The following is a 55,323-nucleotide window of genomic DNA, read 5'->3' as shown; positions in this document are numbered from 1 at the left end:
ACGTGGGACGCGCGTCTGCGCCGGATCAAGCAGATTGCCGAGGCCATCAAGTCCCAGAGCGAAGCCCAGCACTGACCAACGAACCGCGACCGCGGTCGTACCCAACGAAGGAGAGAACCATGGTGGACATCCTGCATCGCGTAGGAATCACGACATCGCAAGAAGCGGTGTACGAAGCGCTGACCACGATCGAAAGGCTGACGGCCTGGTGGACCTCAGACGTCCGCGGCGACGCCGACGCAGGGGGAGTGGTCCAGTTCCGCTTCCGATTCGATGACTCACCGGACCCAGCCGGGTTCGACATGAGCGTCGTGGAGGCCAAGCCGGCCGAGCGTGTGCTCTGGGAGGTTGTCGGCGGGCCGGAGGAGTGGATCGGCACCCACGTCAGCTGGGACCTTCGCACCGAGGGGGACTACACGATCATCATGTTTGCCCACCGCGGATGGCGGGAGCCCGTGGAGTTCATGCACCACTGCAGCACGAAGTGGGCCACGTTCCTGGTGAGCCTGAAGGCATACCTCGAGACGGGTACGGGGGCTCCGGCGCCGCACGAGGAGAGGATCGGGGACTGGCGCTGAGCGGCGCAGGAGTCAAGCGAAGGCAGCGCCTAGCGGGGAGTCAGCACGCAGAACTCATTGCCGTCGGGGTCGGCCATGACTTCCCAGCTGGCGTCGCCTTGACCGATGTCGATGCGCTTCGCCCCGAGCGAGATGAGACGTTCGACCTCCGCCTGCAGATCGCTGCCGGCGGGGGGAGCGATCTCGAGATGTATCCGGTTCTTGCCGGTCTTGGGCGCCACTGGTGGCCCGCCCCAGGACATCTTCGAACCGCCGGACGGTGACTGGATGGCGGTCTCCTCGTCCTGGTCCCACACCAGTGGCCAGCCGAGCGCCTTGCTCCAGAAGTAGCCGACCTCTTGCGAACCGTCGCAGTTGATCGCCCCGATGAATGCGGTGTCGGCCAGGAAGTTGTTGCCCGCCTCGATGACGCAGAACTCGTTGCCCTCGGGGTCTGCGAGTACGACGTGGCCGTCCTCCGGGGTCTGCCCGATGTCGATGTGCTGAGCCCCGAGCTCGAGCGCCCGTGCCACGGTCTCCTGCTGCTGCTCGGGGGATGCGCTGGTGAGATCGAAATGCAGCTGATTCTGGCCGCGCTTCGGCTCCTCGCTGGGGAAGAAGTCGACCCGGTACGCCGTGCCATCGTTCGGCACGAGCTCGAACCCATCGTCTTCGGGCGTCATGTCCCAGCCCAGAAGCCCAGCCCAGAAGCGGGCCAGGCGCTCGGGATCGTGCGCGTCGAAGGTCACCGCGTAGAGGTTGGACGTCATCTGGGTCCCCATCCCTGAAGTGTCGAGCTGCTCGGTCCGTGGGATGGCAAGGCTAGCCGAGCTGTGACGCGAGGCCAATGATCGGCCACGCGGGACGCTTTGGTTTTGTGACATTCCGTCTTCGACGTTGTCACGAATGGGTCGGTGCTGGACACTTCTAGGTATGGGGGAGCTCATGAAGCCGGAGTCGACGCGAATGCGGACGCTTGTTGCAGGCGCACCCCTCATCTGTGTGGCTTCGCTTGCGCTCCTCGCTGCACCATCGGCACAGACGCAGCCGGACGCTGGGAGTGTTGTTCATCTCCGGCCAGCGAGCGCGGGAGTGAGTGGTGATTCCGCAACTGTTTCGGATGTGGTGGCGCTTGCGGTTGCTTCCTCGGTCACGAGCGCACAGCCATCCACCACGCATGGAAGCCCCGTCGCCGTGTCGGGCGTCGTGATGGTCGTGAACGACGACGGCTCTGCGACGCTGTCGGCCACATTCGAGGGCCGGGGCGACGAGCCCCTGGCGCTGAAGTCCGTGCACATCGCGTCGGACGCCGGCGAGCTGGACGTGGCGAGTACGCAGATGTGGCTCCCGATCCTGTCCGGGAAGGAAAGTCGAGCCGGTGACGCCTCAGATGCGGGCGGGTTCGTCGTTCCCGGGGGACTGGACCCGGGCCAGACCGTCCACGTGCAATTCCAGTTCGACAACGAGACGTGCGTGGCGGTTGACGCCCAAGCTGTCCTAAGGAGCTCGACGCACGACGAGGTGTTTCCGACGAACGGTCTGCAGCTGGGCCCGGCCAAGGCCACTTCCGCCAAGCCGGAGTGCGCCGAAGCGTAGCCGTGCCAAGCCCGGCGAATCGATCTCCCACGGGGACGGCGGGCTGACATGATGTCTCAATGCAGAAGCTGACGGCCCGGCGCCGACTGTCCCTGATCATCGCCGTCGCCGTCCTGGCATGCGCTGCGATCCTGTTCGCTCGACACGGTGGCGGAACCCGTCTGGTGACTGACACCCAGGGGTCTGAGTCGGGATCGATATCCATGGCTCCGGCTGTACGTGGGGGAGACCGCTTCTACGTCGCGTACGCCGGCAGCCTGTGCATCGAGCACGGGGGACTGGCGACGATCACGGCCATCGAGCCGCGTGACGCACGCGGTGGCCTGGAGGTGTCGGGTTTCTCGGTCTTCGAGCGCCCTTCGCTCCACGCCATCCCCGGAGCGGCGTTCGGCCGACTGTCCGAGGTGCCCGATTTCCGCGGCGGTGAGTCGGTTGCAAATGGTTGCGGCAAGTCGCCGTTCAAGGAGATCGCGCTCGAGTTCTACAAGCCGGAGGCGAAGGACGCCTATGCATCGGACTTCACCGTTCACTACGTCGCAGATGGCCGGGAACGTACGACCAACATCCGACTCAGCGTCGCGCTGTGCGAAAAGATGGGGTGCGGTCCAGAAGCTGGCTCGTGACTAGGGGGGACCCTTCTCCCGGCAGAATCCATCCTAGTTGACATAATGTGCATTATCGGACAACTGTTGAGCGTTGGTGCTCCTTCTACTCCGGTGCGATCATAGGCCTGACCGACGGCTTGGGGTCCCGCCTGTCAGTGCAGGAGGATCCGACATGCGCAAGAACGCGTTTTTGCTCGTCGCAGCACTGGTTTTGCTCGCTGCTTGCGGAGAAGGCTCGTCTGACGATTCCGACCACAAAAGACGAACCTCAGCATCGCCGTCAGCCGCTGAGCCACGCAGCGGCACATTCTCGCTGTCCACCGGTGAGTCCATCAACTACTGGTGTGACGGCGAAGGCGGCCCGGGCGTGCTGCTGGAGGCCGGCACCGATTCTGGCGGTACGGATGCGTACCCTGCAGAATTCGTCGACCCGCTCATCGCTCAGACGACCGTCTGCACGTACGACCGGCCCGGCACCGGACAGAGCGACCCGCCTCCCAAGAAGCGTCGAACGATGCGCGAGCTGTGCGCGGTCCAGGACGAGGCAGTGGCGAAGCTCGACCTGCCGTCGCCGTACGTGCTCGTCGGCCAGTCTGGTGGAGGCAATCTGAACATTGGTTGCGCGGCCCGGCATCCAGATCGCGTGGCGGCCTTGGTGACGATCGACAGCTATCACGACGACCCCAAGGACCTGAAGGCCGAGGGATTCGTGTGGAACGACAACCCTGAGTTCGTCGACTACGTCGACTACTCCGAGGAGCTGGACACGTTGACGATGCCGATCGGCGACTTCCCTGTGCTCGTGGTCAGCGCCACCCAGGCCGATCCCGGTGGCGAGAAGAACCAGCGCCACTGGCTGGGGCTCTCCCCGCAGTCTCGCCAGGTCTCGGTCGAAGGACCCCACGACCTGCAGGAAGTTGCCCCGGAGCAGGTCGTCGCTGAGATCCTCAAGGATCTTCGCGGCCTCTAGCGTCAGTTGGGCCGGCTGACGGCCATCTTGGCAGCGAAGAATCCGAGCAGGGTGCCAGATGCGAGTCGCTGGGCCTGGAGCACGCGGGCGTGGCTGGCCAGATAGCCCGCGATCGCAGCGGCGGTGAGAACCAGAAGGCCGTTGACGGTGACACCGACCACGATCTGTGCGGTTCCGAGCTGGAGGAACTGCCACCACGTCGCACCCAGTGCGGGATCGACGAACTGAGGGATCAAGGCGGCATACAGCAGCGCGATCTTGGGATTAAGGAGGTTCGTCAGCAGGCCCATGCCAAACAGACGGGTCGCCGAGTGTGGGGCCAGTTCGCGTGGTTCGAATGGCGACCAGCCACCGGGGCGAAGGATCTGCCAGGCCATCCACGCGAGGTAGACGGCACCCAGGGCCTTCACCAGGTGGTACGCCTCAGGCACGGCGACGAAGAGGGCGGACAGACCAGCGGCCGCTGCGACGAGATAGACGACGAATCCGAGCGCAACCCCGGCAAGCGACACGAGCCCGGCGCGCCTCCCCTGCGAGATCGCCCGCGACGTCAGGTAGACCATGTTGGGCCCGGGGATGAGCACCATGCCCAGCTCGAGCAACGCGACCCCCAGCAGCGAGGTGAGCGACACGAGTTCCATACAGCGAAAGTATCGGGCCGAGTGTCGCCTCCCCCAGCCGGGCGACGACTGCCCTGCTCAGCCTTCGACTCGGTCTGCGGCATCATCCATCAGCTTCGGCATCGCCTGGCGATGCACGATCGACCACATCGTCCAGGTCGTCGAGCCGAGGCCGCTGACGTACTTGATGAACGTCGTCACGGACAGGAGTCCGTTCGCGGTGCTCACGATGATCTGGCCGATCAACCGCTTCCCCTCGGCCTCAAGACGGATCCAGTCCTCACCTTGCTCTGCGACTCGCCAGCCGGCGACGGTTCCCGGGACCTTGGGTGGTGCGAGCTCGAGGCGGAGAACCCGGCCGAAGATGAATCGTCCACGGGCGCCAAGAATCTCCTCGTACATCACCCGCGCCCACCTCTCAGGCGTCGCTTCGCTTGCGGATGCGAGGCCGTACATGTCGACGTAGTCCGGTCCGCTCATGGTGCTGAGCGAGCGGACGTCCGCAGGCACCTCGTCGATGCCCACGGCCCTCGTCACTGGACGGCCCATACATAGACGATACGAGGATTTTCGACCGGTGGAGCGCCTCCGACCACGCTTGCCCTGACTCAGCCTCCGACGTACGCCGCCAGGTGCTTGCCGGTCAGGGTGGACCTCGAGCGGATGAGGTCAGCGGGCGTCCCCTCGAAGACGATCGTGCCGCCGTCGTGGCCGGCTCCCGGGCCCAGGTCGATGATCCAGTCGGCGTGGGCCATGACCGCCTGATGGTGCTCGATCACGATGACCGACTTGCCGGCGTCGACGAGCCGGTCGAGCAGTCCGAGGAGCTGCTCCACGTCTGCCAGGTGCAGGCCGCTCGTCGGCTCGTCGAGGATCAAGACGTCGCCCTTCTCCCCCATGTGGGTGGCGAGCTTGAGCCGCTGGCGTTCGCCACCGGACAGCGTGGTGAGCGGCTGACCGAGGCTGATGTAGCCGAGGCCGACGTCAGCGAGCCGGGCCAGGATCTTGTACGCGGCAGGAATCTTGGCATCGCCCTCGTCGAAGAACTCCACGGCCTCGGTCACGGGCATCGCCAGCACCTCGGCAATGTTGCGGCCGCCGAAGGTGTACTCCAGCACCGACGCCTGGAACCGGCGCCCCTCGCACTCCTCACAGGTCGACTCCACCGTCGCCATGACGCCCAGCTCGGTGTAGATGACGCCGGCGCCGTTGCAGCTGGGGCAGGCTCCCTCGGAGTTCGAGCTGAACAGCGCGGGCTTCACGCCGTTGGCCTTGGCGAACGCCTTGCGGATCGGTTCGAGCAGCCCGGTGTAGGTCGCTGGGTTGCTCCTGCGGGAGCCTTTGATCGCGCCCTGGTCGACCACGACGACACCGTCACGGTCTGCGACAGACCCCTGGATGAGCGAGCTCTTGCCGGAACCTGCGACACCCGTGAGCACGCAGAGCACGCCGAGCGGGATGTCGACATCGACATCCCTAAGGTTGTGCGTCGACGCACCGCGGACCTCGAGCGCACCCGACGCGGAGCGCACCGACTCCTTGATCGCCGCCCGGTCATGGAGGTGGCGGCCGGTGGTGGTGTCACTCCCCTGCAGCCCTTCGACGGTGCCCTCGAAGCAGACCGTGCCACCGTGGGTGCCCGCGCCTGGGCCCAGGTCGACGACGTGGTCGGCGATCGCGATCGTCTCGGGCTTGTGCTCCACGACCAGCACCGTGTTGCCCTTGTCCCGGAGCTGCAACAGGAGCGCATTCATGCGTTCGATGTCGTGCGGGTGCAGGCCGATCGTCGGCTCGTCGAAAACATACGTGACATCCGTCAATGACGATCCGAGGTGGCGGATCATCTTGGTGCGCTGCGCCTCTCCCCCGGACAATGTGCCGGAGGGCCGGTCGAGCGAGAGATAGCCGAGCCCGATCTCGGCGAAGGAGTCGAGCAGGTGCTGCAGCCCGGCGAGCAGCGGAGCCACGGATGGCTCGTCCACGGTCCTCACCCACTCGGCAAGGTCGCTGATTTGCATCGTGCAGAGCTCGGCGATGTTCTTGCCGTTGATCTTCGAGGACAGCACCTCTTTGGTGAGGCGCGTCCCGCCACATTCTGGACACGTCTGGAACGTGACTGCCCGTTCGACAAAGGCGCGAATGTGCGGCTGCATCGCCTCGACGTCCTTGGAGAGCATCGACTTCTGGATCTTGGGGATCACGCCCTCGTACGTGAGGTTGATCCCTTCGACCTTGATCTTGGTCGGCTCGGCATACAGCAGCTTGTCGAGGTCTTTCCTGGTGAACTTTGCGATCGGCAGGTCCATGTCGAAGCCCGCGCCGCTGAAGATGCGGCCGTACCAACCGTCCATGCTGTAGCCGGGAACCGTGAGGGCACCTTCGGTGAGCGACTTGCTCTCGTCGTAGATCGCGGTCAGATCGAAGTCGCTGACCGCGCCCATGCCCTCACACCTGGGGCACATGCCGCCGAGATAGACCGCGTTGCGTACGACGCTCTTCTCGGTGCGCCCGGCCTTGTCGGTGCTCATGACACCACTCGCCGTGCGGGTCGGGACGTTGAATGAGTACGCCGTGGGTGGCCCGATGTGTGGATCGCCCAGCCTGCTGAACAGGATCCGGAGCATGGCGTTGGCGTCCGTCACGGTTCCGACGGTCGAGCGAGGATTGGCGCCCAGCCGCTCCTGGTCGACGATGATCGCGGTCGTCAGGCCCTCGAGCAGGTCGACCTCGGGTCGGGCCAGCGTTGCCATGAATCCCTGCACGAAGGCGCTGTAGGTCTCGTTGATCATCCGCTGTGACTCAGCAGCGATCGTGCTGAACACCAAGGAGCTCTTGCCGGAGCCCGAGACACCGGTGAACACCGTCAGCCGGCGCTTCGGGATCTCGATGCTGACGTCCTTGAGGTTGTTCTCGCGCGCGCCATGCACCCGAATCAGGTCGTGGCTGTCGGCGGCGTGCAGTTCACGCGACGGGGTCTCCGTCCTCGTGGCCGGGCTCATGGGGTCTCCATCCAAGTCGTGTGGCTCGATCCAATCAGACCGCGACCGCGGGTCAGAGCTGCTTGATCCGGATCAGGTTGCCCGCCGGGTCGCGGAAGGCGCAGTCGCGCACGCCGTACGGCTGGTCGGTCGGTTCCTGGACGACCTCCGCATCGGTCGCCTGCACGCGGTCGAACGTGGCATTGAGGTCCTTGGTGGCCAGGAGAATCCAGCCATACGTGCCCTTCGCCATCATCTCGGAGATCACGCGGCGTTCGTCCTCGGTGATGCCTGGATCTGCGGCTGGTGGTGCCAGGAGGAGCGACGTCTCAGGCTGGTCAGGAGGGCCGACCGTGATCCAGCGCATCGTGCCCTGTCCGACGTCCTGGCGAACCTCGAAGCCGAGGGCATCGCGGTAGAACGCGACAGATGCGTCGGGGTCGGTGTGCGGGAGAACCGTGGTGTCGATCGTGATGTCCATGGCAGTCACGTTAGTGGCGAGCTCGGACGGGGCGCTTCTCGATTTCTGATGAATCGGCAGCGCAGCGGTGTCGCACGACACCGGTCGGGATGCCGACGCGTGCAAAATGCGTCAAAGTCGCAGGAATTGCGCACTATCCTTTGCACATGAGCGACCCGCAGCTGGCGACCCGTCATGTTGCACCTCCTGTCGTGCGCAGCATGGACCTGACTGCCAAGGCAGGCCTGCTGGTCCTCCTGGCGATCGCACTGCTGTTCCCGGACCTCGGTCACATGCGGGGCAAGGCCGCGGGCCTTCGAGCGGTCACCTATCCCCTGCTCGCCTTCTCGGTTCCCGCGCTCTGGTACGTCTTCTGGCGCGACCGGGCGTCATTCCCCTGGGTCGCCGACCTGCTCGTGACCGTCACCTGTTTCACGGACACGCTCGGCAACCGGATGAACATGTACGACACCGTCGTCTGGTTCGACGACTGGATCCACTTCATGAACACCGGGTTCCTGACGGCCGGGTTCATCCTGCTGACGCTGCACCGCAGGGCAACACTCCAGGCGACGATCGAGCGTGCCCTCGCCTTCGGCGCCACCGTGGCGATCGGTTGGGAGATCGCGGAGTACTACGCCTTCATCAGCACGTCGTCCGAGCGTCGTGGCGCATACACGGACACCTTGGGCGACCTGTTCCTCGGCACGTCTGGGTCGGTTGTGGCGGCGTTCGTGGTGCACTCGCTGTGGCGCATGGGCAAGCTGGCGTCGGCTGCGCCCCAGCTGGAGCCGATGAGGGCCTGACTTCTCTGTCGACCCTTGTCACATCCGCGGCGACGGTGTCGTCTGAGGGGTATGACGACATCCCTGCAGCGATCCATGCTCGTGATCCTGGCCGCAACCGGTGCCTACACGGGTCCGTGGGCTTCGATCGGTCCGCGTTCCTTCTACGACTCCTTCCCTGGATTCGGCCGGGTCTGGGTCGGCGTCGACGGCCCCTACAACGAACACCTGGTGCGTGATGTCGGTGCCACCTACACGGCGCTGTTCGTCCTCAGCATCATCGCTGCGGTCAGCCTCCAGCCGATCGCGGTGACCCTGGCCGGCTGGACGTGGCTGACGTTCGGAACCCTGCACCTGTCGTACCACCTGCCTCATCTCGACGAGTTCAGCACCGCAGACCAGGTGCTCAACATCGTCGCGCTCGGTGGTTCGCTGCTGCTTGCAGCGCTGCTGGTCCTCCCGCAGCGCCAACGGCAGATCGAGAGATCGAGCTCGCCATCGCGCCTCGGTGGTTAGTTCGTCGCGCTGGGCGTGAAGCTGGCGTTCGCCGAGCGCTGAGTGGTCAGCGCTGCTTGCGCTTGGTGAGCAGCAGCTCGACGGCTTAGGCGACCCTGCGTTGGCGCGTCTCGTCCTTCTTCGCGCTCACGATCCAGTCGACGTAGCTCCGCTTGTGGCTGAACGAGAGTGACTCGAAGAAGGCCTCTGCCTCGGGAGACGAACGGAGCGCCTCAGCGAGGTCGTCGGGCGCCTTCATCTCGCGGGGCGCGGTGTCGAGCGTGATCTCGACATCGACCTCGTCGCCGGCGGACAGGCCAGACGCCGCACGGTTCTCCGCGCTGAGCGGGATCATGTAGCGGCCACCCATCGGCGCGACCGTCGTCCGGTAGGTGTGCCCGCCGACGGTGACGGTCACCGGCGGGCGCTTGCCGCCTCCGAGCGTCTCCACCAGGTCCACCGGGACCTCGATGCCGGTCGCTGTCTTGCCGCCGAGCTCGACGGTGCTGCGGAACTCCATGCGGGTGATCTTGTCACTGACGCGGCGCCGGTGTCAGTCGTAGACTCGCGCCATGACGACAGACCAGGGCATCCACGACCACATCTCGGCACTCGTTGCCGAGGAGAAGGCACTGCGGGAGCAGCTGTCCAAGCACGAGGTCACGCCGACCGAGGAACATGCACGGCTGCGAAAGCTCGAGGTCGAGCTCGACCAGGCGTGGGACCTGCTGCGCCAGCGCAACGCCAGGCGCCAGTACGGCGAGTCGCCCGACGATGCGGCCGAGCGTTCGCCGGACGTCGTGGAAAAGTACCTCGGCTGACGATGCAGATCACCCGATTCGGTCACGCCGCCGTCCTCGTCGAAGCCGCCGACACCCGCATCCTGATCGACCCGGGCTCGTTCAGCCTCGATGCGACGTTCGAGCTGGAAGGTCTCGACGCGATCGTCGTGACCCACCAGCATCCGGACCACATCGACCAGACCCGCGGCCCGAAGTTGATCGAGCGCAATCCCGATGCAGCGCTGCTGTGTGATCCCGAGACAGCCTCGGTCCTGCAGTTCGGCTCGTGGCTTGAACATGGTGATGAGGTCGAGACCGGGATCAAGGGCATCACGCTGCGCGGCGTCGGTGCCGAGCACGCCGTGATCGTTCCCGAGCTCCCCCGCATCGCCAACGTCGGCGTCCTGCTGGGCGCCGCCGGTGAGCCGACGCTGTTCCATCCGGGCGACACGTACGAGTACGCGCCCGAGGGTGTCGACGTGCTGGCGCTGCCGCTCGGTGCGCCGTGGGGCAAGGTCAGCGAGACCGTCGACTTCGTCCAACGGGTCTCCCCCGCGACGCTGTTCCCGATCCATGACCGCACGATTGCCGACCTCGCATACGGCATCTACTGGGGCCACGTGTCCAACTTCGGTGGCGTCGAGGACGTACGCAGACTGGGTCAGGGCGACGCGACTGAGGTGTGACTCGCGCCAGTGACACTCCGAACAATCCATCGAATTGAGTTATCTCATATCTGAGATATGGTGAAAGACATGACCGTTCGCGACGACTATCTTTCCCGCATCGGGGCACTCATCCGTGACGCCCGGCAGCACAGTGGCCTGACACAGGCAGAACTTGCCACTGAGCTCAAGACCAGCCAGAGTGCGGTGAACCGCATCGAGAAGGGGCAGCAGAACTTGACGCTCGACATGCTGGCCCGTATCGGCAGTGCCCTGGACTCCGAGCTCGTCACGGTCGGCACGTCCGGCCCCAGTCACCTGCGAGTGGCCGGTGGAACGACGCTGTCGGGCTCGATCGACGTCAAGTCCAGCAAGAACGCCGGGGTCGCCCTGCTGTGCGCCTCGCTGCTCAACGCCGGGACCACGGTCCTGCGCAAGGTCGCCCGCATCGAGGAGGTCAACCGTCTGCTCGAGGTGCTGACCTCGATCGGCGTCAAGGCCACCTGGCTCAACGACCAGAACGACCTCGAGCTGATTGTGCCGGCGACCCTCAACCTGGGCGCGATGGACGCCGAGGCTGCCAGGCGTACGCGCAGCATCATCATGTTCCTCGGCCCGTTGATGCACCGCTACGACGACTTCGAGCTGCCCTACGCCGGTGGCTGTGACCTGGGCTCGCGCACGGTCGAGCCCCACATGACGGCACTGCGCCCGTTCGGGCTCAAGGTCGTTGCGACCGAGGGCAGCTATCACGCCACCGCGGCCGTGGGCGTCGGCCCGGAGCGCCCGATCGTGCTCACCGAGCGTGGCGACACCGTCACGGAGAACGCGCTGCTGGCTGCCGCTCGCTATGACGGCGTCACGGTCATCCGCAACGCCAGTCCCAACTACATGGTCCAGGACCTGTGCTTCTTCCTGGTCAAGCTGGGCGTTGGCATCGAGGGCATTGGCACGACGACGCTCCGGGTCACCGGCAAGCCCGTCATCAACTGCGATGTCGAGTACGCACCCAGTGAGGACCCGATCGAGGCCATGAGCCTCATCGCGGCGGCGATCGTCACCAAGTCGAGCATCACGGTGCGGCGCGTACCCATCGAGTTCATGGAGATCGAGCTCGCGCTCCTCGAGGAGATGGGATTCCAGTACGACCGTGGCGACGAGTATCCCGCCGAGAACGGGCAGACCCGGCTCGTCGACATCACGACGCATCCGTCGCCCCTGCACGCGCCGATCGACAAGATCCACCCCATGCCGTTCCCGGGGCTCAACATCGACAACCTCCCGTTCTTCGCGGTCATCGCGGCGACGGCGGAGGGCCAGACGATGCTGCACGACTGGGTCTACGAGAACCGCGCGATCTATCTCACCGAGCTCAACAAGCTCGGTGCCTCGGTCAAGCTGCTCGACCCGCACCGCGTGCTGATCGAAGGCCCGACGCACTGGAGTGGCACCGAGCTCGTGTGCCCGCCGGCGCTGCGGCCCGCCGTCGTGATCCTGCTGGCGATGCTCGCGGCCAAGGGCACATCGGTGCTGCGCAGCGTGTACGTCATCAACCGCGGCTACGAGGACCTCGCCGAGCGCCTCAACGCCCTGGGCGCCCAGATCGAGACCTTCCGCGACATCTAGTACTGATCCCCACCCCCGGCCCCTAGCCCGAGGAACTGGGGGTCCCCCCGTGAGCTCTGCGAGCAGGGGGCAGGCGGGAGCGAAGCGAAGGGGCGTCACGTGACCCCCTTCGCTCGCTCGTTCCTCGCTCGCTCCCAGTCGGCCGCTGGCGGCCTCCTTAGGGAGCGAAATTTCTCACCAGGCGCCGGCGACCTGTCGGGTCGAGACGTTGAGGCGGTTCCACACGTTGATCGCCGAGATCGACAGCAGGAGCCCGCCGAGCTGCTGCTCGTCGTAGTGCGCGGCCGCTTCGGCGTACACGTCATCCGGCACCGGGTCGGACTGGTCGCTCAGGCGGGTCACCGCCTCGGTGAGTGCCAGCGCGGCGCGCTCGGCGTGATCGAAGTGTGGCGCATCGCGCCACCCAGCCACGGTGTCGATCTTCTCGTCGCTCTCCCCCGCCTTGCGGAGGTCACGTGCGTGCATCTGCAGGCACACGCTGCAGCCGTTGATCTGGCTCGCGCGCAGGTTGACCAGCTCGAGCGTCGTCGCGGGTATGCCCGTCCTCTGCGCTGCCTTGCTCAGCGCCTGAAGCGCCTCCATGGCGCCGGGGACCGCGATGGCCGGGTTGTCCATACGTGCCTGCATGATGATTCTCCTCAGTTCGTGTCACATCGTTGGCGTGTGATCCGTCAGGGTTATGACGAATCTCGAGAGGGGAATGTGACCGATGTCAGACACCGAGTTCCTGGCGGAGCGTTTCGAGCAGAACCGGGCGCACCTGCGCGCCGTGGCCTACCGCATGCTCGGCTCACTGAGTGAGGCCGACGACGCCGTCCAGGAGTCCTGGCTGCGCCTGAGCCGCACCGATGCGGACGCGATCGACAACCTCGGCGGCTGGCTCACGACCGTCGTGGGCCGCGTGTGCCTCGACATGTTGCGCTCGCGCAGGACGCGAGGCGAGCAGCCGCTCGACGCTCGTCCCACCGACCCGTCGAGCGCCGATGAACGCGTCGATCCCGAGCAGGAAGCGCTGATGGCTGACTCCGTCGGTCTCGCGATGCTCGTGGTGCTTGAGAAGCTCACACCCGCTGAACGGCTGGCGTTCGTGCTGCACGACATGTTCGCGGTTCCGTTCGACGACATCGCCGCGATGGTCGGACGTACGCCCGACGCCACGCGCCAGCTGGCCAGCAGGGCGCGCCGTCGGGTGCAGGGCGCGGAGCCTGAGCCGCGCCCGCCGCTGCGACAGCAACGCGAGATCATCGACGCCTTCCTCGCGGCAGCGCGCGGCGGCGACTTCGACGCGCTCGTCGCCGTGCTGGACCCGGACGTGGTCCTGCGCGCGGACACTGGCACTGGTGTCCCCAGCTTCGTGCGCGGGGCACACCAGGTGGCCAGCGGGGCCATCGCGTTCCGGCAGGTCGACCGTCAGAGCAGGCCCGTGCTCGTCAACGGTGCGGTCGGGATCGTCGCACTCATGGACGGGCAACCGGTCTCGGTGTTCGAGGCCACGTTCGCCGACGGCCGGATCGCCACGATCGACATCACCGCCGACCCGCAGCGCGCCGCGACCATGGAGCTGACCTACCTCGACTGACACGGTTGATGGCGACGCGCTGGAGCGGAGCGACCCGCGTGGACCCGGGAGGGCTTAGTTTGAGCGCGTGACCGGATTCCTCGACTCCCCTCCCCTGGCGTTCGCGCATCGTGGCGGGTCAGGGACCGGCGGGAACGTCGGCATCGAGAACTCGCTCGCGGCCTTCGCGCATGCGTACGAGCTGGGCTACCGCTACCTCGAGACCGACGTCCGGATGTCGTCAGACGGCGTGGTCTACGCGATCCACGATGCGGCACTCGACCGCCTCACCGGCAGCCCGGACCCCGTCGCCAGCCTCACCGCCGAGTCCCTCGACCTGCAGCGACTCGACCAACGTGAGCCGTTCGCCCGCCTCGAGGCGCTCTACGAGGCGTTCCCCGACGCTCGCCTCAACATCGACGTGAAGGCCGACGACGCCGTCGAGGCGACCTGCGCCATTGTCGTGGCCTGCGGTGCGGTCGACCGCACCTGCCTGTCGTCGTTCTCCCACACCCGGCTTGCCCGCATCCGTCGCATCCTGCCGCAGGTTGCCACGTCGGCTTCCAGGCGCGAGGTCGCGTTGGTCAAGCTCCTGCCCCGCTTCCTGCTGAAGCCCACGTTCGTGTGCGTGCAGGTTCCGGCCGCCTATCGCGGCATCCGGGTCGTCACCCCCCGGCTGATTCGGCGCGCCCACCAGCTCGGGCTGCAGGTGCACGTGTGGACGATCGACGACCCCGACGAGATGCACGAGCTCCTCGACCTCGGCGTCGACGGCATCATCACCGACCGCACCGATGTCCTCAAGGACGTACTCACCGCCCGAGGAACCTGGAAGGACCCCGCATGACCAGAAGCCCCAAGGTCAAGGCCAATCCGGAGCAGAGGGCGTGGTTCTTCTACGACTGGGCCAACTCGGCGTACATCACCACGATCGGCACCGTGCTCTACGCGCCCTACCTCACGAGCGTGGCGGAGCGGGCGGCCTGCGGCTTCGTCGGCGACGATGACCGCAAGTGCGTCGAGAACCTGTCCGTCCTCGGCCTGTCGGTCTCAGCCGGCTCGCTGGTGTTCTACGTCGTCACGCTCGCGACCGTCATCTCCGCGTTCGTGCTGCCGATCGTGGGAGCGATCGCCGACCGCGTCGAGTCGAAGAAGACCTTGATGGCCGGTCTCGCGTGGTCCGGTGCCGCCGTGGCCGCCATGATGTTCTTCGTCACCGGCACCAACTGGCAGCTCGGAGCCGGGCTGTTGGTCGTGGCCAACCTGTTCTACGCCTCGTCGATCGTCGTCTACGACGCGATCCTGATCGAGATCGCGGAGCCAGACGAGCGGGACCGGATCTCGTCGCGCGGGTGGGCGCTGGGCTACCTCGGCGGCGGGCTCCTGCTCGCGGTCAACCTCGCGCTCGTCACGGTCAAGCCGTTCGGGCTCTCGACCGGGATGGCCGTCCGCATCAGCCTGCTGTCCGCCGCGATCTGGTGGGCATACTTCACGCTGATCCCCTACCGCGGCATCAAGGATCGCGCCCCCAGGGGTGTCGTCCCTGTCGAGGGCGCGACGCTCATGCAGCGCAGCTTCGGCCAGTTGTTCCGGACGCTGCGCGAGCTGCGCAACTACCCCCAGACTCTGCTGTTCCTCGTGGCCTATCTGTTCTACAACGACGGCATCCAGACCGTGATCTACTCGGCATCGGTCTATGGCGAGAAGCAGCTGGGCTTCGAGACCAGCACCCTCATCGCGACGATCCTGATCGTGCAGTTCGTGGGTGTGGTCGGCGCCTTGGTGTTCGGACGTGTCGCGGCGAGGATCGGCAGCCATCGGACGATCCTGTACGGCCTCGGGGTGTGGATCCTGGTCGTGTGCTTCGGCTTTTTCCTGCCCTCGGAGCAGATCGTCCCGTTCCTGGTGCTCGCCGTCGCGATCGGGCTCGTCCTGGGTGGAACTCAAGCCCTCTCGCGGGCGTTCTTCTCCCAGCTCATCCCCCGCGGCCGCGAAGCCGAGTACTTCAGCCTCTACCAGGCCTGCGAGCGCGGCACGAGCTGGCTCGGCACGCTGGTCTTCGGCGTCGTGCACCAGCTCACCGACTCCTACCGGCCGGCCATCCTGGCGCTGATCATCTTCTTCGTCGTGGGCGGCGGACTGCTGTGGAAGCTCGACGCTCGCCAGGGCATCGTCGAGGCGGGAAATCAGGCTCCGACGATCGTGTGACCTCCCTCGCGTGTACGCGTAGGCGTTTAGGGGAATCTCATGTGCGTCATTTACGTTGTAAGAGGTAAGTATCACGAGAGGGGACGCACATGGCTGAACGTGCATTGCGAGGTGCTCGGCTCGGGACACAGAGCTTCGAGGACGAGCGCGGCGTGGAAATGGCTCCCCGTCAGCAGGTCGAGTACGTATGCCCGGACGGGCACACGTTCACGGTGACGATGGCGGACGAGGCGGAGATCCCGTTCGAGTGGGAAGACCCCAAGACCGGGCAGATCGGTCAGCTGGCCGACGGCGTCAAGCCGGAGGGCAAGGCTGAGAAGCCGATCCGCACGCACTGGGACATGCTGCTTGAGCGTAGGTCCGAGGCCGAGCTCGAAGAGATCCTCACCGAGCGGCTCGAGCTGCTCCGTGGCGGGGAGATCGGACCGCCTCACCTCCACCGGCCCGCCAAGAAGAGCGCTGCCAAGAAGAGCACGAGCAAGAAGAGCGCCTGAGACCCACGTCTCCGGCACGATCGAAGGACCCCGGCTTCGGCCGGGGTCTTTGTCGTCTGCGGGTGAATCCTTGAACCTATCCAAACGACGCCGCGTCATTTCGCCCAGAATGACGCCCCCGCCGCCCGTTGCCTCGATGCATGCTCTCTGCCAATTTCGCTGTTGCCGTCAGTTCCTTCCTCTGCAGTCGGCGGCGTACGGATTGAGACCACTCGTCGCGAAGGTGCAGAGGCTTTCGGTGTCGTCCGATGCCGATGCAACTCGACGATGATCCCGTCGGCGAAGGCCTGGAGATCACCGCAGAGGTGCAGCCAGGAGTGCTGCTCGTACGCGTCCCGGTCGCCCTCGCGCCCGCGTTCTGACACAGACGCCTACGCGAGCACGTGAAGTGGGAGTACGAGCACCATATTTGTGAGACCGTGTGGTGCGGCCGGACAGGGCCGGACTCTCGGAGGGGCTCTCATGCACGTCGCTGCTCGCAATTCGTCGACCGCGCGATTCACTGCCTACGTGACGGCGGTTGCGACCATGCTGGCCGGACTGGTGTTTGTCGCCGCTCCCGCGCACGCCGCAACGGTGAGCGGGACCATCAACGGGGTCATCTACACCGCCGACGACACGAACATCGGCGCCGGTGCAACCGCGACCGACTACGACGCGACTAGCGGGCCCGTCGTCAGCATCCCAGCCACCGTCAATCTCGGCGGCACTGACTACGCGGTCAAGACGATCGGAGATCATGCGTTCGCAAGCACTGACCTGACCAACGTCACCATCCCCAACAGCGTCACCACCATCGACAACTCCGCGTTCGCCGGCAACGCGCTGACCAACGTCACCATCCCCGACAGCGTCACCACCATCGACGACGACGCCTTCTACAACAACCCGATAACCGACGTCACCATCGGCAGCAGCGTCACCATCATCGGGTCCTCCGCGTTCTCCAACAACGCGCTGACTAACGTCACCATCCCCAACAGCGTCACCATCATCGGCAACAACGCGTTCGTGTGGAACGACCTGACCGACGTCACCATCGGCAACAGCGTCACCACCATCGGCAACAACGCCTTCTCCTACAACGCGCTGACTAACGTCACCATCCCCAACAGCGTCACCACCATCGGCAACAACGCCTTCGCCCACAACGACCTGACCGACGTCACCATCCCCAACAGCGTCACCACCATCAGCGATGGTGTGTTCGACGACAACACGCTGACCAACGTCACCATCCCCAACAGCGTCACCACGATCGGCAACAACGCGTTTGGTGACAACTCCCTGGCCACCGTCACGATCCCCAACAGCGTCACCACCATCGGCAGCTACGCGTTCGCCCAAAACGCGCTGACAGACATCACCATCCCCGACAGCGTCACCACCATCGGCAACGGCGCGTTCCAATCGAACAAACTGACCAACGTCACCTTCGGCAACAGTGTCACCACCATCGGCAACAACGCGTTCATTTTCAACAAACTGAGCAACGTTACGATCGGCAACAGCGTCACCACCATCGGCGACCACGCGTTCTACCTCAACGCGCTGACCAACGTCACCATAGGCAACAGCGTCACCACCATCGATGACGGCGCATTCATGCACAACGCGCTGACTAACGTCACCATCCCCAACAGCGTCACCACCATCGGCAACAACGCCTTCTCCTACAACGCGCTGACCAACGTCACGATCGGCAACAGCGTCTCCACCATCGGTGACCTCGCGTTTGATTGGAATTCGCGACTGCGGTCGGTGAAACTCTTGGGTGCGCCTCCGGCCGTAATAGCCGCTGGGTCCTACGAGTCGTTCGACACAGACGACAGCTATGACGACAGCCCGCTGGTCCTGCATTACCCAGCCTCCCAGGCGGGCTACACAACCCCGACCTGGCAGGGATACGACACGATGGCTGGCCTGGCGCCAACCATCACCGGCACCCGACGCGAGGGCTACACCCTCACCGCACACACCGGCACAACAGTCCCCGCTGGCGCAGCCCCCACCACCTTCACCTACAAGTGGTACGCCAACGGCACCCCCATCACCGGCGCCACCGCCGCCACCCTCAAGCTCGGCAAGGCGCAAGCAGGACGCCGCATCACGGTCACCATCACCTCAACCTCGCCTGGGCCCGACACCGAGACCAAGACGTCGCCTACCACCCTGCTCATCAACTCGCCCTACGCCCGGCTCGTGCTGAGCACCAGGACTGTCAAGCGAGGCAACACGTTCAACATCGTCGCTACCGGCCTCAAGTCGGGCCAAAAGTATGCCGTCTGGCTCGGTGGTGTGAAGGCCTACACCGGCACGGCCGACACCCGAGGCATTGTGTATCGGTGGGTGAAGTTCCCAACCAGCATCAGTCTCGGCACCCGCACCGTTCGCGTCTCGGGCTACAACAGGTCCGGCGACCGCACGTACACCATCTACACCTCGGTCAACTACGTCAGATAACGCCTAGCGCCGGCGCTATGACCAGCTGACTACGAAAGGCATTCCGGGGAGCTGCCGCCGCCGCATCTTCCGCTTCGTGCGTCATTCCGCCGCAAGAGCATCCGGATCTGCCGATGAACGGGCTTCTGCATGAATTCGACGGCCTCGCCGATTCATTCAATCCGTGCGATCGTGCCGAGGTTGGGTCGGTGCGGCTTCGTTGACGCAACCTCTCTTGGCCGCCTCCGCCGAGTCACGCGCTACTCTCGATTGGGATGGCCGTCGCGAGGATGCTCTGCCCACCCGGCTGGGAGTTCAGGACGGCGAGCCGGCGGTCGGCGGATCGCCTGGTGTAGATAGAAGTGTCGGCCATCCGCCGTCTCACAGGACAACGCCTGACGGTCTGAACAGCGTGGAATTCAACCCGAACCGTAGCCGCAGAAACCTAGAAGGTGCCACCGCTTCGCACCCGCGCCAACTTGCCGCGGTTAGCTCGGAATCGGACTAGTTTCACGATTCGTGATGCCGGCGAGTCGCACCACACGCAACTTAGAAGCAGCCCGCCCATGCCGCGATCCGCGCGCGGACGCCCCGCGTCATACCGCCGCGTAGGGGCGGCTCAATTGGCGACAGTCTCAAAGGCGGGTGGAGGACCGTAGCCGCCGCGGCTTGGAGACGAGTCGCTGAAACCCCCACAAGGTGACCCGCCACAGGGCCTCGCGGACGATGCCGCCGCTCATCTTGGACTCGCCGCGCTCACGCTCGACGAACGTGATCGGCACCTCGACGATCGTCATGCCGGCGCCGAGCACGCGGCGCGCCATGTCGATCTGGAAGCAGTAGCCCTGTGAGGCGACCTCGTCGAGCGGCAGCCGTTCGAGGGTCTGTCGGCGGAACGCACGGAATCCCCCGGTCGCGTCCTTGACCGGGATGCCGAGCATCAGGCGGGCGTAGAACGTACCGCCGCGGGAGATGAACCGTCGGTGCCACGGCCAGTTGACGACGCCACCGCCGTGGACCCAGCGCGAGCCCAGCACGAGATCCGCCCCGGCGGCGCTTGCCTCGAGGAGCTTGCCGAGGTCCTCGGGACGATGCGAGCCGTCAGCGTCCATCTCGACCAGCACGTCATAGCCCCGCTCGATCCCCCAGGCGAAGCCCGCACGGTATGCCGAACCGAGACCTTGCTTGCCGCTGCGATGCAGGACGTTGACCCGGGGATCGGTCTCCGCGAGCCGGTCGGCGATGTCGCCTGTGCCGTCCGGAGAGCCGTCGTCGGCGATCAGCACGTCGACACCAGGTTGCGCGAGGTGCAGCCGCTCAACGATCCAGGCGACGTTGTCGGCCTCCTTGTAGGTCGGTATGACAACCAGTGTCCGTGTCATGCCGTCAGCTGTCCTTCTGTCGAGTGCCGAGCCACCATGCTCCCAGACCCAGGACCACCAGGAGGTATTCCAGCGGCGCGCCGATGATCAGGGCCGGGGTCTTGCCGGATGCCAGCGTGACCTTGGCGCTGAGCGTCGCCGGTTGATGCATGGGCGCGCGTTCGACGCTGTGCCCGTGGGGGTCGACGACCCCGCTGATGCCGTTCGTCGACGGGACGACGACCCAGCGGCCGGTCTCGATCGCGCGCAGCCGGGAGATGTCCCACTGTTGCTCGGGCTGCGACGTGTTCGTGAAGGCCGCGTTGCTGGTCTGCACGACGATCATCTGGGCACCGCCGTCAACAGCGCGACGGGTCACGCTGTCGTACGCGATGTCGTAGCAGATCGTGTCGCCGATCCTGGTGTCACCGATCGTCAGGGCGCCGGGCTCCTTGCCGGCGAGCATGTCGCGTGGGATGTCGCGAGCGAGCCGCTTCACGAAGAACCCGGCCTGCTTGCGCCAGGGGACGTACTCGCCGAACGGGACGGGCTTGAGCTTGACGTAGCGCTCCCCCGGGCCGTCCGCCGTCCAGACGACGCCGGCGTTGTATGCCGTGGAGGTCGTCGGGCCGTCGAAGATGCCTCCCACGAGGATCGGAGCACCGATGCGGGCGGAGAGGGCCTGGATGCGTTGCTTGACCGGCGCATCGAAGTACGGATCGGTGTCCGTCGAGTTCTCCGGCCACAGGACCATGTCGGGCTTGGGTACTTCCCCGGCCTCGATCTTGTCCGCAAGCCGGTCGGTCTCGGCGGCGTGCAGCTTGAAGATCTCGCCGAGGGGCCAGGTCAGGAAGACCCCGGGCACGTTGCCTTGCACGAGCGCGACCTGGCGCGTGCCGTCAGCGCCGGCGATGCCGGTCGGCAGGACCGCGCCGACCCCCGCCAACCCCAGGACACCGGCGATCGCCACGGCCCTGGTCCGCCAGGTGGCCGACGTCGCGAGCACGACGAGCAGGCTCGCGACGAGGAACAGCACGGCACTCGTGCCGGGCATCGCGACCAGCCGGGCATACGCCTCGAATGGGGTGTCGATCGACGTGTGCGCCAGCCGTCCCCAAGGGAATCCGGTGAACGGGAATCGGCCGCGAGCCCACTCGCCCAGCACCCACACCGCTGCGCCCCAGAGTGGCCACCACCGCAGTCGGGCGGAGGCACGCAGGGCCAGCATGATCGGGATGAAGAACAGGGCCTCGGCCAGCACGAGGCCGACGTAGGCGCCATCGCTGACCGCCCGCATCCACCAGATCAGCGGGCCCATGAAGGACAAGCCGTAGAGCGCGCCGGTCACCATGACCGTGCGTTTGCGGGCGTCCCGCAGGGCATGGGCGAGCCAGATCAGGCCGGCGACCGCCACCACCATGGCGAACGGCAGGTTGACCGGGTCGAAGTTCAGTGAGGACAGGACCCCCAGCCCGATCGCGGCGAGCCAGGCGATCCGGCCATCCACGCTGGGTGTCAGACGCCCCGCGGGCTCGGTCACGGATGAGCCGCCCGCACGACGAGGAACCACCCAGCTCGGTGTCACAGGACGACGAGCTCGCGGGGCGTGTTGTTGAGCACCTCGAGACCGTCGGCCGTGCAGACGGCGATGTCCTCGATGCGAGCACCGAACTGCCCCTCGAAGTAGATTCCCGGCTCGATCGAGAACGCCATGCCCTCCTCGAGGACCACGTCATTGCCCTCGACGATGTAGGGCTCCTCATGGGTCTCCTGGCCGATGCCGTGCCCCGTGCGGTGGATGAACAGCTCACCGAAGCCCGCATCGGCGATCAGCGCCCGTCCGACGGCGTCGACGGACTCCGCGGTCACTCCGGGTCGGGCATGATCGCGCTGAGCCTGCTGGGCGGCCTCGAGCACGGCGTAGGCCTCGGCGTACGCGGGCGGGACGCTGCCACCCGCGAGGTAGTTGCGCGTCGAGTCCGAGCAGTAGCCGGCTGCGTTGGTGCCACCGATGTCGACGACCACCGGGTCGCCCTCCTCGATGACCCGGTCCGAGAGCTCGTGGTGCGGCGATGCGCCGTTCGGTCCGGAGCCGACGATGACGAAGTCGACCGTCTCGTGCCCTTCGTCGAGGATCGCCCGAGCGATGTCGGCACCGACCTCGCGCTCAGTGCGGCCGGGGCGAAGCCATTCACCCATACGGGAATGCACTCGGTCGATCGCGAGGCCGGCTTCGCGCAGGGCGTCGACCTCATCGGCATCCTTGCGGATGCGCAGCTGCTGGACGATGTCGCCGCCGAGGACCTGTCGAGCCTGCGGGAACGCTTCCTTGAACGCGAACACGCGCGACGCCCACATGTGGTCGTCGACACCGATCGTGCCGGCGTCGGCGACGAGCGAGGCGACCAGGGCGTACGGGTCGTCGGTCTCGTTCCACGACTCGACCTGCACGTCGACTCCCGACGCGATGGCGGCGGGCTTTTCCAGCGTCGGCACGACGAGGGTCGGCTCACCGTCAGCCGCCAGCACGAGGCACGTCAACCGTTCCAGTGGGAGCGCGACATAGCCGGTCAGGTAGCGAAGATCCGCCCCTGGCGTGATGAGCAGGGCGTCAATGCCCTGCGATGCGGCCAGTTCCTGTGCCTTGCGCCATCTGCTCACGAGATGACGATACCTGCGGTCCCCTTGGCCTTACTCCGTGCAGCCCGCAACTACACGTGACAGCGTCAGCGACCCGACCTACGGTGAGGAAACCAACTCACGATCGGGGGATCACACATGCGCAGAATCCTGCCATCGATCGCTGCCGTCACCATGACGGCCAGCCTTCTCGTCGCCGGACCGGCAATGGCCAAAAGCCCAACGCCAGCACCCGTCGACACCAGCAAGCTCACCCAGGGCGTCACCGTCAGCGGCATCATGCAGCACTTGAGGGTGCTGCAACGCATCGCCGACCGCAACGACGGCAACCGAGCCTCGGGACTGCCTGGGCACACCGAGTCTGCCGACTACGTCGCCGACAAGCTGGAGGACGCCGGCTACGTCGTGACCCGGCAGACCTTCACGTTCCCGTTCACCCGCGAGCTGGAGCCGGCGACGCTGACCCAGCTGACTCCGACCGAGCGCGAGGTCGAGACCCACACGATGGACTACTCGGGGTCCGGCGACGTGACGGGACCGGTCATCCCGACGAACGACGTCATGATCCCTCCGGGTGCCGAGCCGAGCAGCAGCAACTCGGGCTGTGAGGCCTCTGACTTCGCCGCGGCCCCCGCCGAGCCGGCGATCGCGCTGATCCAGCGCGGCACGTGCACGTTCGAGGCCAAGGCGAACAACGCTGCGGCGGCCGGATACGACGCCGTCATCATGTTCAACGAGGGCCAGCCGGGACGCGACGAACTGCTGACCGGCACGCTGGGCAACCCGGTGGGCATCCCCGTCGTCGGCGTCTCGTACGAGGACGGTGCGGCGCTCGCTGAGGACGGAGTCACCGCCCGGGTGACCACCAAGACCGAGACCGACCTCAACCGCCAGACCGAGAACGTCATCGCCGACCTCCCGGCCAAGACTGCCAGGAACACCAACCAGGACGAGGTCGTCGTGGTGGGCGCCCATCTCGACAGCGTTGCCGTCGGTCCGGGCATCAATGACAACGGGTCAGGATCGGCGACGATCCTCGAGATCGCCGAGCAGATGTCCGCGCTCAAGCTGAACAAGAATCTCGAGCGGCCTGTGCGCTTCGCCTTCTGGGGCGCCGAGGAGTCGGGTCTGCTCGGCTCGGAGCACTACGTGGCCGAGCTGTCCGATGCCGAGCTGTCAAAGATCTACGCGAACCTCAACTTCGACATGTTGGGCTCCCCCAACTACGTCCGGTTCGTCTACGACGGCGACGGGTCTGCCGGTGGTGACGCCGGGCCTGCCGGTTCGGACGCGATCGAAGGCATCTTCACCGACTACTTCGACGCGAAGAACTTGGCGTCCGAGCCGACGGACTTCGACGGACGCTCCGACTACGGTCCGTTCATCGAGGCCGGCATCCCGGCCGGTGGCCTGTTCAGTGGCGCCGAGGGCGTCAAGACGGCGGAGGAGGCAACCGTCTACGGCGGTACGGCCGGTGAGCCGTACGACGCGTGCTATCACGCGGCGTGCGACGACATCTCCAACCTCAACGCCACTGCCCTGCACGAGCTCGGCGATGCCGCGGCTCACGCGACGGGCGTGCTGACGCTGTCGGACACGGGACTGTTCCCCGACGGCAGCCTCAAGGGCAAGGACAGCCGGTCCAAGGCACCCAGCCGGGGACCCCAGCTCGTACGCTGAGCACTCCGTGAGTCGGCGCCATCACCCTGCGGGGTGGTGGCGCCGATCTCTGTGTTCTGCCCCTTTCGGCCCCTTTTGACTGTCATGATGTGGCGACTGCTGGATGTGGGAGGGAATCGCTGTGCTGCTGCTCGACGGAGTGCTGGGCATGGTCGTGCTGGGTCTGTGGATCTTCTGTCTGCTCGACGTCATCTCGACCGACGAGTACGCGTGCCGCAACCTGAGCAAGATCGTCTGGGTCCTGCTCGTGCTGTTCTTCCCGCTGATCGGCTCGATCGCCTGGCTCGTCGCGGGTCGGCCTCTGACGGATGCCACCTCGTCGATGCCCTACAAGGGCAACTACGGCCATCCGTCGTTCCCGGAGTACGAACGTCCCGGCCGGGCGGTTGCGGCCAACCCGGAGGACGACGAGGCATTCCTGCGCGGCTTGCGTGAACGTGCCGAGGAGCAACGCCGGGAATACCGTGAGCAACGCCAGCGTGAGCTCAGCGAGCAGCAACGTCGCGAGCTCGAAGAGGGCGACAGCACCGCCTCCTGAGCGACGCACCACACTAGGCTCGGGCTCATGGCACACGGTCGACTGCTGCTCCTCGACAGCGCGAGTTTGTACTTCCGGGCGTTCTTCGGCGTTCCCGACTCCCTCAAGTCCCCCGACGGCACGGTCGTCAATGCCTTGCGCGGCATTCTCGACTTCACCTCCACGCTGACCACGCAGTACAAGCCAGAGGCGATCGTCGCGTGCTGGGACGACGACTGGCGCCCGCAGTGGCGAGTGGACCTGCTGCCCACCTACAAGACGCAGCGGCTCGACGACATGGGCGGTGAGGCCGACACGACCGGCGGTCTGCTCGGCCCCCAGGTCCCGCTGATCGCCGAGGCGTTCGCACTGCTGGGCATACCCGTTGTCGGGGCTCCGGACGCGGAGGCGGACGACATCATCGGCACGTTCGCCTCGACCTGGGACGGGCCGGTCGACATCGTGACGGGCGACCGTGACCTGTTCCAGCTCGTCGACGACGAGCGAGGCGTGCGCGTCCTGTACGTCGCCCGCGGGGTGTCGAAGCACGACGTCGTCGACAACGCGTGGATCCACGCCAAGTACGGCATCGACGCATCGCAGTACGTCGACTTCGCCGTCATGCGCGGTGATGCGTCGGACGGCCTTCCGGGTGTCGCCGGCATCGGTGACAAGACCGCCGCGCTGCTGCTCAAGGAGTTCGGGGACATCGACGGCATCCTCGAGGCGGCACAGGACCGCTGGTCGTCGATCAAGCCGCGCGTACGCCAGTCACTGCTCGACTCGGGCGACTACATCGCCGCCGCGCGTACGGTCGTGGCGGTGAAGCGCGACGCCTGCGACTTCGAGGTGCTCACGGCGCCCGTGCAGGAGGACGCGTTCCGCGCCTTCGGCGAGACCTGGGGCCTCGGCGGCGTCACCGACCGAGCCCTGAAAGCTCTGGCAGCTGATTGAGGGGTCTCGATACACCGCCTCGTTCCGCCCCCTACTCGCAGAGCTCGTGGGGGGACCCCCAGGCGGCACTCGATCAGCGAGTACTCGCTGATCGAGTGATCGCGAGGAACGAGCGATCGTATCGAGATCACACCACCCGTGAGGGTCAGCTGGTGATGCTGGTGTAGGCCACGACGCCGCGTCGCAGCAGGTCGAGGGCCTCGCGCGCGGTGTCCCGCAGCGGACCGGGGCCGGCGGCGTCGGCGATCTGCGCAACGACGTCGATCAGCTGCTTCATGGCGCGCACGAAGTCACCCGCGGCCAGGTCCATCTGACCCAGGACGTCGTCGAGCGACGCCCCCATGCTCCACTGCCAGACCGCGTGGGCGAACCCGAAATCGGGCTGATGCAGAAACCGCAGCCGGTGCTCGCGCTCGAGGCGCTGCAGGTCGGTGCACAGCTGGGTCATCGTGTCAGCGACCAGCCGCACCGGCTCGCTCGGAAAGCGCGGTGCCGGAGCGTCGTCGGCGTTGCGTGACTCGAACGTCAGACCGCTCACCACCGCGGCGAACTCGGCCGCCTCGAGCCCGTCCCAGACGCCACCGCGCAGGCACTCGCTGACGAGCAGGTCGAGCTCGCTGTAGAGGCGCTGCAGCCGCTTGCCGTCGTCCGTCACCTTGTCCCCGTCGAGGTAGCCGAGCACGTCGAGCACCTCGCACACCCGGTCGAACTGCCGGGCGACGGTGTTCGTGCGCGACTCGATCCGGCCGCGTTGGTTGGCGGTGTCGCGTTCGAGCTTGAAGTAGCGCTCGGCCCATCGGGCGTGCGACTCGCGATCCGGGCAGCTGTGGCACGGGTGGTTGCGCAGCTTGTCGCGGATCGACGTGATGCGCGGATCCTCACGGGAGACGTTCTCGCGGTAGGGCTTGTCCTGCCGCCAGGCGACGCCCTCTGCCCGGTTGCGCAGCTGCGAGGCCAGGTCGCGGCGGGACTGAGGGTTGCGGGCGTTGAACGACTTTGGGATGCGCATCGTCGTGATGGGCGACACCGGGGTGTTGAAGTCGACCATCGCGAGCCGGCGGGCGTGCCGGTTGGCGGTCAGCACCATGGGTCGCGGCCCGTCGGTGTCGGTCGTACGACCGGGGTCGAGCACGACGGCGATGCCGGCCCAACGGCCGACTGGCACGTTGATCACGTCACCCGGCTTGAGCTTGACGAGCGACTCGACGACGTCCTGGCGGTCGGCGGCCCGGCGAGCCTTGGACCCTGACGCCTCGATGTCGCTGAGCTCGCGGCGCAGGGCGGCGTACTCCATGAAGTCGCCCTTGTCGCACTCGATCCGTTCGCGATAGCCCTCGAGTGCCTCGTCGGCCTTGCGGATCTGCTTCGCCAGTCCCACGACGGCGCGATCGGCCTGGAACTGCGCGAAGGACTGTTCGAGCAGCTCGCGGGCGATCGTGCGGCCGACCTGGCCCACGAGGTTGACCGCCATGTTGTAGGACGGCTGGAACGACGAGTTGAGCGGGTATGTACGCGTGCTGGCGAGACCTGCGACCTGCTTGGGGTCGAGGCCTGGCTGCCAGAGCACGACGCCGTGCCCCTCGATGTCGATCCCGCGGCGGCCGGCCCGACCGGTGAGCTGGGTGTACTCCCCCGGCGTGATGTTGGCGTGGGTCTCACCGTTCCACTTCGACAGCTTCTCGATGACGACCGAGCGGGCCGGCATGTTGATGCCGAGGGCCAGCGTCTCGGTGGCGAAGATGATCTTGACCAGGCCGTCGCTGAACAGCACCTCGACGCACTCCTTGAACGTCGGCAGCATGCCGGCGTGGTGCGAGGCGATCCCCCTCACGAGCGCGTCGCGGAACTCGTAGAAGCCGAGGACGTGCAGGTCATCCTCGGGCAGGTGCGAGCAGGTGGCGTCGACGACTGCAGCGATCTCAGCCTGTTCCTCGGGTGTCGTCAGGGTCAGCCGCGCGTCGAGGCACTGCTTGACCGCGGCGTCGCACCCCACGCGGCTGAAGATGAAGCAGATGGCCGGCAGGAGCCCCTCCGCGTCGAGCCGCTCGACGACCTCGACCCGGCTGGCGGTCCGATGGCGGCTGCGGGGGCGCTTGCCGCCCTTGCCCGGCCGGCCCTTGTGCATACGGGTGAACTGCCAGTCATCGCGGGCGATGCGCGTCAGGGCCTGGTTGACCTCGACGCCCTGGTCATCCGCGCTCGACTCGAACAGTGGGAACATCTTGCGGCCCACGAGCACGTGCTGGTGCAAGGGAACGGGGCGACGCTCCTCGACGATCGTGACGGTGTCGCCGCGGACCTCCGTCAGCCAGTCGCCGAACTCCTCGGCGTTGGAGACGGTCGCCGACAGCGAGATGACCGACACCGACTCCGGCAGGTGAATGATGACTTCCTCCCACACGGCGCCGCGCATGCGGTCGGCGAGGTAGTGCACCTCGTCCATCACGACATACCCGAGCGTGTCGAGCGTGCGCGAGCCGGCGTAGAGCATGTTGCGCAGGACCTCGGTCGTCATCACGACGACCGGCGCCTCGCCGTTGATGGTGTTGTCGCCGGTCAGCAAGCCGACGTTCTCGGCGCCGTGTCGGGCAACCAGGTCGGCGTACTTCTGGTTGGACAGCGCCTTGATCGGGGTCGTGTAGAAGCACTTGCGCCCCGTCTCGAGGGCGAGATGCACCGCGAACTCCCCGACCAGCGTCTTGCCGGAGCCGGTGGGCGCAGCCACCAGCACGCCGTGGCCGTCCTCGACGACCTTGCACGCCTCGACCTGGAAGTCGTCGAGCTCGAACGCGTAGTGGCCACGGAACGCAGCCAGGTGCGGATAGGCCCGGGCGGCGCGGGAATTGGCGTACTTCTCGGCCGGACTGGTCATACCTCCACACTACGCGTGACGGGCTGATCCACCCGTCACGGCGCGGGCGGCGCGAAGACCCGGAGTGCGCCCGGCTCCACGGTCGTCGTCATGGGCAGCGGGCCCAGCCGCTCGCCGTCCCCGTACGCCACGATGCCAGGTGACGAGAGGGTCACTTCCCGCACGAGATGGCGCTCGAACTCGGGAATCGTGATGTGCGTGCCCTTGTACAGCTTGGGGAACACCCGGATCAGCTTGCCCTTGCTGACCGGGTTGATCACGACGACGTCGAGGAGGCCGTCGTCCATCGAGGCGCCCTCGCAGATGCGGATGCCGCCGCCGAACGACGGCCCGTTGCCCACCGCGACGAGCATCGCCTCGCGCTCGATCGTCCGGCCGTCGAGCGTCAGGGTGAACGCCAGGGGCTCGAACTTGCGCAGCTCGGCAAGGATCGCGATGTTGTAGCGCATGTTGCCGCGCGGCCAGGTCATCGCGTTGGCGCGTTCGTTGACCTTGGAGTCGAAGCCCGAGGCGATCACGGTGGCGACGTACGCCTCACCGGTATGGGCCAAGTCAACCGTGCGCACATGGCCCGCGACGATCAGGTCGACCGCGGCATTGACGTCCTTGACCGGTATGCCGAGTGAACGGGCGGTGTCATTGCCCGTGCCGGCCGGGATCAACCCGAAAGCGAGGTCAGAGTCGGCGACGTGGTCGAGGACACCGTGGAGCGCCCCGTCTCCCCCGACGACGATGACCCCGTCGAGACCGCCATCGATCGCCTGCTTGAGCTGATCACGCGCCGTCGGGGCATCCTCGCCCTGGATCCGGGTCGTGACGTGCCCGGCGTGGCCGAGGCGTTCTGCGGCCTGCGCCGCGATCGCCTCCCCGCGGCGCTTGCCGGAGGTCGGGTTGACGACGAGCGCGTAATGCATGCCAGAAGCGTAGACGGTGGTTCGCGCGAGAATTGTGTCTCGCGAGGTCTCGATACGCCGACTCGCAGAGCTCGCTGGCTACTCGACCGGCGAGTGCACGTGGGGTTAGTCGTCCAGGGAGGAGAGCTGATCGTCGGCGAGCTCATCAGGCTTGGCCTTGGACTTCTTGCGATCCGTCAGCTTGGCGATGACTTCCGCGATGAGATAGAGCACTGTCATCGGGGCGGCGAGCAAGATCATCGTCAGCGGGTCAGTGGTCGGGGTGGCGACCGCGGCGAAGATGAAGATGCCGATGAGCGTCCATGGCCTGGCTCGCGCGAGCTGGGCGGCGCTGACAGCGCCGATGCGGTTCAACAGGACCACCACGAGCGGAATCTCCGCGGCGACACCGAAGACCAGCATCATGCGGATGATGAAGTTGAAGTACTCAGCACCTGTCACGAGGTTGCCGAAGCCTTCGGGGACGAAGCCGATGAGCACGTCCATCGCCTTCGGCATGATGATGTAGGCCAACGCGGCACCTGCGACGAAGAGCGGCGCGCCGGTCGCCGTCAGAAGGGCCGCCCACTTCTTCTCGTTGCGATGCATGGCCGGGAGTACAAAGGCCCACATCTGCCACAGCCACACAGGGCTGGAGATCAGGATCCCGACGACCAACGAGATTTTGAGCTGGAAGTTGAACGCTCCACCGATGCCCGTGATGACGATGTCCGATTTGATGCCGCGCTCCTTGAGCAGCGGCTGGATGTCGTTGTAGGGCTGCGTGAGGAACTCGAGGATCGGCTCGTAGAAGATCCAGGCAACGATTGTGCCGATCAGGATCGCCAGAACGCCACGGACCAACCGGCTGCGAAGTTCACGCAGGTGTTCGATAAGCGGCATCGTGCCGCCCGGTGCGGGGGGCTTGCCGCGCCGAAGCGCCAAGCGTCAGCCCTGTTCGGGCTTCTTGTCCGCCTCGGCAGCGGTGATGGCCTCAGGCTTGGTGTCGTCGTCATCGTCGTCGTGCAGACCCTTGACCTCGGTCTTGAAGATGCGAAGAGCCTTGCCCGATCCGCGTGCGAGCTCAGGGAGCTTCTTGCCGCCGAAAAGCAGCAGCACGACTCCCAGAATGATCAGAATCTCAGTGGGGCCGATCTGGCGGAACATGGCTACTCCTAGGGGGACGATTCACTGCTCATCGTACGCGTGCAAGGCTGCACGAGCGTCGTCAACTACCTGTGAACGCAATAAGTCTGGTTCGACAACGGTGACCGAACCTGCGTTGCGGAGGACGAGGCGTCTCAGCCACGCCCAGTCCGCCCCGTAGAGCTTGGCCCGCCAGACCCCGTCGGCGTTCTGTTCCAGCAGGTCGACCTGGTAGTACTCGGTCAGCCAGTGGGCGCGCGGGTGCAGGTCGACCAACGCGTACGGGGTCTCCTCGCCGACCGTGAAGATGCCGTCGGACAGGTCGCGCTCCTGGACGTCGTGGTCCTCGGCGTCGATCTCGGTGACCTGCGCGTCGATGACCCGGTCGAGCCGGAAGAACCGCAGGTCCTGGGCCCTCAGGCACCACGCCTCGAGGTAGAGCTTGCCCTGCTCGGTGAACAGTCGCCGCGGGTCGACGGCGCGTTCGGACTGCTCGTCGCGCGCCACCGTCGCGTAGGTCAGCTGGAGGCGCTTGCCATTGGCCAGGGCGTGCACGATCGAGGTGTGGATCGAGGCATCGACCTCGTCGAGCAACACGTCGACGGGCGGCGAGGCCGTGTCGCCGACGGCGCTCTCGAGCTTGGCGAGTGCGCTGTCGATGACCGTGAGCTCCGAGCCGCTGGCCGACGCCCGCAGCGTGCGGAGGGCGACGATCAGCGCAACACCCTCGCGGGCGCTGATTCGCAGCGGGCGGGTCATGAAGTCGGCGTCACGGATGTGCACGACGCCGTCCTCCTCGAGCGCGGTGAGGTCGAAGTCGATGAGCTCTCCGGCGTACTCCCCCGTGCCGGTGTACATCAGCAGACGCAGGTCGTCGCGGATGACCTTGGGCGTCACACCGAACTCGGCGGCGACCTCATTGACCGGTATGCCGTCATTGCCCTGGAGGTACGGCACCAGCGCGAGCATGCGTACGACTTGTTGCCGCGACCTGCTCACGAACCGACCCCCAGGCTGCCCTGGGCGGCGGCCTTGAGCCGTTCGATGACGGTCTGACGTACGTCTGGAGGCGACACGACGACGACGTCGGGACCGTAGGACGCGACCTCGGAGGCGAGCTCCCAGCGGGACGAATAGCGGATCTCGACCTCGTCGAGGTCGTCGCTCAACGGGGTGACCTTCTCGGCGAGGCGGCGCAGCGACTGTCCACGGCCCGCGCGGATGCGCAGGACCGCGGCCACGTCGGACGCCGGCGGGAAGAGGTCGCGGGCGATGTCCTTCATGTCGATGCCTTCGGGCACCTCGTACGACCCGGGTGCCCCGATCGTCTCGACCTCGCCGATGACGCGTGAGAGCCGGAAGAGGCGTGCCTCCTCACGATCGAGGTCGTATCCCCCGACGTACCAGCGGTCATGCCACGAGATGATCCCCCACGGCAGGAGGTGCCGCTCCATCGGCTCGCTTCCGGGCCGGGCGTAGACGAACGACACCGGGATGCGGCGCGTCACCGCCTCCCACATGCTGTCGAACGACGGCTCGTCGGTCGACAGCTTGGGCTCGGCCATGCGCAGGACGCTCGTGTCGACATCGACGCCGATCGCCTTGAGCTTGACCAGTGCCGTCGTCGACTCACTCGCCAGGCCGGCGTGCTCCCAGACCTGGGTGGCGAGGCCGATGACGGCGGCCTCTTCGCGGGTCAGCTCGAGGTCAGGCAGCTCCGCCTCGTCACGGCGAATCCGGTATCCGGGCTCGTCGTTGAAGTACTTGTCGTTCTGGCCCATCTCGACGGTGATGCCCAGCTCGCGCAGCTCCTCCTTGTCGCGCTCGAACTTGCGGTCGAACGCCTGTGGCGTCGAGTCGCGATAGTCGGCGATCGACTCGCGAATCTGGTCCTTCGTGAGGTACTGGCGACTGACCAGCAACGCGAAGATGAGGTTCATCAACCTCTCGGTCTTGCGTTCGGCCATGTCAGGAGGATGTCAGGAAGCGTCGAGCAAGTCGACCGCGAAGATCAGCGTGTCGCCCTTGCCGATCTGGCTGCCTGCCGGCGGCTTGTCGCCGTACGCCTTGTCGGGCGGGCAGACGATGACCACGCGGCTGCCGACCTTCTGGTCGATGAGCATGTCGTTCCAGCACTTGATCAGGCCCTCGCCGCCGATCTCGAACGATGCAGGCTGCTTGGACCAGGACTCGTCGAAGACCGGTCCGTCGGGGTAGACCTGCCCGACGTACTGGACCGTCAGGGCCTGACCCGCCTTGACCGGGGCGCCCTTGCCCTCGATCACGACGTCTGCGCTCTCCTTGGTCTTCTTCTTGTCCATCGTCTTGGTCTTGGTGAAGCCGGCCGGGTGCTTGTCGCCGTCGAGCTTGAGCTTCGGCAGGTCCGACGGCAGCTTCTTGCTGGTGCCCGTGACCTCGTTGGGGATCTTCGAGACGATGTCGAACAAGAAGAGCATCGTGTCGTTCTTCTTGATGTTGTAGGCCGGCTGGCCCTGGTCGCCGAAGCCGTCCTTGGGCGGGATCGCGACGAGGATGCGGCTGCCGACCTTCTGGCCCACCAGGCCCTTGAGGAAGCCGGGCAGCATCGAACCCTCGGTCAGGGTCAGCGTGACGGGCTGGCCACTCGCATAGGTGCTGTCGAACTGCTTGGCGGTGGTGCCGTTGACGCCCGCGAGGCTGATCTTGATCGAGTCACCGGACACGACCTTCTCGCCGCCGCCCTTCTTGAGCACCTTGGTCTCGGTCTTCTTGACCTTGAAGCCCTTGTCGACCGTCACCTTGGGGCTCTTGGCCGAGCTGACCTTGACGTCGTCGAGGCCTCCGCTGCCGGAGTCGCTACTACCGCTGCATCCCGCGAGAACGAGGCTGGTGGCAGCAACAGTTGCCAGGAGAATTCGACGCACGTGAACGACCTTCGGAAGGAGGACAACAGATCGTCGATCATCCTAACGACAGACGACAAGCCGCTCGTCGTCACATCCCGTCGATCAGCCTCTGCACTCGTTCGTCGTGCGACCGGAAGGGGTCCTTGCACAGCACCGTGCGTTGTGCCTGGTCATTGAGCTTGAGATGCACCCAGTCCACCGTGAAGTCGCGGCGCCGCTCCTGTGCACGCTTGATGAAGTCACCGCGCAGGCGGGCCCGCGTGGTCTGCGGCGGTATGGACTTGGCGGCGAACACGTCGAGGTCGTTCGTCACGCGGGCGACGGCGCCCTTGTTCTCCAGGAGGTAGAAGATGCCGCGGTCGCGGCGGATGTCGTGATAGGCCAGATCGAGCTGCGCGATGCGCGGGTCTCCCCAGCTCAGCCCGTGCACGCTGCGGTAGCGATCGAGCAGCTTGTACTTGATGACCCAGTCGACCTCGCGCTCGACGAGCGACAGGTCCTCGGACTCGACGGCCTTGAGCGTGCGCTCCCAGAGGTCCAGGGCGCGGGTGATGGTGGGCGTGTGGAGTCCGTGCTTGTCGACGAACTCCGCCGCCTTGCCGAAGTATTCTGCCTGGATCTCGAGCGCCGACAGCTCCCGTCCGTTGGCGAGCTGCACCTTGCGGCGGCCGGTCATGTCGTGCGCGATCTCGCGGATCGCCCGGATCGGGTTGTCGAGCGTCATGTCCCGCATCGACACGCCACCCTCGATCATGCGGAGCACCAGGTCCGTGGTAGCGACCTTGAGCAGGGTCGTCGTCTCGCTCATGTTGGAGTCGCCGACGATGACGTGCAGGCGACGGAAGCGCTCAGCATCTGCGTGCGGCTCGTCGCGGGTGTTGATGATGGGCCGCGAGCGGGTCGTCGCGCTCGAGACGCCTTCCCAGATGTGCTCGGCGCGCTGGCTGACCGAGAAGATCGTGCCGCGGGGCGTCTGCTGGATCTTGCCGGCACCGCAGATGATCTGCCGTGACACGAGGAACGGGATCAGCACGTCCGCCAGGCGGCTGAACTCCCCCTGGCGGCTGACGAGGTAGTTCTCGTGGCAGCCGTAGGAGTTGCCGGCCGAGTCGGTGTTGTTCTTGAACAGATAGATGTCGCCTTCGACGCCGTCGTCGGCGAGCCGCTTCTGGGCGTCGATCAGGAGGCCCTCGAGGATCCGCTCTCCTGCCCGGTCGTGCGTCACGAGGTCGACGAGGTCGTCACACTCGGGTGTCGCGTACTCGGGATGGCTCCCGACGTCGAGGTAGAGACGCGCCCCGTTGCGGAGGAAGACGTTGCTGCTGCGCCCCCATGAGACAACGCGGCGAAAGAGGTAACGGGCGACCTCGTCAGGTGACAGTCGGCGCTGGCCCTTGAAGGAGCACGTGACGCCGTACTCGTTCTCGATACCGAAGATCCGCCGGTCCATGTCTCCAGCCTAGTCGCGCGCGCGGGTCGTTGTGGTGCGGCGCGCGAACGACATGGAGTTGTAGCCCGTCAGCTCACCTGACGCAGGTCAGTTCTGGCACCGGCTCACCGAGGAGGATGAGACCTCCGGGATCAGCCGGTACGACTGGCGTGCGGCGCTTGCGGAGGACCCTTACCACGACGGCGATGATCGCGACGCCGGCCACCACGGCCACGACGAGGGGCTTGTTGTCGAGCAGGCCGCTCGCGGCGAGGCCCGCTCCGGCGCCGACCCATACGCCGGACCACACCGCGGCGCCCAGCAGCGAAGCGAAGGCGAACCGCGGGTATCGCAGGTGAGCCGCGCCCGCCACGGCCGGCATGACCGTACGCACGAACGGCAGCAGGCGGCTGACCAGGATCGCCCAGAATCCGTGCGCCTGCATGAGCTCTGATGCCCTGTCCCAGCGGTCCAGGCCCAGCCGGGCGATCAGCCGGGAGCCTCGCAGCCGCGGTCCGCTGACCCGACCGATGACATAGCCGAGGTGGTCGCCCGCGCTGGCGCCGAGCGCGACCGCGATGCCGAGGAGCAGCAGCGGGAGCGCACCGTCGACGTTCGCGGCAAGGCTCGAGATCGCCACCTCCCCCGGCAGGACGGCGCCGAGTCCCAGGCCGGACTCCGCCAGTGCGAACACGAATCCGAGCAGCGAGGTCACCATGAGGGTGTCGACTCGGCCGGTGCTGGCGAGGAGCCTGCGGACCACCGCGAAGCGACCACGATGCCGATCGCGACCACCACGGCACCCATGATGGCGTCGAGCAGCCAGTGGTTGCCGGTCGCGACGACGACGAGCGTGGTGCCCGCGACGTAGAGCACGGACAGGACGTGTCCCGTGCGGCCGACGTACCGCCACATGGCCCACGCCACCCACACTGTCCAGCCGACATGCAGCGACGGCATCGCAGCGAGCTCGTTCGTGAGCCCGCCAAGTCCCGCTGGGGCTGAGGCGTGGCCCGACCACCAGCCGTACGCAGCGGACTGGGCCAACGTGTCGACATACCCGGCGCCCATCAGCCGCGGCGGAGCCGTCGGGATCAGCACGTAGGCCGCGAGCCCGATGGCCGATCCGATCACGAGCCCGTTGCGGGCCCGGCGGTAGTCGGACCGGTGCTTCCAGAAGATGAAGGCCAGGACGGCAGGAGTGACCAGATAGTGCAGCGAGGCGTACCAGAACGACATCGGCACGGCGATAGACGGCACTGCCGAGAGCGCCGAGTTGAGCCATGCCTCGAGGTTGAGGTGCAGCATCCGCTCGATGTCGAGGACGTCGGTTGCCCGCTGTCGAGCGACGCCGAGGTCGTTGTCCGCGAGCATGCGGCTCGCGCTGTACCCGAACCAGAGGGTGGCCAGGACCATGACCTCGCGCAATCCGGGATGCAGGCGCCATCGGCTGCCCATGGCCGGCCGCCGATCCTGCACGACTCGGGTGGATGCGGCAAAGGTCGGCGACAGTTCCGCCGTCGTCGTCAGCTCGGAACGCATCTGCGCTCTCCTTCGGTGATGCGCCGATCATTCGACCGGCCATGACCACCAGCACACTCGATCCGAGGCGTCCCGACCATCGGGGAAAGCGCAGGCTCAGGGGCAGCCAGCCGCTCGATGTGCGGGGTGGCACCACCCGAGGGCCGTGTGGGCACCCGCAGGTGGCCCGTCGTCGTCCCTGGTGACCACAGCTGCGCGAGGTGCAGTGCAGTGGTCATGATCGGCTCCAGGATCTATGCGGATAGTCTCTCCACTTATCCTAGACACAACCGGAGTGCTGGTTCCACTTCGACTCGAGTGACCTGGGTCACCCTGACTCTGCTGCCGTCGTCAGCTGCTGAGGGCTGCTGCCACGTCGGCGTCGCTGAGGCGACGAAACTTCCGGGGCTGCGTGCGAGTGCGTGTGAGCACTGCGATCTCGAGGACGGACGCCTCAACGGTCCGGGGCGGCGTCGTGTCCTGGCCGAGTGCCGTGACGGCGACGCGGATCGCCTCGGGCAGCGGCAGGCCTTCGCGGTAGTGCTCTCCGAGGTAGGTCTCGACGAGCTCGCTCTGCCCGCCCATCACGCCGTAGCCCTGGATGTCGGCGACCGAGCCGTCGTACATCAGCCGGTAGACCTGATCCTGTGACGGGTCGTCGCCGAGCTCGCCGACGAAGATCTCGACCTCGTAGGGCTTCTCGCCGCCCGCGGAGAAGATCGTGCCGAGCGTCTGAGCGTACGCATTGGCGAGCCCACGAGCCGTGACGTCACGGCGGTCGTAGGAGTAGCCACGCAGGTCGGCGAGGCGTACACCGGCGATGCGGAGGTTCTCGAACTCGTTGTAGCGCCCGACCGCTGCGAAGCCGATGCGGTCGTAGATCTCGCTGATCTTGTGAAGCGCCTGGGAGGGGTTCTCCGCGACGAACAGGATGCCGTCGTCGTAGTGCACCACGGCGACGCTGCGACCCCGTGAGATGCCCTTGCGGGCAAAGTCCGCCCGGTCCTTCATCAGCTGCTCGGGCGAGACGTAGAACGGTTGCGTCATCGGATCGGTCCTCTCACGTCAGGGGGGCCGAGGGGCCGTCAGGACGGCCCATACGGGCGGCGATGACCTGGTCGGCAATCGCAGCCGTCTCGTCTTCGGAGTACGCGCGATAGCCGTTGGCAGTGATGGCACCGACCATCGGGAAGATCCGGCGGGCCAGGTCGGGCCCTCCGGTCGCCGTGTCGTCGTCGGCGGCGTCGTAGAGCGCCTGGATCGTGGCGGTCACGGCATCGGTCTCGCTCATGCCCTCGCGGTAGAGCTTCTTGAGGGAGCCGCGTGCGAACGTGGAGCCTGAGCCGACCGAGTGGAAGGCCCGCTCCTCGTTGCGGTTGCCGGTGACGTCGAACGCGAAGATGCGGCCGATCCCGGCGTCGAGGTCGTATGCGGCGAACAGCGGGACGACAGCCAGCCCCTGCATCGCCATGCCGAGGTTGTTGCGGATCAGCGCGGCAAGCCGGTTGGCCTTGCCGTCGGTCGACAGGACCGTGCCCTCGATCTTCTCGTAGTGCTCGAGCTCGACCTGGAACAACCGGGTCATCTCGACGGCGAGCCCCGCCGTGCCGGCGATGCCGACGCAGGAGTACTCATCGGTCGGGAAGACCTTCTGGATGTCGCGCTGGGCGATGACGTTGCCCATCGTGGCGCGCCGGTCGCCGGCCATCACGACGCCACCGTCGAACGTCGCGGCCACGATCGTGGTGCCGTGGGTCACGCCGACGAGGCTCCCGCCGTCGGTCGCACGGGCAGACGGCAGCAGCTCAGGAGCTCTGACGGAGAGGTAGTCGGCGAAGGACGAGGTTTCGGACAGTCGAGTGCCGTCAGGCAGCATCACTGTCCGCCCTTCTGCACGAAGCTGCGGACGAACTCCTCGGCATTCTCCTCGAGCACGTCGTCGATCTCGTCGAGGATCGAATCGACGTCGTCATCGAGCTTTTCCTTGCGCTCGGCGTCGACCTCGGTGGTGTCGGCCTGCGCCTCGGGCTCACTCGACTTGCGGGTGCTCTTGTGCTGCTGTTCGGACATACCCCAACCCTATCCCGGCGAGGCCAGACGTGGCGTGACCTCGCCGCATCCCGCCGCGGCGGTTAGTCGTGCTCAGGTCGGGTACGCACGGGTTGGCACTCCGGTTGAGTATCCAGCCGAGGCGTCGGCGGGCGGGGACCGAAGCAGGATTCCAGGAGACGGCCCCCGCCCGTTCCACGCCGCTACGGCTTGACGTACGAGTTGGCGCGCGCGACGACGCTGCGCACGTAGTCCTCGGAGTGGTTGTAGGAGAAGATCGCCTGCGTCCAGCCCTCGCCGGTCCGCAGGTCACGGCCGGACGCACACAGGTAGCGGCCGGCAGAATAGGCCGCGTCGATGATGTTGTTGGGATCGGCGGTGCCGTCGGCGTTGCCGTCCGAGCCCCATTTGCGCCAGGTCGACGGGATGAACTGCATCGGCCCGACGGCGTGGTCCCACTTGGTGTCGCCGTGCCACCGTTCGGACTCCGCGTCCGACGGGATGCGAGCCGTGCCGGACGAGCCGTCCAGCGGCGGCCCGATGATCGGGTGCGAGGTCGTGCCATCGGAGAGCACGCGGCTCCCGCCGTGGGTGCCGTGCCCGGACTCGATGGCTCCGATGCCGGCGAGCGTCGTCCAGCCGACATGGCATGTGGGCTGCTCGCGGTCGAGGCGTACGGACGCCAACGCGTACGCCTCGAGCGCCACCCTGCCGATGTCGGTCTGCTTGGAGACCTTGGAGAGCCAGCCCGTCGCGATGTGCTCGCCAGGAAGCGTGGGGGCCGGCGCCACGGGTTCTGCGACCGGCTTGACGGGTTCCATCGTCGTCGTGGCAGTCGGGACGGCCCGTGGATTTGTCTGTGGCGACTTGGCGAGCAGCGCAGCGGAGACAAGCAGTCCGGCGACCCCTACGAGTGCCAGGAGTGCGACCGCCGCGGTGATGCGTCGTTCTCGCTGGGCAGCCTGGTCGGACATGGCGCTATCGACCTGTGATGGCGGCGAACAGCTCGCTGGCGGTGTTGCTCGTCTCGAACAACCGGCCGACGTGCTCGGCGGTACCGCGCAACGGTTCCATCGTCGGGATGCGCTGCAGGGAGTCCTGCCCAGGCAGGTCGAAGATCACCGAGTCCCACGAGGCAGCCGCGATGTCCTTGGAGAACTTGGCGAGACACATGCCGCGGAAGTAGGCCCGGGTGTCGCGAGGCGGGTCCGTGACCGCAGCAGCGATCTGCGGATCGGTCAGCAACCGGTCCATCCGATCCGTGCGAATGAGCTGGTGGTAGAGCCCCTTGTGCAGCCGGATGTCGTGGTACTGGACGTCCACGAGGTGCAGCTTGGCGTGGTCCCAGTCGAGGCCGTCGCGCTCGCGATAGCGCTCGAGCAGAGCCAGCTTGGCGACCCAGTCCAGCTCGCGCACGCACTCCATCGGATCGCGGGTCAGGCGGTCGAGGACGCTCTCCCACCTGCGAAGAACGTCGTCGGTCTGCTCGTCCGAGCCTTCGCGGGCGACGAACTCCTTGGCCAGCCGGAGGTACTCCCCCTGCAGCTCGAGGGCCGTGACGGTGCGGCCGTCCTCGAGCTCGACCTTCTGCGTCAGCGTGGAGTCGTACGAGATGTCGTGCAGCGCCGTCACCGGTGCCGACAGGGCAAGGCTGCGGGTGAGGAATCCGGCCTCGATCATCGCGAGAACGAGTGACGTCGTGCCGTGCTTGAGGTAGATCGCGGTCTCGGAGCAGTTGGCATCGCCGATGATGACGTGCAGCCGGCGGTACTTCTTGGGGTCGGCGTGCGGCTCATCGCGGGTGTTGATGATCGGGCGCTTGAGCGTCGTCTCGAGGCCGACGCCGACCTCGAAGTAGTCGGCGCGCTGGCTGATCTGGAAGGCATGCACGCTGCCGTCCTGCTTCTGCCCCACCCGGCCGGCGCCGGTGAACACCTGGCGCGACACGAAGAACGGTGTGAGGTGCTCGACGATCTGGTCGAACGGCACGTCGCGGCGCATGAGGTAGTTCTCGTGCGCCCCGTAGGAAGCGCCCTTGTTGTCGACGTTGTTCTTGTAGAGCACGATCGGCGCGGTGCCGGGGATCTTCGCGGCGAGCTCGGCGCCGAGGCGCATGACGTTCTCGCCGGCCTTCTCCCACCGCACGACGTCGAGCGGGTTGGTGACCTCGGGACTGGAGTATTCAGGGTGCGCGTGGTCGACGTAGAGACGCGCGCCGTTGGTCAGGATGATGTTGGCGAGGCCCATGTCCTCGTCGGTCAGCTGCGACGGATCGGCGACCTCACGGCTCAGGTCGAAACCGCGGGCGTCGCGCAGCGGGTTCTCCTCCTCGAAGTCCCAGCGCGCGCGCCGGGTCAGCCCGTGCGCCGCGGCGTACGAGTTGACGACATGAGTCGATGCGACCATCGGGTTGGCGTGCGGCTGTCCCTGCACGGCGATGCCGTACTCGACCTCACTCCCCTGCACGCGCCTGACTGTCATGGAGCCAGCCTACGGTCCGGTCGAGCCCCGCGCGGCAAGACCGGCGTCGACGAGCCGTTGCATCAACGCTCGGGCGTCGGTCATGGCGTCCTGCTGCGCTCCGGCGGTCAGCTGGACGATCGCGCCCTCGTGCACGAGCGACAGCTCCCGACCGCGACGATCGGCATCCGGCACGCCCAGCTCGGTCAGCAGCTGTACGTAGTAGTCGCGGGTCCAGATCTTCTCCTCCGCGATGATCGGGAGCGCCTCGTGACCCGTGCCCGCCAGCTCGGCGTACGCGTTCACGAATCCACACCCTCGCGAGTTGACCGCCATCCAGCTGTCCAGCGCGTCGAGCACCGCCAGGACGCGCTGTGCATTCGGCTCCGGGGCGTGCTCATCGACGTACGTCGTCGCGTAGTCGTGCCATCGGTCGCATCTGCGACGGAGGTATGCCCGTATCAGCCCGTCCTTCGAGCCGAAACGGTCGTAGATCGTCTTCTTCGTGGTGTCGGCCTCGTCCGCGATGCGCTCGACGCCGACCGCCCGGAGACCGTGCTGATAGAACAGCTCGGACGCGGTGTCGAGGATTCGCGTCGCCGTGGGCGTCATGTGTGGCTGCGTGATGGTCGTCATGCGTGTCCTCCAGAATCTACACTGCAAGTATACCGACCGGTATGGTTACGTGGGCGACATGACCGCACGCCAGACTCGCATGACCGTCGTCGCTCCACCGCTGGCGCTCGTGGTGCTGTGGAGCTCGGGATTCATCGGGGCCGAGCTCGGCACCAGGCAGGCGCCGGCTTCGACACTGCTCGCTTGGCGCTACGTCGTCGCCGCAGGGATCCTGTTCGCCCTGTGCATGTGGCGACGTGAACGGATCAGCCGTGCCGGCATCCGACGTCAGATCGCGCTGGGGATCCTGTGCCAGGCGACCTATCTCGGTCTGACTGTCAGTGGCGTCGGGCTCGGTGTGCCGTCAGGGACCGCGGCGCTGATCGCCGCGCTGCAACCGCTCGTCGTGATCGCGCTGGCAGCGCTCTTCCTCGCCGAGCGAGCTCGGATGGCACAGCTGCTGGGACTGGCGCTGGGGCTCGCCGGTGTGGTGCTCGTGGTCAGCGGTGACCTGACCGCCGGTGACGTGCCCTGGTGGGCGTACGTCATGCCGTTCGGCGGGATGCTCTCGCTGGCGGCTGGGACGGTCCTGCAGCAACGTTGGCGCCCGCAGGAGTCAGTCCTGGCCTCGATGGCCGTGCAGAGCGCGGCGGCCGCCGTGGTCTTCTGGCTGCTCGCTCTCGCCGAAGGCCACGCCGGTGCGCCGACTCCACCGGCATTCTGGGTCGCGATCGCCTGGGTGGTCCTGCTCTCGAGCTTCGGCGGCTACGGGGCGTACCTGTACGTCTCACGTACGCAGGGTGCGACGAGAGCCAGCACGCTGCTCTACCTGACTCCTCCGACCACGATGCTCTGGGCCGCCCTGATGTTCGGCGATCGCGTGACGACTGCCGGTCTGGCAGGTCTGGCGCTCTCGGCCGTCGGTGTGGCCATCGCGCTCCGGTCGGGCGCGCAACCGGAAGCCGAGGCGAAGGAGGGCAGACCCAGCGAGCGTGTGGAGCAGCTCGCGGTCAGGTGAGTGGTTTGCCGAGGTGGACGCTGTCGGGCTCGGCTGCGTAGTAGCCGAACGCTGGTACGGCGACATAGCCCGCCGACCGGTAGAGCGCGATCGCCTCCGGCTGGGCGAGGCCGGTCTCGAGGATCAACCGGGTGATGCCGGCTTCGGAGGCGGTCCGCTCCAGCTCCGCGAGGATCAAGCGGGCCAGTCCTCGACCCTGGTAGGCCGGGCGCACGTACATGCGCTTGATCTCGGCGTCCTCCCACTCCGCAAACGGGGCATGACGTCGCCAGCCACCCATCGCCGCAGGCACGTCGTCGACGTAGACCATGAAGAACCGGCCGCTGGGTCCGTCGAACTCCGACGTGTCGACCGGCGCGGTGTCGCCCTCTCCGCCATAGCGACGGACGTACTCCTCCTGAACCTCGGCAGTGAGGAGTGCCGCGTCTGCACTGTCGTAGGGAACAGCGCGGAGGTCGTACGACAGCGTTTGCCCCTAGAGGTATTGACCGGTGTTGGCGACAGTGTCGATCGACCGGCCCGGCTCGTTGCCACTCTTGCCGGAGATGAGGGTGCGGATGAACACGATGCGCTCACCCTTCTTGCCCGAGATCCGCGCCCAGTCGTCGGGGTTGGTCGTGTTGGGCAGGTCCTCGTTCTCCTTGAACTCGTCGAGGCACGCCTGCAGCAGGTGCTGCACGCGCAGGCCGCGCTGACCGCTCTCAAGGAGGTCCTTGATCGCCATCTTCTTGGCCCGGTCGACGATGTTCTGGATCATGGCGCCGGAGTTGAAGTCCTTGAAGTAGAGGACTTCCTTGTCGCCGTTGGCGTAGGTGACCTCGAGGAACTGGTTGTCCTCGGACTCGGTGTACATCCGCTCGACGGTGCGCTGGATCATGCCCGTGACGCAGGCCTGGCGGTCGCCGCCCCACTCGGCCAGGTCGTCCGCGTGCAGCGGCAGCCCCGGGGTGAGGTACTTGCTGAAGATGTCGGTCGCCGACTCGGCGTCGGGGCGCTCGATCTTGATCTTGACGTCGAGCCGGCCGGGTCGCAGGATCGCCGGGTCGATCATGTCCTCGCGGTTGGAGGCACCGATGACCAGGACGTTCTCGAGCCCTTCGACGCCGTCGATCTCGCTCAGCAGCTGGGGCACGATCGTGTTCTCGACGTCGGAGGAGACACCGGATCCGCGCGTGCGGAACAGCGAGTCCATCTCGTCGAAGAACACGATGACCGGGGTGCCCTCGCTGGCCTTTTCACGCGCACGCTGGAAGACCAGGCGGATGTGCCGCTCGGTCTCACCGACGTACTTGTTGAGCAGCTCGGGGCCCTTGATGTTGAGGAAGTAGGAACGCCCTTCCTCGCCGGTGCGCTCCGAGACCTTCTTGGCCAGCGATGCCGCAACCGCCTTGGCGATCATGGTCTTGCCGCAACCGGGAGGGCCGTAGAGCAGCACGCCCTTGGGCGGCTTGAGCTCGTGCTCGATGAAGATCTCGGGGTGCAGGTAGGGCAGCTCGACCGCGTCACGGATCGACTCGATCTGGTTGCGCAGGCCGCCGATGCTCTCGTAGTCGATGTCCGGGACCTCTTCGAGGACCAGGTCCTCGACCTCGCTCTTGGGGATGCGCTCGTAGACGTAGCCCGATCGCGCGTCGAGCAGCAGTGAGTCGCCGGGGCGCAGCTTGATGCCTTCGAGCGACTCCGCGAGACGGACGATGCGCTCCTCGTCGGCGTTGCCCATCACCAGGGCGCGCTCGTTGTCGGCCAGGATCTCCTTGAGCGAGACGACCTCGCCGACGAGCTCGAACTCCAGCGCCGTGACGACGTTCATCGCCTCGTTGAGGATGACTTCCTGGCCCTTCTGCAGGGCTTCCTTGTCGACCGAAGGGCTGACGTTGACGCGCAGCTTGCGGCCACCCGTGAACACGTCGACCGACTCGTCGTCGTTGCGCTGCAGGAACGTGCCGAAGCCCGTCGGCGGCTGTGCCAGCCGGTCGACCTCTTCCTTGAGCGACACAATCTGGTCGCGGGCCTCACGCAGCGTCGACGTCAGGCGCTCGTTCTGCGAGCTGGTGGCAGCCAGCTTGGCCTCGAGCTCCGAGAGGCGGGAGTCCGTCGAACCTTCCGTGCCGAGGCGGCGCCTGAGGTGCTCGACCTCCGCGCGCAAGTAGGCGAGCTCCTGGTCGGAATCGCTCGTCTGGATGGGCTCGTTGTCGGTCATGGCCACCTCCTGCTCGTACCCAAGACCCTACCCGCCCACGCCACCTCTGCGGCTGTCATCTCAGACACAGGAAGAGTGTCTTTTGGATGACGTTGTGCCGACGTGGCTACTCCTCGACGAAACCGGCGGGACGTGGACCCTTGTAGTCGGGGCCGTACGCACCGGGTGCGGGCCGGCGAGACTTCTCCAGCGACGTCTGTCCGGGTGCCATCTTGCGAGCCGTCACGAGGAACGCCGTGTGGCCGTTCATCTTGTGATCGGGGCGGACCGCGAGGCCCTCGAGGTGCCAATCGCGCTCGAGCGTCTCCCATGCGCGGGGCTCGGTGAACCCACCCTGCTCGCGTACGGTCTCGACGAACCTCGAGAGCTGCGTCGTCGTCGCGACGTAGGCGCAGATGATGCCGCCCGGGACCAGTCGTTCGGCAGCCAACGGGATGCAGGTCCACGGATCGACCATGTCGAGGATCAGCCGGTCGATCTCGGTCTCGCTGATCACCTCGCGCACGTCACCGACCGTCAAGGTCCAGCCGGCCGGGTCGGGACCGGCGACCTGGTGGACGTTGCGCACGACGTTCTCGGCGAAGTCTTCACGGATCTCGTATGACCCGAGGGTCCCCTCAGGGCCGATCGCACGGAGCAGGTAGGACGTCAGGCTGCCAGAGCCCGCTCCGGCCTCGACGACGCGAGCGCCGGGATAGATGTCGGCCTGCGCCACGATCTGGGCGGCGTCCTTCGGGTAGATGATCGCGGCACCACGCGGCATCGACACGACGTACTCGAACAGCAGCGGGCGGAACACCTGATAGGGCGCGCCCATCGACGACTCGATGACGATGCCCTCGGGGTGACCGATCATGGCGTCGTGGCTGAGCTGGCCCTTCTTGGTCGAGTACTCCGCGCCCGCGACGAGCTGGACGTTGTGCTTGCGGCCCTTGGGGTCTGTCAGGCGTACCCACTCCCCTGCCTCAAGGGGCCCGCTGCGCATGAACGAGGTCATGGGCGACCCGCTCGATAGGCCTCGTCCACGGCACGTGCGGTGAGCACGCCGTAGACCGTTCCGTCGGCCTCGACCAGCGCGTACGCCTCGGCGGGGCGTGCTGCCATTGCTTTCAAGAGTTCAGTTCCATGCAGGTCGGCCGACAGCTGCTCGGCGTTGGGTGGTGGTGTGGCACCGGGAAAGCCGATCGTGCGCGCACTGAGAGCGTTGATGCGGGCCGAACGACCGGCGTTGCTGAGCGCGTCGCTCGCACCCTGCCAGAGGAACCAGCCGATGAGGATCGAGATCGCGACGTCGACCCCGAAGCTCGGCTCGTCGCTGCGCGTCAAGGCGTACGCCACGACGGCGACCGCGGTGATGCGACCGATCCAGGCCGCGACGCGGATGCCGGTCTCCTCGCGCCCAGTGACCTGCCAGATGATCGCGCGGAACACCCGCCCGCCATCGAGAGGCAGCCCCGGCAGCATGTTGAAGATGGCGACGAGGATGTTGACCTGGGCCACGGCCTGCACGACATCGGCGGAGGTGCCGCTGAGCGCAGGCTCGATGGCGAAGCAGGCCAGGCCGATCGCGAGAGACGACAGCGGGCCGGCGATCGAGATGGCGAGCTCCTGCCCCGGCCGGCGACTCTCACCCTCGATCAGCGTCTCGCCGCCGAGCAGGTGAAGTGTCACGGAGCGGACGCGCATACGGAAGTGGCGTGCGACGGCAACGTGGGCGAGCTCGTGGATCAGCACCGAGAGGTAGAGCGCGAGCACGAATGCCATGGCGAGGACGTACGGGTTGGCGTCGGCCCGATCATCGAACCGCTGTCCGAACAGGTAGACGAGTGCCGCGCCCATGATCAGGAGGGAGGGCCGGATCAGCACATCGACACCGACGAGGCGTCCGAGGCGCCAGCTGCCGGGGTGCTGGGTTGTACTCACCGAGTCAACCTATCTGGTCGCGTGGCGTGATTCGATTCGTCGGTGGGCGGAACTAGTCTGCTGGCATGGACGACTCCGAGACACCGCTGACCGTACGCCGGTCGTTGTCGCCGAGCCGTGCCGGCGACTTCCAGAACTGCCCGTTGCTCTACCGCTTCCGCACGATCGACCGGCTGCCCGAGCCGGCCGATCCGATCATGGTCCGGGGCACGCTGGTGCACGCCGTGCTGGAGGACCTGTTCGGTGAGGCGGCACCCGGCCGTACGCTCGATCGCGCCGTCGAGCTGCTGCCCGCTGCGTGGGACAAGCTGCGCGCCGAGGAGCCCCGGCTCGCCGAGCTGTTCACCGCCGAGCAGGCTGCCGACGAGACCGCCTGGCTGGCATCGAGTGTCGACCTGCTGCGGACATACTTCGGCATGGAGGACCCCCGGTGGCTAGAGCCGGCGTCGCGTGAGGAGCGAGTCGCCTACGAGCTCGAGTCCGGTGTGACGTTCGCCGGCATCGTCGACCGCATCGACGTGGCGCCTGATGGCCGGGTCAGAGTGGTGGACTACAAGACGGGAAGGTCTCCGAACCCGCGGTTCGAGGACAAGGCGATGTTCCAGATGCGGTTCTACGCACTGGTCATCTGGCGCACCCGCGGCGTCCTGCCGACGCTGTTGCAGCTGATGTACCTCGGCGACGGCTCGTTCCTGACCTATGAGCCGGACGAGCAGGAGCTGCTGGCTACCGAGCGCAAGCTGGTCGCGCTGTGGACGGCGATCGAGCGCGCCATTGAGCTGCGCGACTTCCCGCCGCGCAAGAGCGGACTGTGCGGCTGGTGCGCCCACCAGGCCCTGTGCCCCGAGTTCGGCGGCACTCCCCCGGAGATGCCCTTCTTCGAGCTGGTCAACGTCACCACCCCCGCCCCCGCCTGATCTCGACCGATCAGGCGAAAAGACCCGCGAGCTCCGCGACGCCCATGCCCTCGAGCGTCGGGATCTGGATGCGCTTCTCGGCATCCGGCACGTTGACGAAGTGGGGCACCACGAGCACGTCACACCCAGCGGCGTTCGCCGACGCGGCGCCGGTGCCGGAGTCCTCGATCGCGAGGCATTCCTGGGCGTCGACGCCCAGCAGCTCGGCTGCCAGCAGGTACGGGTCGGGGTGGGGCTTGGGACGAGAGACGATGTCGCCCGTGACGACGGCCTTGAACGGCAGCGAGGCCACGACCGGCTCGGCGATCGGCGTGTAGGACATCGTGACGAGCGCCTGCGGCACTCCAGCCGAGTCGAGCGCCTCGATCAGGTCGCGGGCGCCGGGACGCCACTCGATGTGCTCGGTCAGAGACGTCGCGAGCTGGTTCACGAGGTAGTCGACGACCTCTTCGGCCGTCATCTCGATCTCGAGCTTGTCGCGGATGTAGTGCCCTGAGGCGATCAGCGAGTTGCCGACCAGAGCCAGGCCGTCTTCTTCGGTCCAGATCTTGCCGTGCTCGGCTGCAAGGGCGTGCTCGGCGGCCATCCACAGTGGCTCGGTGTCGACGATGGTGCCGTCGAGGTCCCACAGGACAGCGGCGTATTCAGTCACACATCCACCGTAGATCAGTGCGCGCAACCGCCGATGCGCGCATGTGATGGCACAGGGTGTCCACGAACGTGGAAGGTCCGGGCGTGACCTTGTCGACCGTGAGATAGTTGTAGCACTTAGTTCGGGAGCTCCCGAGGCCCAGGCGAGCCCGCCGCCGGCTGGAGCTTCCCAGCATTCCTGCCGATCAACACCGAGGATTGCTTGTGTCTGACTCCCCCAACCTCCGTCCTGACGCCACGTCTGCGCTGACCGAGCTCCTGCAGAGCCGGATCATGGTGCTGGACGGCGCGATGGGTACGGCGATCCAGCGGGATCGCCCCGACGAGGCGGGCTATCGCGGCGAGCGGTTCGCCGACTGGCCGTCCGACGTCCAGGGCAACAACGACCTCTTGACGCTGACGCGGCCCGACATCATCGGCGGCATCCACCGCGAATACCTCGAGTCCGGCGCGGACATGATCGAGACCAACACGTTCAACGCCAACGCCGTCTCGCTCAGCGACTACGGCATGGAGGAGCTTGCCTACGAGCTCAACTTCGAGTCGGCGGTGCTCGCTCGGCGCGAGTGCGACGCGATGACCGAGCGCACGCCCGACAAGCCGCGCTACGTCGCCGGCGCCCTCGGACCGACGACTCGCACGGCTTCGATCTCGCCCGACGTCAACGACCCTGGTGCTCGCAACGTGACCTGGGACCAGCTCGTCGACGCCTACAAGACCGCGGGACGGGGCCTGCTCGACGGTGGCTCCGACGTCATCTTCATCGAGACGATCTTCGACACGCTCAACGCCAAGGCAGCGATCTTCGCGGTCGAGACGCTCTTCGAGGAGTACGACCGGCGCTGGCCCGTCATCATCTCCGGCACGATCACGGACGCCTCCGGACGTACGTTGTCGGGCCAGGTGACCGAGGCGTTCTGGCACTCCGTCCGCCACGTCAACCCGCTCCTGGTCGGCCTCAACTGCGCGCTGGGTGCCAAGGAGATGAGGCCCTACATCGCCGAGATGGCGCGCATCGCCGACACGTACGTGTCGTGCTATCCCAACGCCGGCCTGCCGAATGCCTTCGGCGAGTACGACGAGGAGCCCCACGAGACCGCCGCGATCATCGAGGAATTCGCCGAGAGCGGGTTCGTCAACCTTGTCGGCGGCTGTTGCGGCACGACCCCGGCGCACATCGCGGCCATCGCCCAGGCAGTCGAGGGCAAGGCCCCACGTGTTCCCGTCGAGGCGTCGCCGGCCCTGCGCCTGTCGGGCCTCGAGCCGGTGACGGTCGTCGAGGAGTCGCTGTTCGTCAACGTCGGCGAGCGTACGAACATCACCGGTTCCGCCCGGTTCCGCAACCTCATCAAGGCCGGCGACTACACCGCAGCCCTCGCCGTGGCGCGCCAGCAGGTCGAGGCCGGCGCCCAGGTCATCGACATCAACATGGACGAGGGCATGATCGACGGCGTCGCGGCCATGGACCGCTTCACCAAGCTCGTCGCGACCGAGCCCGACATCTGCCGCGTGCCGACCATGATCGACTCCTCCAAGTGGGAGGTCATCGAGGCCGGGCTCCAGTGCGTGCAGGGCAAGTCGATCGTCAACTCGATCTCGATGAAGGAGGGCGAGGAGAAGTTCGTCCGCGAGGCCAGGCTGTGCCGCAAGTACGGTGCCGCCGTCGTCGTCATGGCCTTCGACGAGGACGGCCAGGCCGACAACCTCGAGCGCCGCAAGCAGATCTGCCAGCGGGCGTACGACATTTTGGTCAACGAGGTGGGCTTCCCCCTTGAGGACATCATCTTCGATCCCAACGTGTTCGCCGTCGCTACCGGCATCGAGGAGCACGCCAACTACGGCGTCGACTTCATCGAGGCGACCCGCTGGATCAAGCAGAACCTCCCCGGCGCGCTGGTCTCCGGCGGCGTCTCCAACGTGTCGTTCTCGTTCCGCGGCAACAACCCCGTGCGTGAGGCCATCCACGCGGTGTTCCTCTATCACGCGATCTCGGCCGGCATGGACATGGGAATCGTCAACGCCGGCGCCCTCGAGGTCTACGACGAGGTGCCTGAGCTGCTGCGCGATCGCATCGAGGACGTCATCCTCAACCGCCGCCCAGACTCGACCGAGCGACTGCTCGAGATCGCGGCTGACTTCGCCGGTGACGGCTCGGTCAAGGAGGTGGCATCCGAGGAGTGGCGCTCGCTGCCCGTCGGCGAACGGATCACGCACGCGCTGGTCAAGGGCATCGACGAGTTCGCCGAGTCCGACACCGAGGAGCTGCGTCAGCTGATCTCCGAGCGCGGCGGCCGGCCGATCGAGGTCATCGAGGGTCCGCTGATGGACGGCATGAACGTCGTCGGCGACCTGTTCGGCGAGGGAAAGATGTTCCTCCCCCAGGTGGTGAAGTCGGCGCGCGTCATGAAGAAGGCCGTCGCCTACCTCATCCCGTTCATCGAGGCCGAGAAGCAGCCCGGCGACGCCGAGCGCAGCAACGGCAAGGTCATCATGGCCACGGTCAAGGGCGACGTCCACGACATCGGCAAGAACATCGTGGGGGTCGTGCTGCAGTGCAACAACTACGACGTGGTCGACCTCGGCGTCATGGTGCCGGCGCAGAAGATCCTCGACACGGCCAAGGAGGAGGGCGCGGACGTCATCGGGCTCTCGGGCCTCATCACGCCGTCGCTCGACGAGATGGTCAACTTCGCCACCGAGATGGAACGTCAGGGCTTCGACATCCCGCTCCTGATCGGTGGTGCGACGACCTCGCGCGCGCACACGGCGGTCAAGGTCGCGCAGAAGTACCACGGCCCGGTCATCTGGGTGAAGGACGCTTCACGGTCCGTGCCGGTCGTCGCAGCCCTGCTGTCCGACGAGCAGCGCCCAAAGCTGCTGGCCGACACCAACGCAGACTACCAAGCGCTCCGTGAGCGCCACGCCGCGCGGCAGGACACGCGTACGTTGCTGCCGATCAACGCTGCCCGTGAGAAGGCGACGCCGATCGACTGGAGCGACTACACCCCGCCGCGGCCGCGCATGCTGCTGCAGCAGGCTCGTGACCTGTGCTCGGGACCGGACTGCGACCACCGCCACGGCGGCGCGACCCAGTTCGTCAAGACGTTCACGGACTACTCGCTCGAGGAGCTGCGCAACTACGTCGACTGGCAGCCGTTCTTCAGCTCGTGGGAGATGAAGGGCCGCTACCCCGACATCCTCAACAACCCGGCGACCGGCGAGACCGCGCGCAAGCTGTACGACGACGCGCAGGACATGCTCGACCGGATCATCGAGGAGAAGTGGATCCGCGCCAACGGCGTGTTCGGGCTGTTCCCGGCCAACCAGGTCGCGAGTGACGACATCGAGGTCTACACGGACGAGTCCCGATCGGAGGTCAAGACCGTCCTGCACCAGCTGCGTCAGCAGACCGAAGGCCGTGAGGGTTCGGCCCGCAAGTCGCTGGCCGACTTCGTGGCGCCCAAGGACACCGGTCTGCGGGACTACGTCGGTGCGTTCGCGGTCACGGCCGGCCACGGCATCACCGACAAGATCATGGAGTTCAAGAAGGACCTCGACGACTACAGCGCGATCCTCCTGGAGTCGCTCGCCGACCGCCTGGCCGAGGCCTTCGCGGAGCGCCTCCACGAGCGCGTACGCAAGGAGTTCTGGGCGCACGCACCCAACGAGGCGCTCAGCAACGAGGAGCTCATCAAGGAGAAGTACGCCGGCATCCGGCCCGCACCTGGCTACCCGGCGTGCCCCGAGCACACCGAGAAGCAGACGATCTGGGAGCTGCTGGACGTCGAGGCCAACACCGGCATCGAACTCACCGAAAGCATGGCGATGTGGCCGGGCGCCGCGGTGAGCGGTCTCTACTTCTCCCACCCGGAGTCGCAGTACTTCGTCCTCGGACGCATCGGTCGCGACCAGGTCGAGGACTACGCCGAGCGCAAGGGCTGGAGCGTCGACGAGGCTGAGAAGTGGCTGTCTCCCAACCTCGGCTACCGCACCGAGAACGAATAGCCGGAGCGCTCCTTCAGCCTTCGTCCGCCCCCGGTCTGGTGGCGGGCTAGGCTGAAGGAGTGACCGTCGAACCCACGATTCCGCAGTTGAGGGACCCCTGGATGGTCGCTGCCTTCGAAGGGTGGAACGACGCTGCCGACGCGGCGTCAGGCACGGTCGACCACCTGATCGAGGAGTGGGACGCCGAGCTGCTGATCGAGCTCGATCCCGAGGACTACTACGACTTCCAGGTCCATCGGCCGCACGTCCACAACGGTGACGACGGCGACCGGAGGATCACCTGGCCGGCGCCGATGATCTATCACGCACGTCCGCGCCGCGGTGAGCGTGACGTCCTGCTGCTGCGGGCCCCGGAGCCCAACTTCCGCTGGAAGGCGTTCTGTTCGACGGTGCTCGGTGTCGCCAAGCTCGCCGGCGTCACGGAGCTGATCACGCTCGGAGCGCTGCTGGCGGACTCGCCACACACCCGGCCCGTACCGGTCAGCGGTTCGACGACCGATCCGGTCCTCATGGATCGCATGTCGTTGATGCCGTCGACCTACTCCGGCCCCGTCGGCATCACGTCGGTGCTCAACGAGATGGCGTCGCGCGAGGGCATCGCTTCCGCGTCGCTGTGGGCCGCGGTCCCCCACTATCTCGCCGAACCGCCGTGTCCCAAGGCCACGCTTGCGCTCCTGGGTGCGATCGAGGATGCGATGGGTCTGCCGCTCCCCCAGGGTGTACTGGTCGAGATGACCGATGCGTGGCAGCGCGGCGCCGAGGAGCTCACGTCCCGCGACGAGGAGATCGCCGAGTACGTCGAGGCGCTCGAGAACGAGCGCGACACGAGTGACCTTCCGGAAGCCTCAGGCGACGCCATCGCTCGCGAGTTCGAGCGCTACCTGCGCCGCCGCAGCGACGACACGGAGTAGTCAGCTCCGCTTGCAGGTGCTGCGGATCCGTGACACGGCATCGGTGATGAGAGCGACAGGCTTGCCGTTCTCGATGTACTCATCGGGGTCGTCCAGGAAGTCGACGAGCTGACCAGCCGGATCGGCCAGGCCCTTGGTGTTGGCGACGACGACCGTGAAGAGCCGATCCTGGATCTCGCCCCGCCGTTGTTCGTCGGCTGCAGTTTCCTTGTCCTTCGGGAACTCCAAGGCGTCCTGCACGGCGTGGTCCTTGCCGACGAGAATCTCGCAGGCTCCCGCGACCGACGCCGGATCGACCGAGGCTGACTTGGTCCCGTCCTCGAGCGTCCACGTGCTGCAGGACCTCGTGGTGAAGAACTCCCCCTGGTGGAGCTCGATGCGCTGGAGATCGCCCACAGGCATTGCCCCTGCGAGATAGTCGTCCGGGTCACCGTCGTCATTCATGATGTCGAAATCCGCCGTGGTCGCGGAGTAGGCGACGCACTCACCCTTCGCCGTATAGACGCCAGGCTTGATATCCTTGCCAACCGCGTAGACGCCGTCCTTGGAGACCGTCGTAGCGCTTGTCGCTGTCGCCTTTGCCTCCGGATCACCGCTGCTGTCCGAGGTGCCGCAGCCGGTGGCCAGCGCGGCGATGCAGGCGAGGACCGTGGCTACAGTTCGCTTCATCAGAAGATCCTTGCAGACTGGTTGTCCACAGCCGGGATTGCAGCTGAAAAGGCGTGTCAGTGGTGGCGTCTAGGTTGGAGGTATGTTCACCGAAGTCGCCACCGAGGACCTCTTGCGGGAGGTCCGTGGCCATGACTTCGGGGCTGATCCGGTGCAGGAGTTCGGGGCCAGCCGGATCGACGCGATCACCGCGTTGGACCGGGCTATCCGGGCTGCGCAGGCTGAGCAGCTGGCGCAGATCGCGGTCTTGGTCGAGGAGCGGTCCGAGTTCATGGGGATCAGTCGTGGCGACCCGACGTTGTCGGTGATCGGTGAGGTCGGGATGGCCCGCAACATCGGGCCGACCGCGGCCGGCACCCAGGTCGGGTTGGCGTTGGGGCTGGACCGGTTGCCCCGGGTCAAGGAGCTGTTCGCGGCCGGGCTGATCAGCGAACCTGTGGTGCGTGCGGTGGTGAAGGAGTCCGTGTCGTTGGCGGTCGATGACTTCGTGGTCCTGGACGGGGAGATCGCCGACCAGCTGCCGGGGCTGACCCCGATCCGGGCCGGGCAGCTGACCGCCCGGGCGGTGATCCGGATCGACGCCGACGCCGCCCGCCAACGAGCGCAGCGGAACCGGGCCGACCAACGGGTGTCGATGTTCCCCGAGACAGACGGTGTCGCGATCCTGCAGGTCCGCGGACCGGCCGAGCAGATCCTCGCCGCCCACACTGCGTTGGACGACCACGCCCGCGCCCTACGGGCTGCCGGTGATGACCGCACGATCGGGCAGATCATGACCCAGACCCTGGTCGAACGGGTCACCGGCCAACGCTATGCCGACGACGTCGCCGTCGAGGTCCAGCTGGTCCTGGACGCCCGCACCCTGCTCGGTGCCGATGGCGGCGAACCGGTCGACCTTCCCGGTTACGGACCGATCAGCCCGGCGGTGGCTGACGACATCCTGGCCCAGGCCCGCCACGCCACCATCCGCCGACTGCTGGTCGACCCGATCGACGGCACCCTGGTCGTGCGTGAACCCCGCCGCCGCCACTTCGACCCGACCACCGCCGGCCACATCAGAGCCCGCGACCGGCGCTGCCGCCAACCCGGGTGTGATTTGAAGATCCGCCACCACGACCACATCCACGCCCACATCGACGGCGGCATCTCGACCGCGGACAACGGCC

General features: G+C 66.6%; 55 protein-coding genes (1 of these 55 only partly in view). 23 read left to right on the top strand and 32 right to left on the bottom strand.

The features are described 5' to 3' along the window. Positions 1 to 75, top strand: the final stretch of a protein-coding gene (locus AC1DVU_RS13565) for an ArsR/SmtB family transcription factor (RefSeq protein ID WP_476922983.1). 270 nt of this gene lie to the left of the window's left edge; only the last 75 of its 345 coding nucleotides appear in the window; the start codon falls outside the window, past its left edge; its stop codon occupies positions 73 to 75. A 44-nt stretch (positions 76 to 119) separates the two neighbouring features. Further along, on the top strand, positions 120 to 578 hold the full coding sequence (locus tag AC1DVU_RS13560) for an SRPBCC family protein (RefSeq protein ID WP_476922982.1): 459 nt from the start codon (positions 120 to 122) through the stop codon (positions 576 to 578). Positions 579 to 607: 29 nt separating this feature from the next. On the opposite strand, the gene AC1DVU_RS13555 is transcribed toward AC1DVU_RS13560, so the two are convergent. Then, positions 608 to 1,339 carry a VOC family protein gene (locus AC1DVU_RS13555; protein ID WP_476922981.1) on the bottom strand — a complete coding sequence of 244 codons (732 nt, stop codon included), beginning with the start codon at positions 1,337 to 1,339 and terminating at the stop codon, positions 608 to 610. Positions 1,340 to 1,751: 412 nt separating this feature from the next. Here AC1DVU_RS13555 and AC1DVU_RS13550 point away from each other — a divergent pair, with 412 nt between their 5' ends. The 3 genes from AC1DVU_RS13550 to AC1DVU_RS13540 all read left to right on the top strand — a co-directional run bounded on the left by AC1DVU_RS13550 (position 1,752) and on the right by AC1DVU_RS13540 (position 3,728). Next, positions 1,752 to 2,153 (top strand): hypothetical protein, encoded by a 402-nt coding sequence (locus tag AC1DVU_RS13550; RefSeq protein ID WP_476922980.1) that lies wholly within the window; start codon positions 1,752 to 1,754, stop codon positions 2,151 to 2,153. A 59-nt stretch (positions 2,154 to 2,212) separates the two neighbouring features. Beyond that, positions 2,213 to 2,776 (top strand): hypothetical protein, encoded by a 564-nt coding sequence (locus AC1DVU_RS13545; RefSeq protein ID WP_476922979.1) that lies wholly within the window; start codon positions 2,213 to 2,215, stop codon positions 2,774 to 2,776. A 154-nt stretch (positions 2,777 to 2,930) separates the two neighbouring features. Then, complete coding sequence (locus AC1DVU_RS13540; RefSeq protein WP_476922978.1) at positions 2,931 to 3,728, top strand: alpha/beta fold hydrolase; 798 nt, start codon at positions 2,931 to 2,933, stop codon at positions 3,726 to 3,728. Positions 3,729 to 3,730: 2 nt separating this feature from the next. On the opposite strand, the gene AC1DVU_RS13535 is transcribed toward AC1DVU_RS13540, so the two are convergent. Genes AC1DVU_RS13535 through AC1DVU_RS13520 form a run of 4 tightly spaced genes read right to left on the bottom strand, consistent with a single transcriptional unit; the run spans position 3,731 to position 7,807 of the window. After that, positions 3,731 to 4,369, bottom strand: coding sequence for a LysE family translocator (locus AC1DVU_RS13535; RefSeq protein ID WP_476922977.1), 639 nt, complete (start codon positions 4,367 to 4,369; stop codon positions 3,731 to 3,733). A 57-nt stretch (positions 4,370 to 4,426) separates the two neighbouring features. Continuing rightward, positions 4,427 to 4,897, bottom strand: coding sequence for a hypothetical protein (locus tag AC1DVU_RS13530; protein ID WP_476922976.1), 471 nt, complete (start codon positions 4,895 to 4,897; stop codon positions 4,427 to 4,429). A 59-nt stretch (positions 4,898 to 4,956) separates the two neighbouring features. Continuing rightward, the gene (locus AC1DVU_RS13525; RefSeq protein ID WP_476922975.1) at positions 4,957 to 7,347 is read right to left on the bottom strand and encodes an ATP-binding cassette domain-containing protein; all 2,391 of its coding nucleotides are present in this window, start codon (positions 7,345 to 7,347) and stop codon (positions 4,957 to 4,959) included. A gap of 52 nt (positions 7,348 to 7,399) precedes the next feature. Then, the gene (locus AC1DVU_RS13520) at positions 7,400 to 7,807 is read right to left on the bottom strand and encodes a VOC family protein (RefSeq protein WP_476922974.1); all 408 of its coding nucleotides are present in this window, start codon (positions 7,805 to 7,807) and stop codon (positions 7,400 to 7,402) included. 146 nt (positions 7,808 to 7,953) lie between these two features. Here AC1DVU_RS13520 and AC1DVU_RS13515 point away from each other — a divergent pair, with 146 nt between their 5' ends. Both AC1DVU_RS13515 and AC1DVU_RS13510 read left to right on the top strand, forming a co-directional pair. Continuing rightward, entirely contained in the window at positions 7,954 to 8,592 is a 639-nt protein-coding gene (locus tag AC1DVU_RS13515; RefSeq protein WP_476922973.1) for a DUF2238 domain-containing protein, read from the top strand. 51 nt (positions 8,593 to 8,643) lie between these two features. Beyond that, positions 8,644 to 9,087, top strand: a complete 444-nt coding sequence (locus AC1DVU_RS13510; RefSeq protein WP_476922972.1) for a hypothetical protein — start codon at positions 8,644 to 8,646, stop codon at positions 9,085 to 9,087. Between the two features lie 85 nt (positions 9,088 to 9,172). Here the strand turns inward: AC1DVU_RS13510 and AC1DVU_RS13505 are convergent, their stop codons facing one another. Beyond that, a complete protein-coding gene (locus AC1DVU_RS13505) occupies positions 9,173 to 9,586 on the bottom strand; it encodes a YdeI/OmpD-associated family protein (protein ID WP_476922971.1) in 414 nt (137 codons plus the stop codon). Positions 9,587 to 9,638: 52 nt separating this feature from the next. On the opposite strand from AC1DVU_RS13505, the gene AC1DVU_RS13500 reads away from it, so the two are divergent. The 3 genes from AC1DVU_RS13500 (at position 9,639) to AC1DVU_RS13490 (ending at position 12,139) form a co-directional block, all read left to right on the top strand. Then, positions 9,639 to 9,887, top strand: coding sequence for a DUF2630 family protein (locus AC1DVU_RS13500; RefSeq protein WP_476922970.1), 249 nt, complete (start codon positions 9,639 to 9,641; stop codon positions 9,885 to 9,887). 2 nt (positions 9,888 to 9,889) lie between these two features. After that, a complete protein-coding gene (locus AC1DVU_RS13495) occupies positions 9,890 to 10,534 on the top strand; it encodes an MBL fold metallo-hydrolase (RefSeq protein ID WP_476922969.1) in 645 nt (214 codons plus the stop codon). A gap of 69 nt (positions 10,535 to 10,603) precedes the next feature. After that, positions 10,604 to 12,139, top strand: coding sequence for a UDP-N-acetylglucosamine 1-carboxyvinyltransferase (locus tag AC1DVU_RS13490; RefSeq protein WP_476922968.1), 1,536 nt, complete (start codon positions 10,604 to 10,606; stop codon positions 12,137 to 12,139). 174 nt (positions 12,140 to 12,313) lie between these two features. Here AC1DVU_RS13490 and AC1DVU_RS13485 read toward each other — a convergent pair whose 3' ends face one another. Then, entirely contained in the window at positions 12,314 to 12,766 is a 453-nt protein-coding gene (locus AC1DVU_RS13485; protein WP_476922967.1) for a carboxymuconolactone decarboxylase family protein, read from the bottom strand. Positions 12,767 to 12,848: 82 nt separating this feature from the next. Between AC1DVU_RS13485 and AC1DVU_RS13480 the strand changes: the two genes are divergently transcribed. From AC1DVU_RS13480 to AC1DVU_RS13460, 5 genes are all read left to right on the top strand, one after another. Beyond that, positions 12,849 to 13,718 (top strand): sigma-70 family RNA polymerase sigma factor, encoded by an 870-nt coding sequence (locus tag AC1DVU_RS13480; protein ID WP_476922966.1) that lies wholly within the window; start codon positions 12,849 to 12,851, stop codon positions 13,716 to 13,718. Positions 13,719 to 13,785: 67 nt separating this feature from the next. After that, positions 13,786 to 14,544, top strand: coding sequence for a glycerophosphodiester phosphodiesterase family protein (locus tag AC1DVU_RS13475; protein ID WP_476922965.1), 759 nt, complete (start codon positions 13,786 to 13,788; stop codon positions 14,542 to 14,544). Beyond that, positions 14,541 to 15,905 (top strand): MFS transporter, encoded by a 1,365-nt coding sequence (locus AC1DVU_RS13470; RefSeq protein WP_476922964.1) that lies wholly within the window; start codon positions 14,541 to 14,543, stop codon positions 15,903 to 15,905. Before AC1DVU_RS13475 ends, AC1DVU_RS13470 begins: the two co-directional genes overlap by 4 nt. An 89-nt stretch (positions 15,906 to 15,994) precedes the next feature. Further along, entirely contained in the window at positions 15,995 to 16,399 is a 405-nt protein-coding gene (locus AC1DVU_RS13465) for an RNA polymerase-binding protein RbpA (RefSeq protein WP_476922963.1), read from the top strand. Between the two features lie 462 nt (positions 16,400 to 16,861). Further along, entirely contained in the window at positions 16,862 to 18,862 is a 2,001-nt protein-coding gene (locus AC1DVU_RS13460) for a leucine-rich repeat domain-containing protein (RefSeq protein WP_476922962.1), read from the top strand. Between the two features lie 614 nt (positions 18,863 to 19,476). Here AC1DVU_RS13460 and AC1DVU_RS13455 read toward each other — a convergent pair. From AC1DVU_RS13455 to AC1DVU_RS13445, 3 genes are read right to left on the bottom strand one after another with little or no spacing between them, the layout of a single operon-like run. Further along, positions 19,477 to 20,223: a polyprenol monophosphomannose synthase gene (locus AC1DVU_RS13455; protein WP_476922961.1), complete on the bottom strand. Its 747-nt coding sequence runs from the start codon at positions 20,221 to 20,223 to the stop codon at positions 19,477 to 19,479. Between the two features lie 4 nt (positions 20,224 to 20,227). Next, positions 20,228 to 21,742: an apolipoprotein N-acyltransferase gene (lnt, locus tag AC1DVU_RS13450; RefSeq protein ID WP_476922960.1), complete on the bottom strand. Its 1,515-nt coding sequence runs from the start codon at positions 21,740 to 21,742 to the stop codon at positions 20,228 to 20,230. A 41-nt stretch (positions 21,743 to 21,783) separates the two neighbouring features. Then, positions 21,784 to 22,863 carry a M24 family metallopeptidase gene (locus tag AC1DVU_RS13445; protein WP_476922959.1) on the bottom strand — a complete coding sequence of 360 codons (1,080 nt, stop codon included), beginning with the start codon at positions 22,861 to 22,863 and terminating at the stop codon, positions 21,784 to 21,786. 117 nt (positions 22,864 to 22,980) lie between these two features. Here AC1DVU_RS13445 and AC1DVU_RS13440 point away from each other — a divergent pair, with 117 nt between their 5' ends. The 3 genes from AC1DVU_RS13440 to AC1DVU_RS13430 all read left to right on the top strand — a co-directional run bounded on the left by AC1DVU_RS13440 (position 22,981) and on the right by AC1DVU_RS13430 (position 25,993). Beyond that, positions 22,981 to 24,522, top strand: a complete 1,542-nt coding sequence (locus tag AC1DVU_RS13440) for a M20/M25/M40 family metallo-hydrolase (protein ID WP_476922958.1) — start codon at positions 22,981 to 22,983, stop codon at positions 24,520 to 24,522. Between the two features lie 103 nt (positions 24,523 to 24,625). Continuing rightward, the gene (locus tag AC1DVU_RS13435) at positions 24,626 to 25,060 is read left to right on the top strand and encodes a PLD nuclease N-terminal domain-containing protein (RefSeq protein WP_476922957.1); all 435 of its coding nucleotides are present in this window, start codon (positions 24,626 to 24,628) and stop codon (positions 25,058 to 25,060) included. A 27-nt stretch (positions 25,061 to 25,087) separates the two neighbouring features. Then, positions 25,088 to 25,993, top strand: coding sequence for a 5'-3' exonuclease (locus AC1DVU_RS13430; protein WP_476922956.1), 906 nt, complete (start codon positions 25,088 to 25,090; stop codon positions 25,991 to 25,993). Between the two features lie 145 nt (positions 25,994 to 26,138). On the opposite strand, the gene AC1DVU_RS13425 is transcribed toward AC1DVU_RS13430, so the two are convergent. The 16 genes from AC1DVU_RS13425 to AC1DVU_RS13350 all read right to left on the bottom strand — a co-directional run bounded on the left by AC1DVU_RS13425 (position 26,139) and on the right by AC1DVU_RS13350 (position 41,884). Beyond that, positions 26,139 to 28,865 carry a DEAD/DEAH box helicase gene (locus tag AC1DVU_RS13425; protein ID WP_476922955.1) on the bottom strand — a complete coding sequence of 909 codons (2,727 nt, stop codon included), beginning with the start codon at positions 28,863 to 28,865 and terminating at the stop codon, positions 26,139 to 26,141. 35 nt (positions 28,866 to 28,900) lie between these two features. Next, a complete protein-coding gene (locus AC1DVU_RS13420; RefSeq protein ID WP_476922954.1) occupies positions 28,901 to 29,779 on the bottom strand; it encodes a diacylglycerol kinase in 879 nt (292 codons plus the stop codon). 105 nt (positions 29,780 to 29,884) lie between these two features. Continuing rightward, entirely contained in the window at positions 29,885 to 30,661 is a 777-nt protein-coding gene (tatC, locus tag AC1DVU_RS13415; RefSeq protein WP_476922953.1) for a twin-arginine translocase subunit TatC, read from the bottom strand. A 45-nt stretch (positions 30,662 to 30,706) separates the two neighbouring features. Beyond that, complete coding sequence (gene tatA / locus AC1DVU_RS13410; protein ID WP_476922952.1) at positions 30,707 to 30,925, bottom strand: Sec-independent protein translocase subunit TatA; 219 nt, start codon at positions 30,923 to 30,925, stop codon at positions 30,707 to 30,709. Between the two features lie 21 nt (positions 30,926 to 30,946). Then, positions 30,947 to 31,903, bottom strand: a complete 957-nt coding sequence (locus AC1DVU_RS13405) for a helix-turn-helix transcriptional regulator (protein ID WP_476922951.1) — start codon at positions 31,901 to 31,903, stop codon at positions 30,947 to 30,949. Next, entirely contained in the window at positions 31,900 to 32,871 is a 972-nt protein-coding gene (locus AC1DVU_RS13400; RefSeq protein ID WP_476922950.1) for a helix-turn-helix transcriptional regulator, read from the bottom strand. The genes AC1DVU_RS13405 and AC1DVU_RS13400 overlap by 4 nt, the downstream gene beginning before the upstream one ends. A gap of 12 nt (positions 32,872 to 32,883) precedes the next feature. Then, a complete protein-coding gene (locus AC1DVU_RS13395; protein WP_476922949.1) occupies positions 32,884 to 33,807 on the bottom strand; it encodes an FKBP-type peptidyl-prolyl cis-trans isomerase in 924 nt (307 codons plus the stop codon). A 70-nt stretch (positions 33,808 to 33,877) separates the two neighbouring features. Then, positions 33,878 to 35,239 carry a Pup--protein ligase gene (gene pafA, locus AC1DVU_RS13390; protein ID WP_476922948.1) on the bottom strand — a complete coding sequence of 454 codons (1,362 nt, stop codon included), beginning with the start codon at positions 35,237 to 35,239 and terminating at the stop codon, positions 33,878 to 33,880. Between the two features lie 73 nt (positions 35,240 to 35,312). After that, positions 35,313 to 35,936, bottom strand: a complete 624-nt coding sequence (locus AC1DVU_RS13385) for a DedA family protein (RefSeq protein WP_476922947.1) — start codon at positions 35,934 to 35,936, stop codon at positions 35,313 to 35,315. Then, complete coding sequence (locus AC1DVU_RS13380; protein WP_476922946.1) at positions 35,930 to 36,760, bottom strand: phosphatase PAP2 family protein; 831 nt, start codon at positions 36,758 to 36,760, stop codon at positions 35,930 to 35,932. Before AC1DVU_RS13380 ends, AC1DVU_RS13385 begins: the two co-directional genes overlap by 7 nt. Positions 36,761 to 37,090: 330 nt before the next feature. Beyond that, complete coding sequence (gene prcA, locus AC1DVU_RS13375; RefSeq protein WP_476922945.1) at positions 37,091 to 37,786, bottom strand: proteasome subunit alpha; 696 nt, start codon at positions 37,784 to 37,786, stop codon at positions 37,091 to 37,093. Between the two features lie 13 nt (positions 37,787 to 37,799). Beyond that, complete coding sequence (gene prcB, locus AC1DVU_RS13370) at positions 37,800 to 38,615, bottom strand: proteasome subunit beta (protein ID WP_476923376.1); 816 nt, start codon at positions 38,613 to 38,615, stop codon at positions 37,800 to 37,802. After that, positions 38,615 to 38,809: a ubiquitin-like protein Pup gene (locus tag AC1DVU_RS13365; protein ID WP_476922944.1), complete on the bottom strand. Its 195-nt coding sequence runs from the start codon at positions 38,807 to 38,809 to the stop codon at positions 38,615 to 38,617. Before AC1DVU_RS13365 ends, prcB begins: the two co-directional genes overlap by 1 nt. Before the next feature lie 182 nt (positions 38,810 to 38,991). Beyond that, the gene (locus tag AC1DVU_RS13360) at positions 38,992 to 39,762 is read right to left on the bottom strand and encodes a lytic transglycosylase domain-containing protein (RefSeq protein ID WP_476922943.1); all 771 of its coding nucleotides are present in this window, start codon (positions 39,760 to 39,762) and stop codon (positions 38,992 to 38,994) included. A 4-nt stretch (positions 39,763 to 39,766) separates the two neighbouring features. Then, on the bottom strand, positions 39,767 to 41,269 hold the full coding sequence (gene dop / locus AC1DVU_RS13355) for a depupylase/deamidase Dop (RefSeq protein WP_476922942.1): 1,503 nt from the start codon (positions 41,267 to 41,269) through the stop codon (positions 39,767 to 39,769). A 9-nt stretch (positions 41,270 to 41,278) separates the two neighbouring features. Continuing rightward, positions 41,279 to 41,884: a TetR/AcrR family transcriptional regulator gene (locus tag AC1DVU_RS13350; protein ID WP_476922941.1), complete on the bottom strand. Its 606-nt coding sequence runs from the start codon at positions 41,882 to 41,884 to the stop codon at positions 41,279 to 41,281. Positions 41,885 to 41,942: 58 nt separating this feature from the next. Here AC1DVU_RS13350 and AC1DVU_RS13345 point away from each other — a divergent pair, with 58 nt between their 5' ends. Continuing rightward, entirely contained in the window at positions 41,943 to 42,881 is a 939-nt protein-coding gene (locus AC1DVU_RS13345; RefSeq protein ID WP_476922940.1) for a DMT family transporter, read from the top strand. Here AC1DVU_RS13345 and AC1DVU_RS13340 read toward each other — a convergent pair. The 4 genes from AC1DVU_RS13340 to AC1DVU_RS13325 all read right to left on the bottom strand — a co-directional run bounded on the left by AC1DVU_RS13340 (position 42,874) and on the right by AC1DVU_RS13325 (position 47,004). After that, positions 42,874 to 43,347, bottom strand: a complete 474-nt coding sequence (locus AC1DVU_RS13340) for a GNAT family N-acetyltransferase (protein ID WP_476923375.1) — start codon at positions 43,345 to 43,347, stop codon at positions 42,874 to 42,876. The genes AC1DVU_RS13345 and AC1DVU_RS13340 overlap by 8 nt on opposite strands. Before the next feature lie 9 nt (positions 43,348 to 43,356). Next, positions 43,357 to 45,081, bottom strand: coding sequence for a proteasome ATPase (gene arc / locus AC1DVU_RS13335; RefSeq protein ID WP_476922939.1), 1,725 nt, complete (start codon positions 45,079 to 45,081; stop codon positions 43,357 to 43,359). Positions 45,082 to 45,187: 106 nt separating this feature from the next. Further along, positions 45,188 to 46,078: a tRNA (adenine-N1)-methyltransferase gene (locus AC1DVU_RS13330; RefSeq protein ID WP_476922938.1), complete on the bottom strand. Its 891-nt coding sequence runs from the start codon at positions 46,076 to 46,078 to the stop codon at positions 45,188 to 45,190. Continuing rightward, positions 46,075 to 47,004, bottom strand: a complete 930-nt coding sequence (locus AC1DVU_RS13325; RefSeq protein ID WP_476922937.1) for a site-2 protease family protein — start codon at positions 47,002 to 47,004, stop codon at positions 46,075 to 46,077. The genes AC1DVU_RS13330 and AC1DVU_RS13325 overlap by 4 nt, the downstream gene beginning before the upstream one ends. A gap of 65 nt (positions 47,005 to 47,069) precedes the next feature. Here AC1DVU_RS13325 and AC1DVU_RS13320 point away from each other — a divergent pair, with 65 nt between their 5' ends. Beyond that, complete coding sequence (locus AC1DVU_RS13320) at positions 47,070 to 47,921, top strand: RecB family exonuclease (protein ID WP_476922936.1); 852 nt, start codon at positions 47,070 to 47,072, stop codon at positions 47,919 to 47,921. A 10-nt stretch (positions 47,922 to 47,931) separates the two neighbouring features. On the opposite strand, the gene AC1DVU_RS13315 is transcribed toward AC1DVU_RS13320, so the two are convergent. Next, complete coding sequence (locus AC1DVU_RS13315; protein WP_476922935.1) at positions 47,932 to 48,573, bottom strand: HAD family hydrolase; 642 nt, start codon at positions 48,571 to 48,573, stop codon at positions 47,932 to 47,934. Between the two features lie 203 nt (positions 48,574 to 48,776). Between AC1DVU_RS13315 and metH the strand changes: the two genes are divergently transcribed. Together metH and AC1DVU_RS13305 are read left to right on the top strand one after the other, a co-directional pair. Further along, on the top strand, positions 48,777 to 52,577 hold the full coding sequence (gene metH, locus AC1DVU_RS13310; RefSeq protein WP_476922934.1) for a methionine synthase: 3,801 nt from the start codon (positions 48,777 to 48,779) through the stop codon (positions 52,575 to 52,577). A 59-nt stretch (positions 52,578 to 52,636) separates the two neighbouring features. Then, the gene (locus tag AC1DVU_RS13305) at positions 52,637 to 53,488 is read left to right on the top strand and encodes a PAC2 family protein (protein ID WP_476922933.1); all 852 of its coding nucleotides are present in this window, start codon (positions 52,637 to 52,639) and stop codon (positions 53,486 to 53,488) included. Here AC1DVU_RS13305 and AC1DVU_RS13300 read toward each other — a convergent pair whose 3' ends face one another. Then, positions 53,489 to 54,157 (bottom strand): hypothetical protein, encoded by a 669-nt coding sequence (locus AC1DVU_RS13300; RefSeq protein ID WP_476922932.1) that lies wholly within the window; start codon positions 54,155 to 54,157, stop codon positions 53,489 to 53,491. 82 nt (positions 54,158 to 54,239) lie between these two features. Here AC1DVU_RS13300 and AC1DVU_RS13295 point away from each other — a divergent pair. Beyond that, on the top strand, positions 54,240 to 55,323 hold a 1,084-nt coding region (locus AC1DVU_RS13295; protein ID WP_476922931.1), incomplete at its 3' end, for a DUF222 domain-containing protein.

It is taken from the genome of Aeromicrobium sp. P2_G6 (genome assembly GCF_056403535.1).
Note: the sequence above shows the minus strand (reverse complement) of the source record. Positions and strands in the feature narration are given on the sequence as shown.

What these genes read in the sequence shown, in the direction of transcription:
- AC1DVU_RS13560 (WP_476922982.1), top strand. Translation starts at nt 120, where the DNA reads ATGGTGGACATCCTGCATCGCGTAGGAATCACGACATCGCAAGAAGCG.
- AC1DVU_RS13555 (WP_476922981.1), bottom strand. Translation starts at nt 1,339, where the DNA reads ATGGGGACCCAGATGACGTCCAACCTCTACGCGGTGACCTTCGACGCG.
- AC1DVU_RS13545 (WP_476922979.1), top strand. Translation starts at nt 2,213, where the DNA reads ATGCAGAAGCTGACGGCCCGGCGCCGACTGTCCCTGATCATCGCCGTC.
- AC1DVU_RS13540 (WP_476922978.1), top strand. Translation starts at nt 2,931, where the DNA reads ATGCGCAAGAACGCGTTTTTGCTCGTCGCAGCACTGGTTTTGCTCGCT.
- AC1DVU_RS13535 (WP_476922977.1), bottom strand. Translation starts at nt 4,369, where the DNA reads ATGGAACTCGTGTCGCTCACCTCGCTGCTGGGGGTCGCGTTGCTCGAG.
- AC1DVU_RS13530 (WP_476922976.1), bottom strand. Translation starts at nt 4,897, where the DNA reads ATGGGCCGTCCAGTGACGAGGGCCGTGGGCATCGACGAGGTGCCTGCG.
- AC1DVU_RS13525 (WP_476922975.1), bottom strand. Translation starts at nt 7,347, where the DNA reads ATGAGCCCGGCCACGAGGACGGAGACCCCGTCGCGTGAACTGCACGCC.
- AC1DVU_RS13520 (WP_476922974.1), bottom strand. Translation starts at nt 7,807, where the DNA reads ATGGACATCACGATCGACACCACGGTTCTCCCGCACACCGACCCCGAC.
- AC1DVU_RS13515 (WP_476922973.1), top strand. Translation starts at nt 7,954, where the DNA reads ATGAGCGACCCGCAGCTGGCGACCCGTCATGTTGCACCTCCTGTCGTG.
- AC1DVU_RS13510 (WP_476922972.1), top strand. Translation starts at nt 8,644, where the DNA reads ATGACGACATCCCTGCAGCGATCCATGCTCGTGATCCTGGCCGCAACC.
- AC1DVU_RS13505 (WP_476922971.1), bottom strand. Translation starts at nt 9,586, where the DNA reads ATGGAGTTCCGCAGCACCGTCGAGCTCGGCGGCAAGACAGCGACCGGC.
- AC1DVU_RS13500 (WP_476922970.1), top strand. Translation starts at nt 9,639, where the DNA reads ATGACGACAGACCAGGGCATCCACGACCACATCTCGGCACTCGTTGCC.
- AC1DVU_RS13495 (WP_476922969.1), top strand. Translation starts at nt 9,890, where the DNA reads ATGCAGATCACCCGATTCGGTCACGCCGCCGTCCTCGTCGAAGCCGCC.
- AC1DVU_RS13490 (WP_476922968.1), top strand. Translation starts at nt 10,604, where the DNA reads ATGACCGTTCGCGACGACTATCTTTCCCGCATCGGGGCACTCATCCGT.
- AC1DVU_RS13485 (WP_476922967.1), bottom strand. Translation starts at nt 12,766, where the DNA reads ATGCAGGCACGTATGGACAACCCGGCCATCGCGGTCCCCGGCGCCATG.
- AC1DVU_RS13480 (WP_476922966.1), top strand. Translation starts at nt 12,849, where the DNA reads ATGTCAGACACCGAGTTCCTGGCGGAGCGTTTCGAGCAGAACCGGGCG.
- AC1DVU_RS13470 (WP_476922964.1), top strand. Translation starts at nt 14,541, where the DNA reads ATGACCAGAAGCCCCAAGGTCAAGGCCAATCCGGAGCAGAGGGCGTGG.
- AC1DVU_RS13465 (WP_476922963.1), top strand. Translation starts at nt 15,995, where the DNA reads ATGGCTGAACGTGCATTGCGAGGTGCTCGGCTCGGGACACAGAGCTTC.
- AC1DVU_RS13460 (WP_476922962.1), top strand. Translation starts at nt 16,862, where the DNA reads ATGCACGTCGCTGCTCGCAATTCGTCGACCGCGCGATTCACTGCCTAC.
- AC1DVU_RS13455 (WP_476922961.1), bottom strand. Translation starts at nt 20,223, where the DNA reads ATGACACGGACACTGGTTGTCATACCGACCTACAAGGAGGCCGACAAC.
- AC1DVU_RS13440 (WP_476922958.1), top strand. Translation starts at nt 22,981, where the DNA reads ATGCGCAGAATCCTGCCATCGATCGCTGCCGTCACCATGACGGCCAGC.
- AC1DVU_RS13435 (WP_476922957.1), top strand. Translation starts at nt 24,626, where the DNA reads ATGTGGGAGGGAATCGCTGTGCTGCTGCTCGACGGAGTGCTGGGCATG.
- AC1DVU_RS13430 (WP_476922956.1), top strand. Translation starts at nt 25,088, where the DNA reads ATGGCACACGGTCGACTGCTGCTCCTCGACAGCGCGAGTTTGTACTTC.
- AC1DVU_RS13425 (WP_476922955.1), bottom strand. Translation starts at nt 28,865, where the DNA reads ATGACCAGTCCGGCCGAGAAGTACGCCAATTCCCGCGCCGCCCGGGCC.
- AC1DVU_RS13420 (WP_476922954.1), bottom strand. Translation starts at nt 29,779, where the DNA reads ATGCATTACGCGCTCGTCGTCAACCCGACCTCCGGCAAGCGCCGCGGG.
- tatC (WP_476922953.1), bottom strand. Translation starts at nt 30,661, where the DNA reads ATGCCGCTTATCGAACACCTGCGTGAACTTCGCAGCCGGTTGGTCCGT.
- tatA (WP_476922952.1), bottom strand. Translation starts at nt 30,925, where the DNA reads ATGTTCCGCCAGATCGGCCCCACTGAGATTCTGATCATTCTGGGAGTC.
- AC1DVU_RS13400 (WP_476922950.1), bottom strand. Translation starts at nt 32,871, where the DNA reads ATGGCCGAACGCAAGACCGAGAGGTTGATGAACCTCATCTTCGCGTTG.
- pafA (WP_476922948.1), bottom strand. Translation starts at nt 35,239, where the DNA reads ATGGACCGGCGGATCTTCGGTATCGAGAACGAGTACGGCGTCACGTGC.
- AC1DVU_RS13385 (WP_476922947.1), bottom strand. Translation starts at nt 35,936, where the DNA reads ATGGTGACCTCGCTGCTCGGATTCGTGTTCGCACTGGCGGAGTCCGGC.
- AC1DVU_RS13380 (WP_476922946.1), bottom strand. Translation starts at nt 36,760, where the DNA reads ATGCGTTCCGAGCTGACGACGACGGCGGAACTGTCGCCGACCTTTGCC.
- prcA (WP_476922945.1), bottom strand. Translation starts at nt 37,786, where the DNA reads ATGACGCAACCGTTCTACGTCTCGCCCGAGCAGCTGATGAAGGACCGG.
- prcB (WP_476923376.1), bottom strand. Translation starts at nt 38,615, where the DNA reads ATGCTGCCTGACGGCACTCGACTGTCCGAAACCTCGTCCTTCGCCGAC.
- AC1DVU_RS13365 (WP_476922944.1), bottom strand. Translation starts at nt 38,809, where the DNA reads ATGTCCGAACAGCAGCACAAGAGCACCCGCAAGTCGAGTGAGCCCGAG.
- AC1DVU_RS13360 (WP_476922943.1), bottom strand. Translation starts at nt 39,762, where the DNA reads ATGTCCGACCAGGCTGCCCAGCGAGAACGACGCATCACCGCGGCGGTC.
- dop (WP_476922942.1), bottom strand. Translation starts at nt 41,269, where the DNA reads ATGACAGTCAGGCGCGTGCAGGGGAGTGAGGTCGAGTACGGCATCGCC.
- AC1DVU_RS13350 (WP_476922941.1), bottom strand. Translation starts at nt 41,884, where the DNA reads ATGACGACCATCACGCAGCCACACATGACGCCCACGGCGACGCGAATC.
- AC1DVU_RS13345 (WP_476922940.1), top strand. Translation starts at nt 41,943, where the DNA reads ATGACCGCACGCCAGACTCGCATGACCGTCGTCGCTCCACCGCTGGCG.
- arc (WP_476922939.1), bottom strand. Translation starts at nt 45,081, where the DNA reads ATGACCGACAACGAGCCCATCCAGACGAGCGATTCCGACCAGGAGCTC.
- AC1DVU_RS13330 (WP_476922938.1), bottom strand. Translation starts at nt 46,078, where the DNA reads ATGACCTCGTTCATGCGCAGCGGGCCCCTTGAGGCAGGGGAGTGGGTA.
- AC1DVU_RS13320 (WP_476922936.1), top strand. Translation starts at nt 47,070, where the DNA reads ATGGACGACTCCGAGACACCGCTGACCGTACGCCGGTCGTTGTCGCCG.
- AC1DVU_RS13300 (WP_476922932.1), bottom strand. Translation starts at nt 54,157, where the DNA reads ATGAAGCGAACTGTAGCCACGGTCCTCGCCTGCATCGCCGCGCTGGCC.